The sequence below is a fragment of the Dokdonia sp. MED134 genome (assembly GCF_000152925.2).
Lineage (GTDB): Bacteria > Bacteroidota > Bacteroidia > Flavobacteriales > Flavobacteriaceae > Dokdonia.
In genome coordinates this window covers 2,948,357-3,006,027 of record NZ_CP009301.1, presented here as the reverse complement: position 1 = coordinate 3,006,027, position 57,671 = coordinate 2,948,357, and the positions used below count along the sequence as shown (strand labels likewise).

Here is a 57,671-nt window from a genome sequence, read left to right as displayed (position 1 = left end):
CGCCTGCTAGTACCTTGTTTAGTTTTGTATTAGGACCTATAGGTCCCTTCCCAACATCTTTTGCTCTATCTATAAATAAAATATCAGATACATTTGAAGCTTTTATAATCTCTGCCTCGCTACGTTTTTCTGTATACAGGTTATAGGCTTCTTGACTTATTGTAAAGCGTCTTTGTATTTCGGCTAGTTCTTGTTCTTCTTTTGGAAACTGTTTTAATTTTCCTTGAGCCTGCCCTATCTGTCTATTAAGGCTAGATATTTGTGCTTTGATTAACCGGTTACTTGACTTTATATTTTCAAAAAGAACCTCTTTTTCGGCATCTATACGTCTGTCTAAATCTCTAAAAGCAGGGTTACCCTCCTTTGCTGTATAGGCTAGCTTACTACGTTGTAATGCTAGTTGTACAATATTTGCCACCCCAGCGGTAATGCTACCTTCATCTATAAGAGATACAGAGGGAGCAGGCACATTTGTATAATCTGTACGTGTGCGTAGGTAATCTTCTAGTTGCTTGTAATAAACTAGCTGTCGTGACAGACCGTCTTTCTCATTATCAAGGTCTTGTAAAGCAATGCTTATTTGCTCAGCACCACCAGAAAGTGTCACAGCACTATTTTTATTTTGAAACTTATTAAGATCTTCTAAGGCCTTATCAAGATCTACATTGCTAGTTTTAAGACTGCTATCTATGTACTTTATGGTCTTTGTTGCAAATAGATTTTTCTGCCTTAGTTGTTCTTCTGTACGCACTTGTACACTAGCATTTAAGTAATCTATGAGGCGTTTTTTATTTGTGCCTACCAGGCTTAATTCTAATGTAGAGCTCCCTCGCGGAGTTTGAGTTACTCCTATACCTCTATATCTTCCTGCAGTACCATTAAAATTGCCTAGACTTACAAAATACTCTTGCCCTTCTTGAGGGTAAACATCTGTAGGTAATAAAGTTGCTTTTAAAAATGGGGTATTGATAGTATCTCCTAGTTGAAATACTTTATCATAGTCCGTATTAGGAGCTGTGATAGATGAGGGTTTAAGCGTAGAATAATTAAACAAAGGGGCTGTACCACCCGTAAAAGGAATTTTCACCCTTATGTTTCCATTACCTTCATCTATAAAGGTCATACGCTTACCGTATAACTGCGGGAATGAGTCATTGAGTTTTAAAGTAAATGGTGTGTAACCATATACATCTTCTATATTGTACTTGCCTTGCCTTTGGTAATTAGTGTAAAATTGTAAATACTGTACTACTCGCTCTGCGTGTGTACGCGATTTAAGCATTATAATACTGGTCTGGACCTTATCTGTAGTTCCTCCCCAATTAAATACGAGACTGGTATTACCCCCAAACATTTGGTTTTGATCATCTTTAATGGAGATCAAGCTGGTCTCTCTATAAATTGGGACTTTGCGCACATTGATATAGCGAGCTATAGAAAATGTGATGGCTAGACATATTAAAAACAGCCACCAGTAACTAAGTAATCTATATAAGAAGCCCTTAAAATCAAAAAAACTTCCAGAACTCTGTGGGTCAAACTCTTCTTCCATCTTCTATCGTGTTGCTAGTAAAATAACAGAAGCTAGTGTTGTGACTAGTCCCAGTATGGTGGTAAAGGCCTGTAAGCCGGTAGTACCTATCCCTATCGCTTTTTGTGGCAATGGGTTTACGGTAATAATATCGTTAGGTTGTATGTAGTAATAAGGTGACTGCATTACATCTATTTGAGTCAGGTCTATGTGATGCACGCGTTGTCCCCCTGGGTACTGTCTTATAATGAGCACATCTGTAAGATCTCCCGTTATAGGTACTCCACCAGCGTTTGCTATGGCTTCTAGTATAGTCACTTTTTCGGCGAGTACATTTTGCGTTCCTGAGCTCCCTATTTCTCCTACTAGCGTGTATCGTATTCCTGGTAGCTTTACCGTAACAAAAAGATCTGCTTCGTCTTTTATATAATCTGCTAGTAATCGTTGCTCTATAATCTCACGTATTTCTTCAGTTGTTCTGCCTAGTACGTTTATCTCTCCTAGTTCTGGCACACGTATATTACCGTGAGTATCTATAGCAAAACCATCGTAATAAAAACCCTCGTTAAGCGACACTCCCTCTTCTCCAGATGGGTTAAAAAACTCAACGAGTTGCTGGTCTAGCGCCTTAAGACGTATACTTAATATATCACCTACTTGAACTCTGTACGGAGGTTGCTGTTGTTGTAGCGAGACTATACTATCAGTAGTGGTCTCATTTTCTTGAAGATATGTGATATCCTTGAGAGGTACACAAGATGCTGTACTCGCCACAATCACGAGTATCAATAATAATAATGGGTATCTCATTTAAGTTGTGTTAGGCTCACAAATATAGACTTTCATCGATAAAAATAAAACTTTCACAGAGAGGTGTGCATTTCATCGCTTAAAATTTTCAAAAAAAAGTATCAATAATCGGTGAGAGAGCATCACGTAAAACGCTATAGTTCTTTTGGGAAGCCTTATTTTTGCTTTCGCGAAAGCTTAAAAAAAACCTTTATCATATTTATAGTTTACAGATTTACACTGTGCTATATCATAAAAGATGCAGCATACCGCATCCACACAACACACAATGAACTACCTCTCTGTAGAAAACGTATCAAAATCATTTGGTGAACGCCACCTTTTTAAAGACATCGCTTTTGGAATTAATAAGGACCAAAAAATAGGTTTTGTTGCCAAAAACGGTACAGGTAAAACCTCGCTCCTTAATATCATTGCTGGTCTTGAATCGCCAGATGATGGGCAAGTCGTGAGCAGAAAGGGTATTACCATCTCTTTCTTACCACAAGAACCAGACTTAGACCCAAGCCTTACGATAGAAGAAACCATATTTGCAGGAGATAACCCTATACTTAAAACCATTGCAAACTATGAGAAGGCACTTCTTCATATGGAAGAGGCAGATGCTTATCAAAAAGCCTTTGATGCTATGGAGGCAGCACAAGCTTGGGATTTTGAGACGCAGTATAAACAGATTCTCTTTAAGCTTAAGCTAGACGACCTAGGTCGTAAGGTTGAGTTACTAAGTGGTGGACAAAAGAAACGCCTCGCACTTGCCCAGATGATGCTTACTAAACCTGATCTGGCTATTCTAGATGAACCTACTAACCACCTTGACCTAGAGATGATAGAGTGGCTAGAGGATTATTTTAGAACAGAAAACATCACGCTTTTTATGGTTACACACGACCGTTACTTTTTAGAAAACGTGTGTAATGAGATTGTAGAGCTAGAAAATGGAAAACTCTATAACTATAAAGGTAACTATGCTTACTATCTAGAAAACAAAGATGCTCGTGTTGCTGCCTGGGAGGCAGAAACGGGTAAAGCAAAACAGCTATATAAAAAAGAACTGGAGTGGATGCGCCGCCAGCCTAAAGCTCGTACCACAAAGTCAAAATCTCGTATAGACGACTTTGCAGAGATAAAATCACGTGCTCACGAGCGCCGCAATGATCACACCGTACAACTAGAGATTAATATGGAGCGTATGGGGAGTAAAATCCTTGAGTTTCATAATGTAGGTAAATCGTACGGAGATCTCACCTTACTCAACAAGTTTGAGTATGTTTTTAAAACGGGTGAGCGTGTAGGTATCATAGGTAAAAATGGTACGGGTAAAACTACATTTCTTAATATAATGACCGGTGCACTTCCTCCAGATTCTGGAAAGGTGATTGTGGGCGACACGGTAAAATTTGGTTATTACACTCAGAAAGGAATCGCCATAAAAGAGGGTCAGAAGGTGATAGATGTTATAAAAGAGTTTGGAGATCACATCCCTCTTAAAAAAGGACGTACCATCTCTGCTGGCCAACTACTAGAACGTTTCTTGTTTGACCGCAAGAAGCAGTATGACTTTGTAGAGCGACTAAGTGGTGGGGAGCGCAAGCGACTCTATCTATGTACCGTTTTTATTCAGAATCCTAACTTTTTAATTTTAGATGAGCCTACAAATGATCTAGACGTAGTAACGCTCAACGTGCTTGAACAATTTTTATTAGACTTCCCAGGGTGTCTAGTGGTGGTTTCTCACGACCGTTACTTTATGGATAAAATAGTAGACCACCTCTTTGTTTTTAAAGGAGATGCCGTGGTAGAAAACTTCCCGGGTAACTACTCAGACTTTAGAGCATACGAGGGTGGGATAAGTAACGCTTTCGCGAAAGCAGAAAAAGAACAAGCACAGCTAGAAAACAAGCAAAAATTTGAAGCATCTGTAACTCAAACAGCAAGTGATACCAAAAGCTGGAAAGAAAAACAGCACAAAGGAGCACTCTCTTTTAATGAGCAAAAGGAGCACGCAAAACTAGAACGTGAGATTGCAAAGCTAGAGAGGCAAAAGGAAGAAAAACAAAAAGTGTTTTTAAATCCTGATCTCTCTCAGGATGAGATCACAGAAGAGAGCATAAAACTTCAAAAAATAATAGACGATATAGAGGCAAAAGAAGAACGCTGGTTTGAACTGAGCTCAAAAATGGAAGAGTAACCCCTACCCAAACACCTGTAAACCCTCTGTTTTAAAAACACTAGTTATCGCAAATAATAATAGTTTACATACTTCGCTTGCCTACATAAAATGGCTCCCTAAAACCTTTCACCTGCACGGGATACACTCCCCTTTTATATTCAAACTAGAAAAGGAAGTATTACGAGGAAAGAGTGACCCTAGCATCTCACAACAGTTATACGCCTACAAAAAGTCATTGCTAGATAACCAGCAAACCATCACAGTGACAGATTATGGTGCTGGCTCACGCGTATTTAAGTCTGCCGAAAGAAAAATAAAGGATATTGCCACCTATGCTGGAGCAACTCATAAACGTATTTTACTACTCCAGCGACTCATTGCATACTTCCAGCCTCAAGAAGTACTAGAACTAGGTACTTCACTTGGTATTGCAACTGCAGCACTAGCTATAAAGAGTAATGCCCAAGTCACAAGTATAGAAGGCTGCCCTCAGACGGCTCAAATAGCACAACAAGAGCTAGATAATGCCGGTATAAAAAACGTAAAAATTTGCGTAGGCGACTTTACTACAGAGCTAGACAACCACATAAAGAAGAATTTTGACTTCATATACTTTGACGGTAATCACGCCAGAGATGCCACTATAAACTATGTAAATAAACTTCTAGTTACTGTAAACGATGAGAGTGTATGGGTTTTTGACGACATACACTGGTCGCAAGAAATGACAGAAGCCTGGGAGTATATAAAAGCACTACCACAAGTAACAGCTACGGTAGATGCATTTTATTTTGGAATGGTATTTTTTAGACCCAAACAAGCCAAAGAAGATTTTTACATCAAGTTATAATTGAGGATAATCTATACCATTATAATTGTGGTTAAATCAAGCATCTTTACATCTTACTTACATTTTTAAGTAAATTGTGTAACAAATTGTGTGTAACATCTTCTAATAGCAAACTAAACACATCTATGGGTAACCTCATTAAAATAAGAAACATCATACGTGACTTCCCTCTAGGAAACGAAATTGTACACGTACTTAAAGGTATAGATCTAGATATAGACAAGGGCGAGTATGTGGCATTTATGGGACCTTCTGGGTCTGGTAAATCTACATTAATGAACCTCTTAGGGTGTCTTGATACACCTACAGCAGGATCTTATGTTCTTAATGGCAGAGATGTAAGCCAGATGAGTGATGATGAGCTTGCAGATGTACGTAATACAGAGATAGGTTTTGTTTTTCAAACATTTAACCTATTACCTAGAACAACAGCTTTAGATAACGTCGCACTGCCTATGGTATATGCTGGGTTATCAAAATCTGCTCGTAATAAAAGAGCCGAAGAGGTTCTTACAGATGTGGGCCTTGCAGACCGTATGGACCATAAACCTAACCAGCTCTCTGGAGGACAGCGCCAGCGTGTAGCCGTAGGTCGTGCACTTGTAAATAAACCGTCTATCATACTTGCAGATGAGCCTACGGGTAACCTAGACTCAAAAACGGGGGTTGAGATTATGGCACTCTTTGACGCTATACACGCAGCAGGTAATACAGTGATCCTGGTTACACACGAAGAAGATATTGCAGAGCACGCGCATAGAGTAATACGCCTTAGAGATGGAGTTATAGAGAGCGATGTAAAAAATAAAAAGTAACTAGATCCTACTCAAAAAAACTATTTAAAACGCCACTTGCTGGCGTTTTTTTGTTTTACATACTTACCACTTTTCAAAGAAGAATCATATCCTTTTTTTATCTTCACGACACAATAATAAATTATGGACTTTTTTAATAACCTCTCTCCTATCACACAGATACTTGTAAGTATCATAGGGGTTGCCGTTTTATTCTTACTAGTTTTTGCAAATACAAAACGTAATACCACAAAGCAACGTGGTAGAAGAACGCGCAACTTTAATGAAGGTTTTCAAAAAAAACGCAAGGAAAGAGAAAGAGAACAACAATAACAGCATACAACTTCATCACAAATGAAAGTATACACAAAAACTGGTGACGCCGGTACTACAGCCTTATTTGGCGGTACGCGAGTCCCAAAACATCATATAAGAATAGACAGCTACGGTACTGTGGATGAGCTCAACTCATTTATAGGGCTCATACGTGATCAAGAGATTGATGTGCGTAGCAAGGAGATTCTTATACATATTCAAAACAAACTCTTTACCGTAGGAGCTGTACTCGCTACAGACCCAGAGAAGATGATTCTCAAAAATGGCAAAGAGCGCCTCAATATCCCAAAAATTAACGAAGAAGATATTGAACTACTAGAAAATGAAATAGATAAGATGGAAACAGAACTTCCACCTATGACGCATTTTGTACTCCCTGGAGGTCACACCACCGTGTCACATTGTCACGTAGCACGTACTGTATGTAGGCGGGCAGAGCGTTTGGCAACAGCGCTTTACGAGCTAGAGCCGTTTGACAAGCATACACTTAAATACCTTAACCGCCTTTCTGACTACCTATTTGTGCTGGCACGAAAGTTGTCTAAAGACTTACAAGCAGATGAGGTAAAATGGATACCTACCAAGCTAGATTAAGAGTACCGAATACAGAAAACAATTATTGAGAGGTATCTCGCTTTCGCTAAAGCGTAATGATACTCTCTACAAGGTCTGAAAGCCACGTTCTTACATTTATTTTGAAATAATCTTCAATTCACTTGCATTTCTGCTTAGAAAAATTATTTTTGCACAAATTAAAAAACACAAATGCTATGTACTGGACACTTGAACTAGCTTCTTACCTAAGTGACGCGCCTTGGCCTGCTACTAAAGATGAGTTGATCGATTATGCGATTAGAACTGGAGCACCACTTGAAGTTGTAGAAAATCTACAAGCTATCGAAGACGAAGGTGATTCTTATGATTCTATCGAAGAGATCTGGCCAGACTATCCCTCAGACGAGGATTATCTCTGGAACGAAGACGAATATTAAATATATACCCGTTAAAACACTAAAAAGTCTCTCTATGAGGCTTTTTTTTTGATTAAATTTACGGGTTCAAAATTGACACAAAACAACACCATATTATGGGATTTTTAGATAGTGTATTAAAAATTTTTGTAGGCGATAAGTCTAAACAAGACGTGGGAGCGATTACCCCTATCGTTGAAAAAATTAAAGCACACGAAGCAGCCTTAGCAAAGTTATCACTAGATGACTTGAGAAATAAAACAGCAGAGTTTAAGCAAATTCTTGCAGCTGCTCTCAAAGAAAACACAGAAGCTACAGAAGCACTCAAAACAAAAGCAGAAGCTACCGAAGATATAGATGAGCGTGAAGACGTTTACCTAGCGATAGACAAGCTTAAAGATGAAGCTTACGAGATTTCTGAAAAAACGCTCTCTGAAATACTCCCAGAAGCATTTGCCGTTGTAAAAGAAACTGCAAAGCGATTTACTAATAATACAACACTTGAGGTAACTGCCTCAGAGTATGATCGTTTACTTAGTGGCACAAAAGACTATGTAACACTAGAAGGCGATAAAGCCATCTGGTCAAATAGCTGGGATGCTGCTGGTAAAGAAGTAACCTGGGATATGATACACTATGACGTACAACTCATAGGTGGTGTGGCAATGCACCAAGGTAAAATTGCAGAGATGCAAACAGGTGAAGGTAAAACTCTCGTGGCGACGCTACCTGTTTACCTTAACGCACTTACTGGTAATGGTGTGCACCTTGTGACAGTAAATGATTACCTAGCTAAGCGTGATAGCGCTTGGATGGCTCCTTTATTTCAGTTTCACGGGATGACTATAGATTGTATAGATTATCACAGACCTAACAGTCCTGAGCGTCGTGCAGCATATGCGGCAGATATTACATATGGTACAAATAACGAATTTGGTTTTGACTACCTACGTGATAATATGTCTCATAAACCAGAAGATTTAGTACAACGCCCACATAACTATGCGATTGTAGATGAGGTAGATTCTGTACTTGTAGATGATGCTCGTACACCACTTATTATATCTGGACCTGTACCTAAAGGTGATGTGCACGAGTTTAATGATCTTAAACCACAAATAGAGAAGATTGTAAACCTACAGCGCCAGGAGCTTGTAAAAGTTTTACCAGAAGCAAAAAAACTCATTGCTGCAGGTGACACAAAAGAAGGTGGTAAACAACTCTTGCGTGTATACCGTGGGTTACCTAAAAATAAAGCCCTCATAAAATACTTGAGTGAAGAAGGAATACGTCAGTTATTACAAAAGACTGAGAACTTCTATATGCAAGACAATAATCGTGAAATGCATCAAATAGATGAGGCACTATACTTCACAATAGATGAAAAGAACAATCAGATTGAACTTACAGACAGAGGTATAGAAACACTTTCTGGTAAAGACAATCCAGATTTCTTCACAATGCCAGAGATAGGTCTTGAGATAGGAAAAATAGAAGCAAAAAGATTATCACCAGAAGAAGAAGCTACAGAGAAGGAAGAACTCTTTAAAGATTTTGGAATCAAGTCTGAGCGTATTCACACAATGAACCAGCTGCTTAAAGCATACACGTTATTTGAAAAAGACACCGAGTATGTTGTGATGGAAAACAAGGTGATGATTGTAGATGAGCAAACCGGTCGTATTATGGATGGTCGTCGTTATAGTGACGGTCTACACCAAGCGATTGAGGCAAAAGAAAATGTAAAAATTGAAGATGCTACACAAACTTTTGCAACAGTAACGCTTCAAAACTACTTCCGTATGTATCGCAAGCTATCTGGTATGACAGGTACAGCGGTTACAGAGGCTGGAGAATTCTGGGAGATTTACAAACTAGACGTAGTAGAAATACCTACTAACCGCCCTATTGCAAGAAAAGATAAAGATGACTTAGTTTACAAAACGAAGCGCGAGAAGTATAACGCCGTTATAGATGAAGTTACAGAACTTTCAAAATCTGGACGTCCAGTCTTGATAGGTACAACTTCTGTAGAGATATCAGAATTACTAGGTAAAATGCTTACCCTTCGTAAAATACCTCATAACGTACTTAACGCAAAGCTACATAAACGCGAGGCAGACATCGTTGCAGAGGCTGGTAACCCTGGAGTGGTAACCATTGCAACAAATATGGCAGGTCGTGGTACAGATATTAAGTTATCTGACGAGGTAAAGGCAGCCGGTGGTCTTGCCATAATAGGTACAGAGCGTCACGACTCACGTCGTGTAGACAGACAGCTACGTGGTCGATCTGGACGTCAAGGAGATCCAGGAAGTTCACAATTTTATGTGTCTCTAGAAGATAACCTAATGCGTTTATTTGGGTCTGAGCGTATTGCAAAGATGATGGATAGAATGGGGCTCAAAGAAGGAGAAGTGATACAACACGGTATGATTTCAAAATCTATAGAGCGCGCACAGAAAAAAGTAGAAGAAAACAACTTTGGAGTACGTAAGAACTTACTTGAGTATGATGATGTGATGAATATGCAACGTGAGGTTGTATACAAGCGTCGTCGTCACGCACTATATGGAGAACGTTTACGTGTAGACCTTGCAAATATGATCTATGACACCTCTGAGGTAATTGTAGAATCAAACAAGCAAGCACAAGACTTTAAGAACTTTGAGTTTGAGCTCATTCGTTATTTCTCTATGACGAGCCCAGTAAGTGAGAGCGACTTTAACAGTAAGTCTGCAAAAGATCTTACAGACCTCATTTACAAAGCAGCTTTTGATCACTATAAAGAAAAGATGACTAAGAATGCAGACCTTGCCTTCCCTATCATCAAGAGAGTGTATGAAGATCCTAATGCAAAGTTTGAGCGTATCGTGGTACCATTTACAGATGGTACAAAAGAGCTACGTGTAGTTACAAATCTTAAAGAAGCTTACGACTCAGACGGTAAGCAACTCGTGACAGATTTTGAAAAGAACATCACACTTGCCATTATAGATGACGCTTGGAAAACACACCTTCGTAAGATGGATGAGCTTAAGCAAAGTGTACGCCTTGCTGTACACGAGCAAAAAGATCCATTATTAATCTATAAGTTTGAAGCATTTGAGCTTTTCAAAAAGATGATTGATAAGGTTAATAAAGAGGTGATTTCATTCCTATTTAAAGGAGAGATTCCTCAGGGTAACCAAGAGCAGGTGAGCGATGCTTCACAAATACGTGAGCGCCGTGAAGAAACGCAAACTCAAAAGGAAGAAATTCCTAATATGGATGAGCGTTCTGCACAGGCTAGAGCTGCTGGTAACACACAACCACAGCAACAACAGGTTACAGAAACTATTGTAAGATCTCAACCTAAAATAGGTCGTAACGACCGTGTTACTATTAAAAATGTAATAAATGGTGAGACAAAAGAAGTAAAGTACAAACAGGCTGAACCACTTATTGCAAAAGGACAATGGGTGATTGTAAAAAGCTAGATTGTTTTAATAATTTTCTACATAAGGCGGCTCTCTTTTGAGGCCGCCTTATTATTTTTATAGCTATGAGAGACTCCATACAGCTTTTATGTTCAGATATAGACGGTACGTTACTTAATGCAGACCGATGGTTGAGTGATGTTACTATTTCCGCTTTCGCGAAAGCGGGATTACCCCTCATACTAGCTTCCTCACGCCCACCACAAGCTATGCGCTACTTGCAAGAAGGGCTAGGCAATCTAGGTGAAGCACTTATTGCCTTTAACGGAGGGCTTATTATAGGAAAAGATGGAACTATAATAGAAAATAATAGCTACGACACGCAAGTACTGTCTACACTTATCCCACATCATACAAAACATTCTTACAACTTAAGTATTTATAGCAACCAGCACTGGTTTACAGATCAAGAAGATGAGTGGAGCTTACGCGAAATAAACAATACAAGAGCTACTCCTATCTATCAAGCGGCTAGTGAAAGTCTTGACTTTCTTAATAACAAAAAGCTAGGCATACACAAACTAATGTGTATGGGAGCTCCAGAAGAACTTGATAATCTAGTTGCATTACTAGAACCACTCTATAGAGATAAAGTTCATCTTTACAGATCTAAGGATACCTACCTTGAGATTACCCCAAAATATATAGATAAAGCAAAGGCGCTAGCGGTCTTATTAAAAAAGGAATATAACTTTGGGCTAGAGGCGGTAATGGCTTTTGGCGATAATCATAATGATGATGAGCTTATACGTCGCGTAGGTAAAGGTGTTGCTGTAAGAAATGCTACTCCTACTCTAAAATCACTAGCAGATTATACAAGCCCATTTACAAATAAAGAAGATGCTGTCGCAAAGGCTATTTATAAATTTTTAATAGCAGATTAGGGTCTGGGCAGTTCTTTTTATAAAACTCAAGATCATTTTGGCTTCCTACACCAGGATAGTCACCCTCTTTACCTTGCATATCTATAACTATCTGGAAGTGTAGATGAGGCGCATAATCACCATTTACATCTGGAGTACCTAGAGCGGCAATTACTTCACCAGCCTTTACCTTTTGACCGACCTTTTTATTATGCAAAGATGCTACGCTTAAGTGACCATATAGCGTGTGAAACTCTTGACCGTCTATGGTATGCTTTACAATAAGCGTAGGTCCATAATCGCCAAAGTTCTTATTGTTTTTAAAGCTATGTATCTCTCCATCTAGCGGGCTCACAATACTTTCTCCTGCGTTGCACCACAAGTCTATACCAAGATGAATATTGCGCTTGTCTCCCGGATCTTGTGCCTGAAAATAATCTGATCTATCATAGAGAGGTCGTTTCTCTAGATAACCGCCATAGGCTACCTTAGAACCACTTATCTTAAGATACAGCTGTAAGAATTTATGATGATCATAAGGTCTTGTAAGAAGCTCAACATCTAGCTCATTATTTGACGTAGATAAATCTAGCGGATAGAAGTCTTCTTTTTGAAAAGGAGTGTGGAGAGGAGATGTAAATTCTTTTGTAAGCGCACTAAAAAAACTAGTATCCATTGGTTGTTATTTGTTGCCTAAAAATACAACTTCAATACAAAACACAAAAAGCAGCCATAGCTGCACAATAATTTAGTATGTAATCGCTGTTTATTGCAATACTACGTCGCTATACTTAGCATTAATCGTAATAGTATTACCAGTACTTCTAGATTTATGAAACCCATTTACCATCTCTGTAGATCCGTTTTTCATAGACTGTGTCTCGAGTTGCTTAGGGATAAAGAAGTCATTATGATCACCACTGTAACTAAAGTTAAATGCCGCCTGCGGTAATTTTAAAGCGAGGTCGCTATTCTCTAAAAATAAAGTAAGCGTCCCAAAGTTATCACTCACTTGAGGGATTGATAACTTACCAAATGACCCAGATATCATACCAGAACCATCTAGACGATTAATATGCACGTTACTAGAGTTAGACGTTACTTTAATGTCTGTAGCTGTGTTTATATCACAATCTTTAACGTGATTAGTCACGAGAGTTCCTTTGTTCCAGTTTGTGATGGTTACCGGGCTGTAAGAAACATCGATGGAGGTGTTTCCCCCATCGATGGTTGTGGCAGCAAGGCTACCGTGTGAGATAACAGCTTTTGCATTATAAGCATCTACCATTTTTACTTTACCGTAACGTACATTAAGATCTAGCTCTGCACGCTTAGGCATTTTTATGATAATAACACGTTTTACGTTTCGGTTAGACTTTTTTGATGAAGCCTTATCAGAATCATAATTAAGGCTATAGTGACTACTTCTATTTCCGTTTTCATCTCTTGTATGCGTTTCTTCCCACTCACCTTCGTGCTCTTCTGCCCATTTTTCCATTTTCTTGCCGAAGTTTTCTCCCCACTTCTCCATATCTTTTCCAAAAGACTCTCCCCACTTCTCCATAGACTTCCCGAAGTTCTCACCAAAGTTTTCGCCCCACTTCTCCATAGATTTACCAAAGTTCTCACCCCAGTCTTCCATTCTCTCTCCAAAATCTTCTCCCCAGGCCTCAACATCTTCAAGCCAGCTATCTACCTCACGTACACTTACTCTCGTACCGTACTTTCGGTTTAACTTATTTACGTAAGCTTGCTTGTCTTTTTCATACTCATCACTGTCAAAAGTGATATTTCCTTTGCTATTAAAAGGCCATTTTGGGATGCCAGATTGCTCTATAAGGCGCTCGCTCCAGTCTTCAGATTTTTGCTCTGCTTCTTTCTCCCACTTCTCCATTTTACGCTCAAACTCAGGGCCAAAACTCTTATCCATCTCACGCTCCCATCGCTTTATGTAAGCTCTACCTTCTCTTTTATATGCCTCGTGGTCAAATTTCATTTTTCCCATTTCTTCATAATACTCATCTGGAAGTCTTGCTCCAGAGATACCTTCTAGTAACGGCCCTACAAGGCCATTCATCACAGGCTCAACAATACTAAGTGACTGCCCTATAATTTCTCCTAGATCAAGATCTAGGTGTACATTATCAAGATCACTTAGATTATACACTTTTACATCTCCATAACCTCCTTTACTTGTAACTCGTACCTGGTTACTATTACCACTCACGTCAAGATCCCAAGACCTTGCTGCTTCACTTGCATTTTCTCCCTCTACATATGCCTCTATTGCGACTTCATTTTTGTTCCAGGTTTCAAAAATCACATCTGCATAACGTGTGTCTACATCTATCTGCACGTCTTTGTTTACAGAAAAGCGCTCGTTTAACTTTGTTTTTTTAGCCTGCGCAAATACGCTCCCAGATGCTACAAATAGTAACATCATCACTGGCCATAATATCTTATACTGTTTCATCTTATACGGTTTGAATGGCTGCTTCTTGTTGAGCAGCGTTTTTCATTTCTTTAAGTTTTGCTTTGAGCTTTATCATAAGCTCCACACGCAATTTTAAATTTTCTATCATTGCGTTTACCATCTCTTCACTAACCCCACTTTCGGTAATCTCACGATTGAGACTTTTATACTCTGCATCAAGATCTGACAGCTGTTTCATAAAAGCATCTATAAGCTCTTTATTATCATCTGTTATCTCAAGGCGGGCAATCTCTAGGTTTACACTAGCGAGGTAGTAATCTTCTACTTTTTTAAATTCTGGTGATATAGCACTTAATAAGATTTCTGGTTCTACCGTTTCTGTATTTTCTGGGGTAGCTTGTACTATGGGTGCGTCTTCCGCTTTCGCGAAAGCGTTATTATACACCATCATTACAATACCACCAGCTACAATAAGTACGGCTGCTATCTTCATCCATAAAAATATACCGCCTTTAGGCTTTGAAGGTTTTTGCTCTTCTGGCATACGCTCTTCAAGTAATTGCTCAAAACGTGATAAGTGGCCTTCTCGCAGCTGCTCTTGCTCACCGCTCTCGCTTTTGATAAGCTCTCTAATATCCTGTGCCATAATTAAGGGTCTTTAAGTGTTGTTGAAGCTTCTTCTTACCGCGGTGCACCAGCGTTCTAGAAGCGACTTCTGTAATCTGTAATATCTCTGAGATCTCCTGGTGATCGTATCCCTCTATTAAGAATAGCATAAGAGGATACTCATATCTCTCAGGAAGCTCACTGATGGTTTTCTTAATGTGGTCTACGGTTACCCCGTCTGCCACATTCCAATCATTATCATCATCTACCTTGCCCATTACTTCCTCATTAAGTGGGATAAGTGTTGCTTTTTTTGCCTTGATCATATCGAGACTTTTATTAATCACGATACGCTTAAGCCAGGCTCCAAAGGTGACTTCTCCCGTAAACTGATGAAGCTTTGCAAAGGCATTTATAAAGCCCTCGTGCATTGCCTCTTCTGCCTCAAATGCATTTTTCAAAAATCTAAAGGCTACGCAATACATAGCATCACAGTATTTATTGTACAGCTGCAGCTGTGCCTTTCTGTCATTTGCCTTGCATTTTTGTATGAGATCACTAACTAGCAAAATGGATGGTTGGTTTTGATTGGTTTATTATTGCTATTCTTCTTAAAGACGAGGTCTTTTTTACAATGTTGCAAAAAGTTTTATTTTTTTTTGAGTTAACAGCCCATTAAGATACTACTAGATTATAAATAAACTATTCATAATTTTTAAGTAATAATGAAGTAAGACTATTTTAAATACTGCGACTAGTCTATATTTGAAGCTCAGTATATGAATCACCTCGATATTGCATATGAAAATCTTAATGACCTGCTAGACGAATGCTTCTGGGCAGAGCGTCGCTATTTTAATGCTGCAGAAGAAATTGAGATTACAGAGTACAAAAGATTTCTAGCAAAGGAAAGCGTAAGCCGTAATAAGTTTTGTCACAAGATAGTATCCCGAATGGCAGAAGAAGGTATCACGCCAAACAGGCTAGATATTGTAAAGGGTAGTGCAGATCGTGACTGGCTAGATGTAACAGCAGCCATGGAGCATAAAACACCTACAAACATTGTAGGCGCTTGTATGATTCAAGACGAGATAGTGCTCATACTTCTCAAACGTCTTATAGATGACAGCTGGTTACCCGTACACATACTAGAAGTGCTTGTACCTATGGAGTTCCAGGTAAAGCAATCACACGCAGATCTTGCAAAACTTAAAGCCAAGGTTAAAAAGAAGTACAAAGACTCATAACTCTAGTTTTACTTCTTTACACTTGGCAGTTCTTTTAGGGATAAAACGCAGCTCTAAAACTCACATAATTATGAAGAAAGTAGTAATTTGGTACTTCTGTGAGTAAAGATGCTACACATATTAACAAGAGTATTAATCCTGCGTTTTACAAGACTCGTAAAAGGCAAAAAACTATAAATACTCAAGAGCTAGCAACCGCTATTGCTCAAGGAGATATCACGGCACTCTCTCAAGGCATCACTCTCATTGAGAGCACTGTACAATCACATCAAGATAAAGGACAACAACTTATAGAAGCTTGCCTTAGTAAGGCTAATAAATCTGTAAGGATAGGTATTACCGGCGTTCCTGGCGTGGGCAAGAGCACTTTTATAGAAACCTTTGGTAACTATCTTACCTCACAAGGACATAAAGTTGCCGTACTAGCGGTAGACCCTACAAGCTCAGTCTCCCACGGTAGTATTCTAGGCGATAAAACTAGAATGTATGAACTTGCTCAAAACCCAAAAGCTTATATAAGACCCAGCGCATCTGGAAAATCTCTGGGAGGTGTAGCTCGTAAAACACGAGAAGCCATCATCCTTTGTGAGGCTGCAGGTTATGACGTGATTATAATCGAAACGGTGGGTGTAGGTCAGAGCGAGACCATCGTACACTCTATGGTAGACTTCTTTTTGCTACTCAAACTAGCTGGGGCTGGTGATGAGTTACAAGGCATTAAAAGAGGTATCATTGAGATGGCAGATGCCATTGTAATCAATAAAGCAGACGGTGGTAACACAAAAGCTGCAAAGCTGGCTAAGACCGCTTTCGCGAAAGCGTTACATCTCTTCCCTCCTAAACCCAGCAACTGGACACCAAAGGTTACAACCTGTAGCGCGCTAGAAAACACGGGGATTGAAGAAGTATGGAAACTCATATCTGATTATACCGCAACAACAAAAAACTCAACTTACTTTGAAACTAAAAGAGCTGAGCAAAATAAATTCTGGCTACTACAAACTATAGAAAATAAGCTCAAAGACGCCTTTTATGCAAATGACAAGGTGGTAGGCAAACTAGATGGTGTCTTATCTAAAGTGGCTCAAGGAGAGGTTTCTCCATTTATAGCCGCACAGCAACTATTAAAACTCGCTAGTGAATAAGATAATACTTATAGTTCTCTGTCTGATAGTAATCACAGCTTGTAAATCTTCATTTGAACCTATTTCTATTAAAGAAAGTCAACTGTCACAAGAAAGTAAAGACATTGCTCATAATGCTGCACTTTTTTACTTTAACCACTGTAAATCACCACAAGATCAAAAACTACTAAAGGAATGGTTAGATGGTCCTAAAGTAAGTAATGGATTAAGTAGAGGGCTCTCTGTAAAAAAAATAGAATGTACTTGTGAATTAATAAATAAGGACTTTGGCAAGCTAGAGAATCTAGAATTAGGGAAGATATATGGCAATGGTCATTCTGTTGTAATGTACAATTATAAAGCCACCTATAGCAAGCTTACAGAGCCAGCAAAAATATCTATATACCTAGATTTCCGCAACATTCTTAATGGTGTGAGTATACGTAAGGAGTATAAAGATACTTATACACCATTTACCCCTGGTAATGAGTGTCAAGATCTCTGACCATATTTCACAATCAAAAACTGCTGCAATTTATAAAGACCATAGCCTATCGCTGCTCCTATAATCCACCCAGTAAGGACATCACCAGGATAATGTACTCCCACATAAATGCGGCTATAACCCACTACCGCAGACCAAAAAAGCAAAAAGAAAATCAAATTCTTATAACTACGCCTTAGCGCTAGACCTGCAAAAACGGCAACAGCCATACTATTACCAGCGTGTGCAGAATAATATCCATAACGACCACAGCGCTCTGCAATGTATCTTATGGTAGTTTCAAAAGCGGCAACTCTACACGGTCTTGGTCTCATAAAACCGTGCTTAAAAGCATTTGCGAGCTGGTCTACCCCAGTAATGAGTAATGCTACACATACCACAGTAATGAGTGTACCCTTTATCCCGTACTGCTTGTAAATAAAGAAAAGCAAGAGCGCATATAAGGGTATAGAGCTAAGCTTATTTGTTACAATAAGCCAGAACTGATCCCAGGTGGCACTACCTAGACCGTTTAAGAATAAAAAAAGCTCTTGATCATACTGTACGAGTTGCTCCATTACCTACTCGTTCTCAAATTTTTCCATTTCGGCGTCGTACCACTCTGTAGCTTCTTTTATAGCATTTTCGGTCTCTGAGGCAAGCTCATCTTCGTCTTGACGGTCAAACTCTTCAAACCACTCTATCTCATCAATAGTGAGGTCTATTATAAAACGAGGGAACTCTGTATGAATCACAAAAATATGATCAGAAAAATCTGAATTATCACCTAGTAAGAACTTTGGTACTGTCATAATTATCTATTTATATATCTCTTGTTATGGTGCGGTTACACCCCACTTATCAACTTTTTACTAAGGTAGTTAAATCTAAAATATAGCATCGTGGCAGATGCTGTGAGCCCTACCAGTAGCCCTACCCAGATGCCTTGAACACCCATTTGCGCCTCTTTTCCAAAATACCACATCACCGGGAAGCCTATTACCCAGTAAGCTATAAAACATATCACCGTAGGGATATTTACATCTTGTAAACCTCTTAACGCACCTAGAATGGTAACTTGTACTCCATCACTGAGCTGAAACAATGCTGCGACAACGAGTAATTGTGCTGCCATAAAAATCACCTCCGGATTATCTATATAAAAAGGAGGTAACCAGTCTTTGAGCACTATAAAACCTACAGCAAAGACCGCCTCGATAAGGAAACAAAGTATAAAGATAGAAAAAGCGATACGCCTCAAGTTTGGATAATCCCTTTTACCCTTTTGGTTTCCTACACGTATGGTACCAGTGACTCCCAGCCCTACAGCTATCATAAATGTCATAGACGCAAGATTAAGCGCAATTTGATTTGCCGCCTGTGCATTAGTCCCCAGAATCCCAGATAAGAAAATAGCCGCCGTAAACACACCTACTTCAAAAAGCATTTGTAAAGCCGTGGGAAAACCTAATTTTATAAGTGTTTTAAACTCGCTAAGCTGTATGTGACTTGCACCATCCCAGAAAAAGTAAGATTTAAATTTACGCTTTCGCGAAAGCATAAAAATGAGCAGCCCCAGCATAAAAAATCGTGATATGAGTGTTCCCCAGGCAGCCCCCTCAACCTCAAGCCTTGGGAAAATCCAAATCCCGTAAATGAGCACATAGTTAAATAAGACATTTATAATATTTGCAAGTATAGTAGCATACATCGCATATTTAGTTTGTGACAATCCATCTGCAAACTGCTTAAAAGCTTGAAAAATCATAAGCGGAACCATAGACAACGCTACAATCTCAAGGTACGGTATCGCAAGCGCCACCACCTCTGGCGGTTGATCTAGCATATACAAAACCGGTTTTGCAATAAGCAAGGTTACAAAAAGCAACACACCGTTTACAGCACACATAATCACCCCGTGGTGAAAGTGCAGTCGCCCCTTCTCTATATTACCCTGACCATCTGCCTCTGCCACAAGTGGCGTGATGGCAAATGAGAAACCTATGCCTATCGAGAGTGCTATAAAAACGAGACTATTACCCAGACTTACTGCTGCCAGTTGTGCGGCACCTAGCTGCCCTACCATCAAGTTATCTGCTAGTGCTACAAGGATATGACCCAGCTGTCCCAGCATTATAGGGAATGCTATTTTAAGGTTTGTGCCAAATTCTTTTGTGTAGTCTGAAAACTGCATTGGGTTGGATTTTTTTACGCTTTCGCGAAAGCGCAAAAATACTTCATCCATAAACAAAGACCGAGTAGTTTAATAGCAAATTCTTATCTTAAAGCATTAATCATATAGTACATCATACCTATGCTCACTAACCCTATAGAAATAGACCTAGCTTTAAGAACACTTATTAAAGCACACGAAGACAAGCTACAACTTAGAAAAGACGACAGCGCAGGTCTTGAGGCGGCGGGAACTATACCCACAATGCAAGGCAAGCAAAAAGTGGATGGTCATTACTTTGCAAGTGTGATACCTAAACCCAAAGACTGCAGACTTTACTTCTTCCCTATTTATACAGATGTTGCAGCTTTTACAGACTTAGACCCTGCGCTTAAGAAATGTCTTAAGGGCAAGAGTTGTTTTCATATAAAAAAAATGGACGCCTCGCTAGAAGCATCCATTAGTGATATGATAGATAAAGGGATTGCCATTTATCAAGAAAAAGGCATTATCTAAAACCCTTATTGTTTTATGGGTGCCTGTATTAATTTGGCAGGTTTTTGAATATAGTTATCCATTAAGTACACAAGACTTGTCATAGTTGCTGCACCTAGTTCTAGTTCTCGTTTATTTACCGCATCAAAAGTATCATTTGCCGCGTGGTGATGGTCAAAATAACGTTGCGAGTCTGGTCGTAAGCCAGCTAGTACAATGCCATCATTTGTAGTTTTAAGCGGACCAATATCTGCACCACTACCTCCTCTTGTAAAATCGTGTATGAGGTAAGGCTCAAAAAGTGATTTCCAGCCTAGTACTTCATTATAATTACGATCATCTGTATCAAAGGAGAAGCCTCTAGGTGTAAACCCACCTGAGTCACTCTCTAGTGCAAAGATGTGTTGCTCACCTTTTGCCTTGGCTTCTTCTGCATATTTTCTACCGCCACGTAAACCGTTTTCTTCATTCATAAATAACACCACACGTATGCTATGCTTAGGTTTATAACCTACAGCCTTCATAAGTCGTAAGACTTCCATACTCTGTACAACTCCTGCACCATCATCGTGAGAGCCATCTCCTAGATCCCAAGAGTCTAGATGACCGCCTACAACCATATATTTATTAGGAAACTCACTCCCGGTTATCTCACCTATCACATTGTACGACTCAACTTCTCCCATATTTTTACAAGACATCTTGTAAAAGAATTTTAACTCTGGATTGAGCTTTAAAGATGTACTTAACAGGTTTGCCCCTTTTGTACTTATGGCAGCTGCAGGTATACGTTTTGACGCAGGTAAATCTCCATAAGACATAGACCCCGTATGTGGGTAATCATCTATACTGTGCGTAACAGATCTTACGATCACTCCCACTGCTCCTAGCTTTGCAGCCTCCATAGCTCCTGCATATCGCTGGTCTACACAACCACCATACGCTTGAAAGGTGCGTATAAGCTCATCATTCATAGGGCGATTATAAAAGACTATTTTGCCCTTTACATTTTCTTCCCCAAGCGCTTTGAGTTCTTCTATACCCATTACCTCTACTACGTTTGCTCTAAGTCCTACAGACTTAGTTGCCACAGATCCTCCTAGTGCACAAATAGGCACAGATGTTATGCGTGCATTTTCTCCTTCTATATGTGCTCTTTCTGCCTCGCCGCGTATCCACTTAGGTACCATTACGGGTTGTAACCATACTTTATCAAGGCCTGCTTTTTCAAGTTCGGCTTTTGTCCAGGTTACGGCTCTTTCGGCACCTAGACTTCCGCTTAGGCGAGATCCTATTTCATTAGAGAGGTGATCTAGCCACTGGTAGCTCTGCCCTTTTGTTAATGCTTCTGTATAGATGTTACGTACGGTGATTGAGTCGTTTTGCGCTTTCGCGAAAGCGGAAACCCCCACCACCAAAGCAACCGTAAAGATGTTTTTGAGTACTTTATTCATTTTCTAACTGTTCTTTGTATGCTGAAAGATTTGCTTTTGTTTTATCATCTAGTTCTGGCTCTTGTATATCTTCATATTGTGAGAGTGTCTCTAGTAGAATGCTTGCAACTGCTAGACGAGCAGCGGGTTTATTATCTGCAGGGATAACGTACCACGGTGCCTTGTCTGTGGAGGTGCGGTTTATAGCATCTTCATAATAAGTTTGATAGGTATCCCATAGCTTGCGCTCTTTGAGGTCGCCGGCTGAAAATTTCCAATTTTTTTCTTTTTTCTCCAGACGACGTAGCAGTCTATTTTTTTGTTCACCTTTTGACAAATGCATAAAGAACTTATAGATAAGTGTCCCGTTTTCTACAAGATGCTTTTCAAAGTTTTTGATCTGCTCAAAACGCTTATCCCAGAAAGCGTCGTTTACATCTTCTACCGTATGGACATCTGGTAGGTTTTCACCCAGAATATACTCGGGATGTACACGCGTGACTAGTACATTTTCATAATGTGTGCGATTGTGCACGCCAAATTTTCCTCTCTGAGGTAGTGCGATATAATGACGCCACAGGTAATCGTGACCCAGCTCAAGATCTGTAGGCACTTTAAAGCTCTGTACCTCAACACCACGAGCATTAAAGTCTTTAAAGACTTCTCTTATAAGGCTGTCCTTACCAGAGGTATCCATACCCTGCAAACATACGAGTACCGCATACTTATCGTGTGCGTACATTGTGTCTTGAAGTTTACCGAGCTTCTTGCGTACTTTTTTGAGTTTTTTCTCTAGTTCTTTTTCTTCTTGATCTTGAAAAAGCGTCGTGCTTTTATCTGAAAGCTTTACGGGCGCTGTTATCTTAAATGTGTTGTAATCCATATCACTCATACCATCTGTTATTTACTTGCAAATAGTTTTACATCTCCCTCTGTAACTTCTGGACCACTTAAGATAATAAGACGCTCAACCACGTTGCGTAATTCTCGTATATTACCCGTCCAGTCATAAGCTTTTAAAAGGTCTATGGCTTTGCTTGAAAACGTTTTAAGCGCGGTGCCCTGCTCTTGTGAGATCTTCTTTGCAAAATGTGCTATAAGGATAGGAATATCGTTACGACGGTCATTAAGTGCAGGTACTTTGATTAGAATAACCGCAAGCCTGTGATATAAATCTTCTCTAAAGTTTCCATCTGCAATTTCTTGCTTGAGGTTTTTATTAGTCGCTGCTACTACGCGCACGTCTACTTTAATGTCCTTATCACTACCTACTCGCTGCACTCTACTTTCTTGTAGTGCTCTTAGTACTTTGGCTTGTGCAGATAGGCTCATATCGCCTATCTCATCAAGAAAGATGGTACCTCCATTTGCTGCTTCAAATTTGCCTGCGCGATCTTTATTTGCACTTGTAAAAGCTCCTTTTACGTGGCCAAAAAGCTCACTTTCTATAAGCTCAGATGGTATCGCTGCACAATTTACCTCTACAAGTGGTCCTTTAGAACGCTCACTTTTTTCGTGTAGCCAGTGTGCCACAAGTTCTTTACCTGTTCCATTAGGTCCCGTAATGAGCACGCGTGCATCTGTAGGAGCCACCTTCTCAATCATCGCTTTGATCTGCCCTATTTCTTCACTCTCACCTACCATCTCGTACTTTTTGCTCACTTTCTTTTTGAGCTTTATATTTTCTACCACGAGCGTTTTGCGGTCTAGTGCGTTGCGCACGGTGTTAAGTAATCTATTGAGGTCTGGTGGTTTTGATATATAATCAAAAGCGCCCAGGCGCATTGTATTTACAGCGGTATCAAGATCACCGTGACCAGAGATCATTACCATAGGCACTTCTGGCTTGAGTTTACGGGCAGCCTCTAGTACCTCAACACCATCCATTTTTGGCATTTTAATATCACAAAGTACAAGGTCATAATCTTCTTCTCGAATTTTGTTTATACCCTCTAGGCCATCTCCAGCTTCTTCTACCTGATAGTCCTTACTCTCTTCAGATAATATCTTGGTAAGAACGCGTCTTATCGCAGCCTCATCTTCTATAATTAAAATCTTTGCCATTATTATAATTTAAATTTTATTCCAGAACGACCATAAAAGGTGTTCTTATCATTTATTGTAAAAACGTCATTACGATCTCCATCACGTAGTCGTATGTCATTTATAACGGTGTGTCCAGCATAAAAATAAAACACTAGGTGTTTTGTAAAGCAATATTCATACCCTAATCCAAAAAGGGCTACCGTCATAGAAATACTCTCTGCTGTTTCAAACTCCCCTTCTGGTATATTTACTTCTACATTATCTTGAATATTTGCAAAAAAACCGTCCAGACTTAAAAAACTCTGAATGATGTGCTCTCTGTTTTTACCAAAATAGCGTTTTATATTAGACTTAGGCACTCCTAAGGTAAACGACCAGTCTGGGTGAAACTCACGATAGTAATTTACAAAAGGTAATGGAAACGGTCTACCAGATTCTGTATCATATCTCCCACCTACAATAAGTCTCCACGGTTTATCAAGACCATCTTTAGTCTTATCATTAATAAAATATACTGCCCCAGTGTGTACAACATCACTGCTAGAAAAAGTTTCTGTACTAAAGTTTGAAGTAATTCTTGAACCTATCTTTGCACCTAAACGCCACTTGTCGTTCAGCTTTTGTGTATAGCCTAGCGAAAAGCTAAAAGATTGAAATCTGTCTAAGTCCTTACGACTAAAAGGAGTAACATCTTCAAATTTTAAATTTACATTTCGGTACTCAAAACCTGGCACTAAGTAAACATCTTCTTTAAGTTTTACAGGTACGTTTATAAATGATCTAAACCTCCTAAAAGAATTATCTGAATCACTCTGTGGGAAATAGGTATACTCTACTCGTGCCAAATCTGTCAACTGTGCGCTCACTGTCCCGGTAAACAATAGTAAAGCAATAATAAATCTGGCAGTTTTACTCATTTATAGTATCATTTTTTGGAAGTGAATTAGTCTCCTCAGATTTCTCCTTTGGTACAAACACTGGTCTATCAGTATTAAAAAGATGTAAATCGCGTTGCGGGAATGGGATGGTAATTCCGCTTTCGCGAAAGCGGTCATCTATCGCATATCGTAAAGCACTTTTTATTCTAGGATCTACAAAGCTGTCCCTCACACAGAAATAGAGTCCAAAATCTAGCGAACTATCTCCAAAATTTTCAAAAAGCACAAAAGGTTTAGGATGCTTTAAAATATCTGGGTGCTCTGTTGCACACTCCAGTAATATCTTTTCTACCGCTCTGGTATCGCTACCGTATGCAACACCTACTTTTACGTTTTCTCTAGTAGTTTTATGATTTTGGGTATAGTTATATACGGTGTCTGTAATAAACTTGTGATTAGGTATTATAATCACTTTATCATCTCTAGTAAGAGCTCTAGTGGTACGTAGTTTTATTTCAAAAACTCTACCTACACGACCATCCATCTCAATAATATCACCTGCCGAAATTGATTTATCTACCATTATCAAAATCCCCCCTATTACATCTTGAAAGACTTCTTGTAAAGCAAGACCCAGACCTACAAATAAAGCTGCAGAGGCTGTAAGCAACACCGTTATATCAATACCAGAAGCACTCATCGTTGCAAGTACCACCACTATATAGGCAATGTATTTTATAAATTTAAAAACACTTACAAACTTGAGCTTGTCATCACCTTCCATCCTACGTGTCATTAAAACACGAACCCACTTAAGCACAATACTTGTGAGTATAAATGCAATGATAAGTACAATGAGATGCCCTACGGTAAAGCCTATATGATTAGGCTCTTTACCTAGACTAATGAGTTCAAAGCTAAGCCACTCTTTTATTGTGCCCCAGATGTCTTCTTCTATAATATCTTTTACCTTATCTACCGTTTCTTCTTGTAGATAGAGAAGTATCGCTAGTATTTTAACCATTTTATTAAATCTTTATAAGTAGGCTTTTTTCCATACATAAGGATCCCTACTCGATATATTTTTGATCCAAACCACACTGTAAAAATAAAGGTGGCTATGAGTAATGTAATAGATACAATGATTTGCCATAGTGGCACTTCAAAGGGTATACGCATTAACATTACAATAGGAGAAGTAAGCGGTATAATAGAAAATATTGTTGCCACCGTACCGTGAGGATTATCTATTACTGCAAAAAAGCCTACATATATAGCCAGCATAAGTGGCATAATAATAGGCAGCATAAACTGCTGTGTATCTGTCTCATTATCTACCGCTGCGCCTATAGCCGCATAAATAGAACTGTATAAAAAGTACCCGCCTATAAAATAAATAAAGAAGCCACCCACTAGCTGTAGCAAAGGTAATTTTTGAATCTCTTGCAGTAACTCTATCATCATATTAGGATCTTGAGCTATCTCTTGAGCTTGTGATGCTGCAGGATTTACAGAGGTTGCCGCAGATGGATCTACCCCAAAAACTGCTGTAAGAACCACCAGTAATACCCCACCTACTAGAACCCATATAGCAAACTGCGTGATGCCCGCCAGTGTTGTACCTAGTATTTTACCTAGCATAAGCTGGAAGGGCTTTACAGAAGAGATAATTACCTCTATAATTCTATTGGTCTTTTCCTCAATCACAGAGCGCATTACCATATTACCATATATAATAATAAACATCATAAGAAGATACCCCGCAGCACCCCCAAAACCTGCTTTCACCCAGTTACTCATCTTTGAGCTAGACTCACCAGAGAAGTTTTCTATATTAATATCTATCGTGCTTTTTGCAGTCTCTAGTGCCGTGAGGTTTATACCTTGTGCAACTAAGTTTTGATCTGTAATTCTTTTTTCGATGCGCTTTTCTATATCTCCTATAAAGTCATATGAGGGCGTTTCATTACCATAAAACGTAACCGGATTTGTAGCAGTTTCTGGGTTTTTTGAGATATGAATGAGTCCATAATAAACATCATCTTTTGCAACTTCTTTACCGGCATCAAGCCCTTGATCACTTAGGTTTACATAGCTTGTCTTATCTGTATTAAAAAATACAGTTTCAAATTGTCCAGACTCATCTACCACTACAATTGTGCGTTTATCTTCACTATTGAGCTGCGTTAAATAAGAGATAAGCAGTATCATACCTACCAAAATAAGCGGACTCAAAAAAGTCATTATCAAGAATGACTTATTTCTTACTCGTGCGATATACTCTCGCTTTATTATTAAAGAAAGGATGCTCATTTGTTCTGACTAACGGTTTGAATAAAAATATCGTTTACACTCGGGATCACTTCTACAAAGTGTGTTACTTGTCCATACGTTTGTAAGGTGCTTAATAGTTCGTTTGGACTACCATTATCACCCATTTCAACTCGCAATTTATGCTCATTACCTAAGCTCTTAAACTGTGCAGGAGTAACTTTAAAAGAAGATGCTAGTTCTTGTTGCGCTTTCGCGAAAGCGGTCTCATCTACCACCTGCACCCCTATATCAAAAGTATTGTTTTGATATGCTCTCTTTATGGTGTTTATCTCACCGTCCAAAATCTTGTTAGACTTATTTATGAGTGCAATATGATCACACAGTTCCTCAACAGACTCCATACGGTGTGTACTAAAGATGACTGTTGCACCCTCATCTCTAAGTTGTAAAATCTCGTCTTTAATAAGGTTTGCATTTATAGGATCAAAACCACTGAAAGGTTCATCAAAAATGAGCAATTTAGGCTGATGCATTACGGTTACCACAAACTGTATTTTTTGAGCTTGTCCCTTAGATAGTTCTTGTATTTTTTTACCCCACCAGTCACCTATCTCAAGTTTTTCAAACCAGTGCTTTGCTCTTGTTTTTGCTTCGGCCTTAGACATCCCCTTAAGCTGTGCGAGATAGAGTACTTGCTCTCCTACCTTCATAGATTTATACAAACCACGCTCTTCTGGCATATAGCCTATATCACGTATATGTTGTTGTTGTAAAGGTTCTCCACCTAAGGTCACACTACCAGTATCTGGCATTGTAATCTGGTTTATGATGCGTATAAGTGTCGTTTTACCAGCTCCGTTGGGACCTAAAAGGCCAAAAATACTCCCCTCTGGTACGGTAATAGACACATCGTTAAGTGCAGTAAAGTCTCCAAACTTTTTTGAAACCGTATCTGCTACAAGTAGTGAATTCATATAAAGACGTTAATCAAGCTAAGATAGGGATATGACCTGAGTGACGTATGCGTGTTGTGTATATTTTAGGAAAAATATAAACCCGTAGATGTGAGAATAATTAAACAACGCTCACCTATGTGTGATTACTTAATTACAAAACGTCTTAAAAGCAAAACCCACCCTAGGCGTAAGCTCAGGATGGGAAAAAAAATTGCTATGAAAAAGAAAAATAACGTCAAACATTGTTTAACGTTATTCAAATATAACTTTTTTTTATGAACCCAATTAATTTGGTTTCATAAAATTTGAAAACAGCTGTTAAGAGAACATATCTTTTACCTTCTCAAAGAATGATTTATCACTTGTTTCTGGATTTGGTGAGAAGTTATCATCGGTAGCCATTTTTTCAAAAAACTGCTTTTGTTCTTTATTAAGAGTTTTAGGTGTCCACACATTTACGTGTACAAGTAAATCTCCTTTACCATATCCATTTATAGAAGGGATACCTTTACCTCGTAAACGTAATATCTTACCACTCTGTACACCCTCTTCTATTTTGATACGCACTTTACCAGTTACAGTATCTATCTCTTTTGATGTACCAAGTACGGCCTCACTTATACTTATATAAAGGTCATAGTGTAAATTATCTCCTTCTCTCTGTAAAAAGTCGTGATCTTTTTCTTCTATTGCTACTAGTAGATCTCCAGCGATTCCATTACCTGGAGCCTCATTACCTTTACCCGTCACTTTGAGCTGCATACCATCTACTACTCCAGCTGGTATTTTGATACTTACTGTTTCCTCATCTACAATGAGTCCTTGAGCATCTGCTCCAGCAGGACGCTTGTCTATCATCTGTCCTGATCCACCACAAGTAGTACAAGGTGCACTAGTTTGCATACGACCTAAGATAGTATTCTGGATCTTGGTGACTTGTCCAGCACCATTACAAGTTGTACAGGTTTTATATGATACGCCAGCCGCTTGCTTCTTACGCTTTACCTTGATTTTTTTCTCTACGCCGTTTGCTATTTCTTCTAGTGTGAGCTTCACTCGTATACGAAGGTTGCTTCCTTTCACACGACGCTGACCGCCGCCAAAGCCTCCACCAAAACCAGAGAAACCACCCCCGCCACCGCCAAAAGCGCCGCCAAAGATATCTCCAAACTGGCTAAAAATATCATCCATATTCATCCCGCCACCGCCGAAGCCGCCGCCGCCTTCAAAGGCTTGATGACCATATTGATCATAGCGAGCACGTTTTTGCTCATCACTTAATACCTCATAAGCCTCTGCCGCTTTCTTAAAGTTTGCCTCTGCAGTTTCATCACCTGGGTTTTTATCAGGGTGATACTGTACCGCCTTCTTACGGTATGCTTTCTTTATCTCTGCTGCAGTAGCTCCTTTTGAGATACCTAATATGTCGTAAAAATCTTCTTTCATAATAAAAACTCAGTAAGACTGAGCACTCTTAAATCATTAAGGACGGTAGATGCTCATCTACACTTTTCCTTGTACTACTTATATTACTGTCCTGTAACTACCTTAGGAAACCGGATGATTTTATCTCCAAGTTTATACCCCTTCTCTATCACATCTACAATTTTACCCTTGAGCTTCTTGCTAGGTGCAGGTATTTGAGTAATAGCCTCGTGCTGATCTGCATCAAAAGCATCTCCAGCCTTTACTTCCATTTCTTCAAGTCCTTTAGACTTAAGTGTCTCCTTAAATTTATTGCTTATAAGGGTCATACCTTTTACGTGTATATCATCCTTATCTCCTTTAAACTCATTAAGCGCTCTATCAAAATCATCTACCACAGGTAATAACGCTTGTATTACCTCTTGACCTGCAGTTTTATACAATTCTATACGTTCTTTTGTAGTGCGTCGTTTATAGTTTTCAAACTCTGCAAATAGGCGTAAAAACTTATCTTTCTCGGCAGCAAGATCATCTTGAGCAACTTCTAGCTCAGTACGCTCATCTTTAGGAGCCGCATCTTCGGCTTCTTTAGTCTCATTTGCCTGCTCTGCCTCGTTTACAAGCTGCTCTTGAGCAGCCTCGTCTACGGTAGTATCTTGTTTTTTATCTTCTGTTGCCATAGTGGTCTTAAATCAATTTTTTACTGAAATGGCAAAAGTACTGCCAATTGCTGTAAAATGTCAAAATGTCATTGCTTTTTTAGTTCTATAAAAACAGCCTGAGTCAATCCACCTTCCCTCTTTAAAAATGCTCATTTCCAACTTTACCAAAAACTTATTTACATTAATATGATGCATTTATGAAATTATTAAGAAGACGACTATAAATAAATGTTAATTTTGCAGTTCACTAAATATATATCAAAATGAAAAAACAAATCTTAAATACTCTTGCAGTAATTGCTCTTATAGCAGGAACTGTGTCTTGTAAAGGAGACAAAACAAACGAAACTGAGGCTACCGAAGCTAAAGAAGTTGCAACTGTAGCAGATGCTATGAAATTTACTGTAGACACTAGTGCGTCTACCATAGACTGGGTAGGTAGCAAGCCAACAGAAAATCACACGGGTACTATAAACATCGAGAGTGGTGTTGTAAAAGTAGCTGGAGACAAAATTACAGGTACCTTCCTAATAGATATGACTAGTATTACAGTTACAGATCTAGAAGGTGATGGTAAAGCATCTTTAGAAGGACACCTTAAAGGACAGGCTGAGGGTAAAGAAGATCACTTCTTTAATGTGGCAAAATATCCTACAGCAGCTTTTGAAGTAACTGGAGTTACAGAAAAAGAAGGAAAGAAAATGATGCAAGGTAACCTTACAATAAGAGATCAAAAGAAGAACATTGAGTTCCCTGTAACTTATAGCGTAGATGGAGCAAATATGACACTTACAAGTGAGCCATTTACAATAGACCGTACAAACTGGGGAGTAAATTATGGGTCAAAATCTATCTTTGATAACTTAGGAGATAAGTTTATCTCTGATGATATCCAGCTTACTGTAAAACTTCAAGCGACTAAAGCATAAGTTCAATAAGCTATATAATTAAAAAGCCACTCTATCGAGTGGCTTTTTTTATGCGAGCAAGTCTGCTACTGCACTATCTATATCACTATATTTAAATTTATAACCGTCTTCTTGTATTTTAAGGGCACTTACCTTCTGGCTTTCTAAAACCACCGCAGCCATATCGCCCAGCATAAGCTTAAGAGCAAACGCAGGTACTTTAGGAAGTATAAGTGGTTTACCTAACTCATCTGCCACCACTTCTGTAAACTTTTTATTGGTTACTGGTGAGGGTGCAACGCCGTTATAAACGCCAGATAATTTGTTTTCATAAATGTGGTAGTATATACCAGCCATATCATCTATATGTATCCACGATTGCCATTGCTTACCAGTACCTAACGGCGCACCTGCTCCATAAGAAATAGGCTTCATAAGCTTAGGTAATGCACCTGCTTCTTTATCAAGTATTACGCCTGTGCGTACTCTAGAGGTCATAACATCTATTTTTTGAAACTCCAGCGCAGCTGTCTCCCATTGTTCCACAACCTGACCCAAAAAGCCAGATGCATATTCAGGATAAGACTCATCATATAGTTCTGTAAAAGAAGATGGATAGCCTCCTATAGCACTTGCACTAATAAAATGCTTTACGGTAACAGTCTCGCCATTTTTACGCTTTCGCGAAAGCGTACTATAAAGTAACCTTGTAGTTACAACCCGGCTTTCAAAAATAGCTTTCCTATTCTCTACAGACCAGCGCTGGGCAATCGTAGCTCCAGCAAGATGAAAAATAGTATCTACACCTTCAAAACAGGCATCATCAATCTCATCTGTTTTTGTATTCCAGTAAAATCCTTTGTAATTATTTTTTGATTGTATTTTATCTTTTGATGTCGTTAGATAGTTAACATCAATTCCATTCTTGTGACATAATTCTGTTAGGGCTGTCCCCACTAATCCCGTGGCACCTGTAATTAAAACCTTCATGTAATTCTTTTGATTGAACGTACAAAGATACAAAGGGAGCCCCTAAAGACATTAATTAATGTAAGAAAATTAGGACGCTATTAACATTATTCCCTACCATCTACATAATCTTGAAGGTAAGCGTAGCGTGGGGTAAGCTTACCATCTTGCGTCATACGGGCACGCTCAAGTATACCATTTTTATCACCATTAAAAAATGCTGGAATGACGTGTTCTAAAAATAATTCTCCAAAACCTTCACTCGCATCCTTAGGCAACTCACAAGGAAGATTATCTACCGCCATCACAGCTATCACACCCTCATTCTTATAGTTATCTTCTTTCTCAGTATGTGGGTTGTATCCATAAAAAGGCTCAGCAATGGTAGATGGTCTTATGGTACTTGCAACTGGCCCATCTATATCACAAGATATATCTGCAACTAGGTTGATTTTGAAATCTGGGTGTTTTGCATCTTCTCGCGTAAACAAGTAAGGAGCGCCATCTCCATAAAAGTGGCCCGCTATAAAATAATCTGTAACCTTTGCATATTTCATAAAATCACTTTCATATCCAGAAGGATCTTTATAAAACTCTGCTCTACTGCCCGGCTGGCCATCTTTTCTTTTATTATATTCTAGTACATCTATAAGGCAATATACTGGCTCTGTAAATTCTTGACTTAAGTACTCTTGGTCTGTTACTTCTCTTATTTTAAGATGGTCCAGTATTTCCTTTGCACCTCTAGCTACTTTACCACTACCAGAAAGACAAATTTTTATTGCCGGTACATTAATTTTATCCAGTTCTTCTTTTACAGCATCAAGATCTGCTAGACTCTCTACTTTAGGAAGCTCAAATAAGTCATCTCGCTGCCCTAGTAGTCTAAAACCATTATATGCGCCTACGAGACCTGCATAACGGCCAAAACCTATAAGACGTGCTCCGTCTTCTCTAGTAATTACCTCGTGATCATACATCTCAATATTTTTATCAAGAATAGCCTTGAGCAACTTGCGGTTATAAGGCTGCTTTTTTATAGTATGACTAAAAAAGAAATACTTTTTACCAGGTATTAAAGCATCAAGGGGCACTTCCTTCACACCTATCATTACATCTGCATCTGTTACATCCTCTTGTACATCAAAACCATTTATAGTGTATGCCATATCAGGAAAAACGCGTATGTCTGACTCCTCAACCACAAAACTTGCATCTTCAAACTGCTCTCGTGCTTCGGCTAGTTTTTCTGGTGAGAAAACAACTCTTCTGTCTGGCGGATTCTTACGTTCTGTGATGATGGCAAATTTCATAATGTGTGTGAAGTTTTGGCAGGCTATATTGTTGGTATAGCTTTTGCATTTTATTAAGAGCAAATATAAGGTTTAGTGCTATATTTGCTATTCCGCTTTCGCGAAAGCGTACAAGAGAACTTATAATGTTTACAGCTTATGAGTTAAGGAGTACCTGTGAGAGTGATACTACTGGGGTCGACTGGTTTTGACAGCGAGATCAATGGTATTGTAAGCGTGTCGAGCGCTGGAAAATAGCTCGTAAATCTCATATTTCAACTTTTTTAAACGGCGAGAATAACTACGCCCTAGCTGCATAATCTGAATTATAGTAAGATTACGCCTCGGTCTACAAGGTAGACAAGCAGGAAGTCACTCGAGAGCCTTGGTTTACGGCAATCGATATAGTGACTTCGTAAAAGTAAACCTATCTCTTGTAGGGCTTTGATGCGAGAGAGAAACTTAATTGAAGATAAGGGGTGCGTTGGTAGTCACTGACCGGCAATCTCACGAAAATTTAAACAGAGACTACACACGTAGAAAGCAGTAACATTGCTTGTTTGGACGAGGGTTCGAATCCCTCCGACTCCACAATTAAACCCCGTGACACTAGTGTTTACGGGGTTTTTTATTTTTGGGTGACAAATATTACGTTGACAATTTATAACGCTATGAGTTTACGTTGCTATTTTTAAGTGCTTGTTTATTGTGCTTATGAGTTGTGAGGTAGAAATAGGTTTTGATACATAGTCAGTAAAGCCAGCATTGAGCATTTTTTCTTTATCACCAGACATAGCGAGACCGGTCTGGGCAATTACTTTTATTTCTTTATTTGTTTTCCTTATTTCTACTAGAGCATCGTTACCATCCATCTCTGGCATATTTATATCCATTAATACGAGATCTAGTGAGGGGTTTTCATTAACAATTTTTACGGCCTCCTTTCCATTAACAGCCCGTATAACAGTACAGTTATAATTAGAAAGACAAGCTTTTATGTAAAGAAAACTCAAATTATCATCTTCGGCTACTAAAATTGTAAAATCACCATTTTCTAAAGTTGTTTCACTAGGGTCATTTACAATAGCAATCTTGTCTGCTACTTGTTTATAAGGAATTGTAAAATAAAATATTGATCCTTCACCTATTTTTGATTCTATCCATACAGATCCATTCAAAATTTTAATTAGACCTTTTACAATAGACAAACCTAATCCTACACCTAGATTATGAGTTTGTTCTCTTTTACCCTGCGTAAATCGGTCAAAGATGTTTTTTTGTTCTTCTTCATCTATTCCTATTCCAGAATCTTTAACATAGAATTGTAGTATTTCTTCTTTTAAAGTGTAGCCAAATTCTATAGAGCCCTCCTTTGTAAATTTTATTGCGTTTTCTAGTAGGTTAGATAATATTTGAACGAGTTTATTTTCATCAGTTTCTATAGCGCTGTCTGTATCTGATAGCGCCTTATTAACTTCAAGTTTAATATTTGTCCCTTCTAGTTTTAATTGATATTTTGAATATAAATCATCAATAAGTGAATTGAGGTTAAGGTGAGAATTTTCGATATTTATGATGTTAGACTCTATCTTAGAGATATCAACAATATTAGAGATAAAACTCAAAAGACGGTGTCCTTCTTTTTCTAAAAGTTCTAGATAGATATCCTTTTTTTCTTCAGATATGTTTTTTCTCCTTAGTAATTCTGAAAAGCCTAAAATACCATTCATTGGGGTGCGCATCTCGTGGCTTAAATTTGCGAGAAAAGCAGACTTTAATCTATCACTCTCTTCGGCTTTCTCTTTGGCGCTTATAAGTTCACCTGATAATTTCTTTTGCTCGGTTATATCTTGATTAGTTCCCGCAAGGTTTATTACTTTTCCATCCTCCCCCATCACGGGCTGACATATTGCTCTTATAGTCTTTTGTGGACGGTTAGGAATACAAATTCTATACTCTATATTATATGGCTCTCCTTTGGTTATTGCTTTATCTATAGCATTTTTAAGAAGTTCCATATCATCTGGATGTACTCTCTCCACTACGCTTTCATAATCTGGTAATTTCTTTCCATAGTCAAAACCCCAAATATTATACATTTCTTTAGACCATTCCATCTTCATACCGGATGGTCTAACTAGCCAACTACCAATTTTTGCGAGGGCTTGGGCATCACTAAGTTCGTTTTCTGTTTTATCTAATAATAGTTTGGCTTTAAGTTTATCCTTTTCATTTTGTCGCTGTTCTGTTATATCAATAAAGACCGTAACTATCTCTGTAATTTCTCCTACATCATTAAGTACGGGAAAACCATTAAGAGTTGTCCATTTTATCTCCTTATCATTATCACCTAGAAGCCCGATAATTTGATTATTTATAGACTCTTTAGTCCTTGCTATTTTATTTACGGGATATTCTGATAATGCTAGTGGTGACTTATCTAAATTTATAAGTTTAGGATTGACATAACGAAGCGCTTTATCTTGTATAGCTTCTTGATCTATACTCAATATTTCTGAAGCCCTATCATTGCATTGCACTATTGAAGTATCTGGGGCGTGTACCACAACACCTGCTTCTAGATTTTGCATTAAAATTCTAAAACGTCGTTCGTTTGCCTCGGCACGCTCCTTTGCCTCTTTTATTATGGTTTCTGTCTTAAAACGCTCTGTAATATCGTGTATAACACCTACTATAAAAACTTCACCTTCATTATCTATAAATCGTGTCTTTCTAGTAGAAATTCTTTGTGTCTCTCCATCTCGTATAGTAATAGACTCTTCATTTATACTCTCTATACCATCGCTTATAAGCTTTCTGTCAATCTCTAAAAAGGCATCCCTTTCCTCCTTTGTTACGTCTTCTGCAAGAGTTTTACCTATAATATCTAATCTATCAAAACCAAAAAGCTTGCAAAATGCATCATTAACTACAAGGAGTCTACTTTGATCATCTTTTACAAAAACAGGGTCACCTATATTATCTATAATATTATTAAAATGGTTTTTACTTTTTTCGGCTTCTTCCTTTGCTCTTATAAGTTCTTGATCTAAGAGTCTCTGCTCTGTAATGTCTTGAGCGGTCCCTTTTAAACTTATTACATTACCGTTTGGACCTACTACAGGCTCACAAATACTTCTCACCACTTTTTGTACTCCGTCAGGAGGGCAGACTCTATGCTCAATGTCATAAGAAATGCCAGAATCTATGGCTGTTTGTACAGAGACATTCCATAACTCCAAATCATCAGGATGTACTCGATCAATTAGTTTTTCATATTCTGGAGTACCTTGTGAAGAATCAAAACCCCAGATAGGATACATAACATTAGACCATTCCATTTTTAATGTAGGGATCTCTACTATCCAGCTACCTACTTTTGCAAGAGTTTGTGCTGCATTTAAGTCATTTTCTATATTCTTAATATCAGTAACATCTTGTGTTACTCCAAAAACTTTTCCGTTTTCAACTTCTATCGCTAGATGATTTAAATGTCTTATCTCACTATTAGATCTTAAAATACTAAATTTAAAAGGCTTCATACCTTTACCTTTGTAAAGCCCTCTAATGATATCATTTACTTTTTCTCTATCTTCCTTTACAACAAATTGCCCCACATTCAGGCTTGTAAGCTCCATCTCTCCTCTCTTCAGCCCAAAAATATTAAGCATTTCATCAGACCAGTAAACAGCACCGGTTTTCCAATCCCACTCCCAGCTGCCTATTTTTCCAATTTTTTGAGCCTGTTGTAAATTTAATATCGATTTTTTCTTGGCATTCTCTGCCTCCTTAAGCGCACTTATGTCTTGTATAGTAACTGGAACCGTTTTTTGCTCAAATAAATTTTGCGGTAGGTTAAGAGATATCATAGCCGCAAACTCATCTCCTTTGAGCGTTTTGTAATTTACTTCTGATGAAAATGATTTCTCATTGTTCCAAATAGCAACTATAAGATTTACAAACACTTTAGTCGCTCCTTCACCAAATGTGCGTTGTATATTATCTAAAAAATCTTGTTTACTACTTGCTTTAAAAAGCTTTAAAGTAGCCTCATTAACACTATTAATCTTCAAGCTTTGCAATAGTAGGAACAACGTATCGGGATTTTCCTTTAAGTACTCCCTTATATCAGAAATTTTATCTGTTCTTATTCTTTCTATTTCTTTATACACTAAGGTAAAATCTTCATTCCATATAGATATGGTAGAATTATCAAAGAGCGTCTTATAACTCTGTTCTCTCTCAGATTTTAAAACCGCTATCTCCCTTTCTAATTCTTGGTACGTAGGTTTCTTATCTAACGTCATACTTTTTATAGCTTTAGCCATATCATTCTCCTCATTTACACAGTTAACAGTCTTATTTACTGAACTTTAAAATAAAACTATCAAAAATTTATTATATCGTGGTCACAAATTTTAAAAAGATTGATACCGCTTTCGCGAAAGCGTACATAAACTTATTAAAATCACCTTAACGCTGCTTTTTAATAAAGTATAAGACAAAACACTACGATAAAAAGTTCCTTAAAGACTAGATCAAAAGAATTCTTGATAATTTCTTAAGGTAAACGGGAGGCTTTTAGAAACTAATGGAAAGGTTTTATATTATTTTTACAATTCAGAAAAATATATTGGTATAAGCAATTATCTAGCTTAACCACTTAACTGCACATTGTGTTATGAATGAGCCCCTATCGCATCTTACACCTTATACCGAGGCAGAAAAATTTGTTTACTGCCTTGAGGCAGTGCCAGATGTAGAGCTAGAAGCCACGACAGTTGTTTTAAAAACCCTAGAAGATATTGCCTTAACGCAAGGAATTACTAGTATTTACAAAAGTTGCGACACTATAGAAGGACTAGAAGATAGCCTAAATACGCTCATTTATGATGACCATAATTTTAAGGATTACGAAATTATATATCTCATAATGTCTGGCCAGCCTAATAATATTATGCTCAATGATTACTATTATAGCATTGAGGAGATAGCCGAAATTTTTGAGGGGAAGATGACCGGTAAAATCATTCAATTTTCAAACAGAAAAGCTCTAGATCTTACTGATGAAGAGTCACAATACTTTTTAGATGTAACTGGAGCAAGAGCCATATCTGGCTATGGATCAAGGAATAAAGACATCTTAAGTTATAATACTATAGACAGGGTGTTTATTACTATGTTTCAAGAAAATGATGACTTTAAAGAAGTTGTAGAACAGATGTTTCAAAAACATTACAAACTCTGTAAGCTACTAGACTTTAGACTATACTATTAATGCAAATACTTAAAATCTAGTAGTTTAAGAGACCGCTTTCGCGAAAATTCTCTTGAAATTAATAAATCTCGTTTAAAAAATCGCTATTCATATTTTTTGTTAATCACTGACAATAATTACTTTCAAAACCAGCTCAAGCGCTGGTTTTTTTACCCTCTTATAGAATCAACCTTAAATTAAATCCTCTCTGGAGTACATCGTACTCATTCCGAAAGGATTACAAAAAGACGCAACAAATTATTTAGATTAGTTCTAAATAATTTTGATTATGCAAAAATCTTCTATTAGTTTTGCTCTCTATTTATATTTAATCTAAATAAAAACAATCAATGAAATATTTATTACTCTTTACACAATTACTGTTTTTATCTGTAGTAGTTGCTCAAGACAAACCCACCATAAGTGGAACAGTAAAAGGAATGCATAATGAAGTTATTCCTTTTGCAAACATCTATATACCAAGTCTAAAGAAAGGTACCGCAGCAGATGAACAAGGTGTTTATACCTTATCAATAAAAAATGATGGTAATTACAAAATTCAAGTAAGCGCTGTGGGTTTTGTAACAAAAACGGAAGACATAACTTTTACGTCAAATAAAACAGTAAACTACAGCTTCATACTAGACCTCGACAACTCTCTCGAGCAGGTTGAAGTTTTTGGGAGGCGCAATAGTCATCCAGATAAAATTGAGGCACTTACAAGACTACCGCTAGCAACACACGAACAAATACAAAGTATCTCTGTTATTTCTGAAAAGCTTATAGAAAATCAGGGAGCATTAACCATTGCAGACGCTACAAAAAATGTAGCTGGTGTTTACACTTTTGCAACATACGGTAACAAAAGAGAAAGCATTTCATCTAGAGGCTTTAGAGGAATCCCAATTTTAAAGAATGGTGTACGTGTACACTCAGATTTTAGAGGTGTTGGTATACTTACAGATATGCAAGGGGTAGATAACATTCAAGTTTTAAAAGGGGCTGCAGCCATTACTCAAGGTGTTGCTACAGATTTAGGTAGTCCTGGAGGGGTTGTTAACATAGTTACTAAAACACCAAAATATAGTTTTGGAGGTCAAGTTTCGCAACGTGTAGGGAGTTTTGGACTCACTCGTACAACAGCAGATGTATATGGACCGCTTAATCAAAAAGAAACCATAGCTTATAGAATAAATGGAGCTATTCAAAGGTCTGATAGTTATCGTTCGGGAATTTCATCTCAGCGTTTTTATATAAATCCCTCACTTGAATTTAAAATAGATAATAAGTCTAAGCTCACCTTAGAACTAGATCATTTTTATGATAGCCGAACTCCTGATATAGGGACCGTAAATCTAGATGAGAATGATACAAATGCAATTTACGACTTACCTTATGATCAATTTTTGGGTTTTGAAAATGATAAAGCAGTAACAAAAAACACGACATACGCCGTGAGGTTTGATAGAATTCTTTCAGATAGACTCACCCTTAAGACAGCTTACTATGCTTCACAATTAGATCTTAATGATAAGGGAGCAAGTCTAGGAGGAGCTGTTTCCTTAAATAATGAAACACAATATAATCTTAGAGAGAGAGGCTACTCAAGTGCTTATAGAACAGATAACAATAGCACCTTACAACTAGACTTAATAGGTAAAGATGTACAAACCGGCTCAATAAAACATACTTTTCAAATAGGATTAGATTACAGAACCTCTTATGCATCTTATGGTAATGAAACTGTAAATGTCGTTGATACATTAAATGTGTTTATGGCAAACAGTAATGTACTTCCTAATCTAGATTTTGAAGTTGAAAACTCAACAGTATCAGAGACAAACGCTCTAGGCTTTGTAGCACAAGATGTTATATCTTGGAATAAATGGCTTAACACATTTATAGGGTTACGTTATAGCACTACAGAAACTATTACAGGAGATGAAATAACGAGCAGTAATGCCTTTAGCCCTCTTGTAGGTGTTGTAGTTTCTCCTTCATCACATCTCAATGTATTTGCTTCATATACAAATAGCGCATACCCTCGCACCGGAAATAGAATAGATATTAACGGTAACGCCCTTGGTAATGAGCGTTTTGATCAACTAGAAACTGGAATTAAAACAAGCTGGTACAATGACAGACTACGTTTTAATGTAACTTATTTTAAGATTAATAATCGCAATATTAATTTACCGGTCTATGATGATAACTTTATTGCCACAGGTTTTTATGAAAAAGGAGGTAATGATCAAAGACAAGGGGTAGAACTAGAACTAACTGGTAGAATACTAGAAAATCTCACAGCTGTAGCAGGATATTCATACATAGATGCACAGTACAAAGACCATACATCATTTGTTTATGGTTCTTCCCCACTCAACACACCTAGTCATACAGCAAATCTCTTTTTAAATTATTCTTTTAAAAATAGACTTAAAGGTTTATCACTAGGTGGTGGAGTTTATTATACTGGAGAAAGACCTGTAAATGATTGGTCTGCAGGAGCTGTAAGTCACGAGGGTATTGTTCCTAACCAAGAACCCTTTGATATAGAGGCTTTTACTCAAGTTAACCTCCAAGCATCATATGTTTTTAATCAAAACTGGAGTGCAAGATTGTTGATAAATAACCTTTTTGATGAAATAGGTTACAATGCATATAGAACAAGGTTCATAAATCAAACTGACCCTAGAACGCTATCTGGTGTTGTAAGTTATAATTTCTAACGAGTGTTTAAAATTACTTCATTGAATGTAAATACCAATAGTCATCTTTTTAAGGTGACTATTGGTATTTAATAATATAGTAAACCCTATTTCAGGTTTATTTTAAGAAGACTACATTTGCGACTTATTTTTTTACACAGTAAACTTTGTTCTAATGAAGAGCGCAAAGATTTCATAACACGACCATTATGGCAAAACGCAAAACTCCATTTTCATTAAAAGTACGTTCAATACATAGATACCTAGGTTTCTTTCTAGCCGGTATTATGGCTGTCTATGCCATAAGTGGTATTGTAATGGTGTATAGAAATACAGATTTTTTAAAACACGAAGTGATTACAGAAAAGCAAATGGAGCCTAAGCTTACCTCAAGCGAGTTGAGTTCAAAATTGCGCAAAAACCCAAAAGTGACTAAGACTGAGGGAGCTGTTTTCTATTTTAAAGGAGGGTCATATAATCAAGAAACCGGTATTGTAACCACTCGCAAGATGGAACTTCCTTATATACTTGATAAGATGGAGCACCTCCATAAAGCGACGACTAACAGCCCTGTATACTTCTTAAATATTTTCTTTGGAGCTTCTTTACTCTTTTTTGTAATCTCTGCATTCTGGATGTACACGCCTAAAATGCCCATTTTTAAAAAAGGGATGCTCTTTGCCATAGGTGGATTTATACTCACTATTATATTACTGTTTATATAGTGTCCCAAAAAAATAATCTAAAAAAAATTGACTTTTTTACTCCAAAAAAAGGAAATCCGTAAAATACCTAACAGAAAATCTAGTATTCTTGCCACGGTTTAGATTATTAGGGGTATTTAAACCAATTTATTTGCAAAAGGTATCCGTCGCTGGGTACCTTTTTTTGTTTAATACTTAAGCAATGTAGCGTCTACGCTAAATAACCTACGGTTGCTTCTAGTACATTCATCATATTGTAATTAATCTACTTTTACCACCTAAGGTCTTCAATATGCATAGCTACTTATAAATTGCAATATCTTGTGTAGTTTATCTATTACAAACAACGTTTTATCTAATCCCTAGGTGTGCAGCTGGGTTTACCCTTAAAAATCAAGTAGATACCTACATTTGTCATTACAAAGAACAGGCACCTACTGTCAGCATAAAGTTTTTTGTAAGGAAAAAAGAACATAGACGCTCTAAGTAATAAACTTTTCAGTTTTTATTTGAATTAGACCAGAAGAGACTCTATAAAGCATTAATCCCCCTTTTTTCAATGTGATTGAGTATTGATTTGTTAGACGTACTAAGCGTAATCATATTGACCCAAAAGGCTACTTACCCTCAAGTAGCCTTTTTTTATTTTCACTCTTGATATTGTAATAAGAACTTGCAACAAAGCACATTGAGTACTTTAATTATGAGATGGTTATAAGAGAAGACCATTTTCGCGAAAGCGTAGTTATCATAAACAGGGTATGCAACTTGCCATAAATTATACTACCTTTAAGTACAGACCACAACAACCCTATATATGCTGCATACTATTACAAACGAGCACCTCACCTGCTCCATCCTTGCAAAAGGTGCTGAGATAAGATCACTCACAAATAATAAAACTGGACAAGAATACATCTGGCAAATCAATCCAGAAGTTTGGAGAAGCAGTTCGCCACCTTTATTTCCCGCTATAGGCACCATAAAAGAAGGTACCATCATTTATAAAGAAACCGCCTACCCTATGACAAAACACGGCATAGCTCGTGATAATGACCATTTTTTTTACAAACAGTTAAGCCCCTCATCGTGCTCTTTTACCTTAAGTCATAATGAAGATACACTGGTTTTGTACCCTTTTAAATTTTCATTTACAATAACATACACACTAGAAGATAACCGCTTACTTATGGCTTACGAGGTGGTAAATCTAGACACCGTCCCTATGTACTTTACCTTTGGCGGTCACACGGCATATGCGTGTCCCGTAAGGGATAAAAAAGAACTTTCAGATTATGTAATAGAGTTTCCAGAGGCACAAAACCTATCGTCACTTACACTAGATAATACTGGGCTACTCACCTCAGTGACACGCGATATAAATACAGATGGGGCTCTACTCTCACTGTCTAAATCATTGTTTAATAAGGATGCACTCATTTTTTCTGATATAGATTATAATTGGGTACGCTTACGCGAAAAGTCAAAAACCAAGGGTATAATTGTACGATTTACTGGTTACCCAAATCTTGCACTTTGGGCACAACCTGGAGCAGACTATGTGTGTATTGAACCTTGGCTAGGTCTTCCTGATGCAGAAAGTGAATCTCTAGATATCACAAAAAAGAGCACATACACAAAATTAGAGCCTCAAAAACAACTAAGCCGCACCATTGAAACAATAGTCGAATAGTGATGGCAGTTATAGAAATATCGTCATACTTTCCAGCTCTTGCCTATACCGGTTTTGCCATCTCCCTAATGGCCTTTATACCTGTATATTCAAAAAAACTCAAAATAACATACATCATTCCTTTACTATTACTCGGGGTGTGTTTATACTATCTGGGTGCCCCACTGCCCTGGCCAGATCCTCTTTGGGAACTAGAATTTGGAAAAATAGTAAGTGAGGTTATTGTCATCATAAGTTTAATGACCGCCGGGCTCAAAATAGGCACAAGTTACAAATGGAGTGACTGGAAAAAACCACTATCACTCATCGCCATAACAATGCCTCTCTTTATGATTGCTGTGTTTCTTATTGCGTACTACCTACTAGACCTCAACGGCCCCGTATCACTACTACTAGCAGCGGTTCTAGCACCAACAGACCCTGTACTTGCAAGTGAGTTACAACTAGAAGAGCGACAAAGTTTTAAAGAGCGCAATACAGGCTTAAGATATACACTCACGGCAGAGGCTGGTATTAATGATGGGTTTGCATTTCCATTTGTTTTTTTAGCGATTTTGTGGAGTAATGCGGCTAGTTTTTCAGAAATAGACTGGCTACATTTTATTGGGTACTATTTCTTTTTTAAAATTATAGGTGGTGTGCTCATTGGGGCTCTTATAGGCTATATATACAGCTGGGTTGTACAATATCATAGTAAAGAAAACCGTCGTTATATTTTAGATGGCTTTATTGCGGTCGCCCTCACCTTTTTCTCGTACGGTATTGCAGAAGTACTACACACCTATGGATTTTTAAGTGTATTTGCCGCCGGGGTATTTATGCAGTTTCATTGTGGTAAAAACTCAGATGATAATATAAACACCACAATGCTTCACTTTGCCGAGGAGACAGAAAAGCTACTAGTTGCCTTATGGACAATATTTTTTGGTGGGGCTGTTGTGTCTGGTATTCTTTCTTATACAGATATTTGGGGAGTCATAGCGAGTTTAGCATTTGTACTTATTTTGAGACCTATTTTTGGGTATCTGGCAATGCTCACAACAGATTTTTCTGGGCCAAAAAAATGGGCAATAAGCTTTTTTGGAATACGAGGTATAGGTAGTTTCTTTTACTTAAGCTATGCTCTTATGAAAGGAAAATTTACCGATTATGATGAGCTTTTTGGCATTGTGAGCTACGTTATTCTATTTAGTATACTCATACACGGTTTTACAAGTTTACACGTCATAGATTATTTTAAAAGAACTCAAAAATAATATTAGCACATTATGTTAACTACAATCATTGTAATCTGCGTTGTTTCTTTTGCTCTTATCGCAGGCGCACTATGGGGAGTATATGGTAGGCTTTCTAATAAAACTGAAGGCTTTCTAGTTGCACTCGCAGGAGGAGCGCTTATGGTATCTGCAGTACTTGAACTTATACAGCCTGCGTTAGAAAAAGAGCCTATAATCACACCACTCATAGCTGTTTTTACTGGTGCTATTGTATTTACCATTCTTGATTTTTATGTGAAAGAAAAATGGAGTACCAGTAGCGGTGGCTCAGGCTTACTTGCTGCGATTACCCTAGACGGGTTACCAGAAAACTTAGCACTGGGGGTTGCACTTATAAGTGCAGACCCACTCACAGTAGCAGCGCTATCTGGCTCTATTGTACTATCTAATCTACCCGAGGCTGCAGGTGGAGCAAAAGAAATGAAAGCCGATGGTAGATCTTCAAAATCTATTATCTGGTTATGGACAGCCACAGCAATTGTGTTATCTATAGCAGCACTTGTGGGCTATTTTTTCTTTGACAAAGTGTCTAATGACACATTAGACCTTATACGCTGTTTTGCTGGAGGAGCGGTCGTGGCTTCACTAGCAATTGAAGTTTTTCCAAAGGCTTTTAAAGAAGATAAATACTGGACAGGCCTGGCAACAGCCATAGGACTCGTGCTGGCATTTTATCTCAACACACTAGGAGGTTAAGTTGCTAGCATAAATTACTTTATATAACAACATCAAATTATGATTGCAGCAGTATCCCTTTTTCTTATTGTCACACTCTCGGTACTCATTACCAGAATAGCGACTATCGCACTTGTACATACAGGTCTATCTAGCGAGAGTGCCAAATTTCAAGCAAGATCTGCTTACACAGGTGCTGGTCTAAGCACTCAAGAAACAGAAAATATTATGAATCACCCTGTGAGACGTAAGATTATCTATAACCTTATGCTCATAGGTAACGCGGGTATTGTAACAGCAATGTCTTCACTTATCCTCACATTTGTATTACCAGAGTCTAATGCTTCTAGACTTTATGGTTTTCTAATTATAGTGGGAGGAATGATTGTACTATGGTTAGGTATAAGGAGCGCTTGGGTAGACAGAGGGCTATCACGTATCATAAATAAAATGCTCAAAAAATATACAGATCTTGAGATTAATGATTATGCTGCCGTATTACACCTCAAAGACAACTATAAAATTATAGAAGCACAGGTAGATGATGATGGCTGGATGTGTCATCGCACATTACAAGAGTTAGACCTACGTGAGGAGGGAATCACTATACTAGGTGTAGAGCGTGAGGGCGTAGGGTATTTTGGATCACCATCTGGTAACTTTAAAATGTTACCTCACGACAAGGTAACTATTTACGGAAAAGCAGAAGGTATCAAAAGCATCTATAGCCGAAAAAAAGATCACTACGCACAGTCTGAACATCAAAAATTTGTAGAAAAAGAAGAAAAAAGACTTGCAACAGATGAGCAAAAGATAAAGAAATCTTAGGCATCTAGCTCTTATAAATTCTAGGGGCTAGCCATAGGTAACCCATTGCTAGAATAAAAACTGTAAATGCCCACCATTTTGTAAACGGTACAGGTATAGAACTTTCTAAAGAAAGACTGCTCTCATTCTTATAAAAGGAAGCATTTTCTGTTATTTGTTTGTACACCTTTTTTGCCCTCCACGCGGTATCATTTATAACATACATAGCCTTTAGAGAAGCGGGAGCCTGCGCCACCTTGAGGTTTACCCATCCATCACCATTAGGGTAGATTGTACCAGACCATTCATCTTGCAGCGTCACATTTTGTACAAGGGGTACTACTACATCATTATTCATTACAACCTTTGGCAATGGTATACTTGTGCGCAAATTAAATTGAAACGGCTCATCACTATATGCCATATAATCACTGAGTGACCACTGTACAAGCGACTGTGGTTGCTGGCTTATTTCACCTAGTGCCGCACTCCATAAATAGTGATATACATCCTCATTACCACTTAGTAATAATTGAAAAGAATCTTCAGCCAGTAGAGTACCTATGCGTCCTGTTCCCTTTTGTGCATAGGCACTTAAGATGCCATTTTTTGTTGCTAGTATAGGTTCAACAAGAGCACCATTTGTAAGTGTGGCAGGGTATACTGGTATTTTTACTCTAGGCCAAGAAGGAAGCTGTAATGCTGTTATATTTTTTCGCTTAAAGCGAAAACCAAATTTTGACCCCTGCTCTATAAGTCTGGCATCTGCTTGAAGAAGTAGTCCCATACCCTGCTCTTCTACTCGGTAATTAATGGCATTTTTTGAGCGCTGGCTCAGTCCATTATACGTGCTCACATCTGTAATTATAACATCAAATTCAGAAAGGTTTTGACGTGTAAAATTGTAAATGCTTTTCTGGCTACGGTTGTAATTTTCAAACTTATAACGATCTTTTGTAATCTGACTGCGCACAAGTACCTCGTGACCACTCTCTGCTAGGTAATTTTTGAGATATTTAGTCTCAAACGTAGGAAATGTATTCACCATTAAAACACGCAAGTGACCACGATCTTTTATTGTTAATGGAAGCGGGTCTGAACTTATAATCTTACCCAGACTGTCTTTAACTATGATATGATAGAGGTAATTTCCTTTTGCTTTGGGTAGTGTGTGTAATTTAAAAACAGTCTCATCTTGATTTAAGATTTTTACAGAGTCTATAGCGCGTGCTCCAGACTCTTGTAACAATACGGTATTACTAGAAAAAGAGTTTTTATATAGACCAGTTACAGTAAGTGAATCTCCAAGCAATACTTCTGTATCATAAGCGAGTTTTATAATCCCAGAGGTGGGTTTGTGAGGATGGTAATAGACTTTCTTATTTTTAAACTGCCACAAATCATAAATAGCAACCCCGTCACCTGAGATATGGAGCTCACTTATGGAGTCTAATTGTGGCTGTAGATTTTGATTTTCTTTATAGGTAATTGTTTTTAGCGCTGGAGTTGTACTCTTAAGGCTATCTATTAGATTTGAATCAAAATTTGCTGTCTTTAAAACGGCTACTTCCTTTACCTGTTTTTGAAAAGTTACAGGTTCTAAAAATAAGGAAGCCACCGCACTCAGTGCTAGTAGAGCAACAATACCACGTATGATAAACCTTGTGGTTGTAACTGCCTTGTATTCCTTCCAGAGAAATAAAATCCAGAGCAACACTAGGCCTATCACTGTAGGCCAAATAAGATCCTCACGTAAAAAATGTATTGTATCAATCACGTTTTTGTAACTCTTTTGTAAATAATGATTCTAGCTTACTCGTGTACCCTTCTGGGTTTTTAGGAGTTTCTGATACTCTAGGCAATGCCTCAAGAAGTCCTTTTTGTACAGATTGTATCACGGTTTTAGGTTGTTTCTTATCTTCTGTGAGCCATTTGAGTTTTTGTAAAGTAAGTAGATGCCTAGAGGGCTCTAAGATGGCTAGTTGTGCAAGTTCTTCTCCCGCTTTCGCGAAAGCGGTCTTATCCTCCTCCGTAAGTTCTCGCTCATTTTGTAATCTTTTTTCTAATATCTCTATGCTTTCTCTCATAGACACATAAGGGTCTTTATTATCAAAATCTTCTTTTTTAAAGACGTTTGTTATCTCTTTAATCTCTCCAGAGAGTCTCTTATCTTCTTTTATAGGTGGAGGGTCAAAACCTATGCGGTGCACATAAATACGTGCACTGTTTTTTATCTCTTGTATGAGTTTTAAAGCTTTATACTGGTAAGGCAAAGATGTATCTGGATCTGCTAGTCTGAGATGTAACTCTGCATCCCACATTTGTGCCATTGCATTTTTTAACTTGCCACGCAGCGATTCTGTAAAAAGTGTTGACTCCTCTGGGTCATCGTGATTATGCAGGTAATCTTCAAAGAGGGAGGTTTCTTTTTCTTCTTCTCCCTCAGATTCTTCTTCGTGCTCGTGGTCGTGGTCTTCTTCTACAAGGTTGTGTTCATTTTCTGTATCGTGATCGTGACGAAAGCCTGCCGTAGGATCATCTTCATCATAATCGCTCATATCTATATCTTGGGCAACTCCTATACCTGAGTCGTCCTCATCACCCATAAATTTACCATACTTAAGACGCAAGGCTTTCTGGTCAAATCCTAGCTCATTGCTCCTATTTGTAAACTCTTGCTTTGTAAGTGTGTTTCTATCTTTTATAAGTTTTTCTGTATCAATTATAAGTTGCCGCTGACTTCTAAAATAATCTGGCATTAGGTCTGCTCCCATCGTGCCTTCTACCCCAAAACCATCACTCACCGTATCCTTAATCACTGCAAAGTAGGTCTCGCTGCGCGTGATATTCGGCTTTGGTGTCTTTTGATCTCTTGTCTCTACATAAAAGTATAACTCATCACCCAGTTCCATTTTTAAGGCATCTAGACTAATACTTTTTGTCGCGGTCATTGTTTTTATACCCTTAGTTATGGGTGCATCAAAAGCTATTTTTTCTTCTCTAAACTTTACAGACTCTCCTTCTCCTTTACTTACAGTTGCTATAATTTGAGCACTCTCGATACCAAAATCATCTGTAATCAAGGCACTAAAATCTATCACTTTACGGTCTGTATGCTCAAAAGTTGTAAACTGAGCGATATCTTTTATGGTAATGGCAGGAGGTTGATCTTTCACCACTTCTATCGCATAAATATCTGATGTATATGCACCATCTAGACTATCAATAAAATTAAAATTATAATAACCAGATGTAGTAGGAATTAAACTGGCAGAAGCTCTGAGTGAGTTCTCGTTAGTTCTTTTTAAATTAAACTTTTTGCCCGTCCCCAGACCTTCTAGTGTGACCTCTTTTATAAAACCCTCAAAATCTAGACTCCAAAAAAGTTTAGAACCCTCTACAGCCTTTACATTCATAATACTCGTGGTACGACTTGCTAGTTTAGTATATGATGGATACTGTATAGTAACCTGTTGTTGTTTTAACACCGGCGGTGCGTGCAAGGGCGTTATGGAATCTGTAGACTGTAATTGTATCACCTCCTTTTGAGAATCACCATTATCTAAAACTGGAGGAACAATAAATTGAGAACCCACGTACCCCGCACCTATGAGCATAAATGCAACAATAGCTGCTGTCTTTACACTTGTTTTTGGGCGTATGGTGTTTATTTGTTCTTGTAAAACAGTACTTACTTTATGCTGCTGTAATTGTCCTAAGCCTGAGAGACTTGTTGTTTCTGTAAATAATAGACTAGTACTATACTCTGCACTGCTAAGATGATGATCTAGATACTCACTTACTGTGGTAGCCGTAATGCGCCACGGTTTTAATACTAACATCGCTAGTCCAGTTACTAGAGTAAATACTAACATAGATATCCCTAACTGCCTGCTCAACAACCAGCAGAAAACACCTGCTCCTATACCATAAAGCAAGCCCTGTATTACTAGCAATAATTGCCAGCGGCTGGTGTACTTTGCTATATGTCTTTTTCCCTCTAGCATTATTGTTTTCTAAGTTTTGCAACAACACGTTCTATTATAATCATAACTATAAGCAGTAACCATAATGGGTCCACAAGAGAGGCTTTTACTTCTTTGCTGGGCATAGAGCTACTTGCATCCATATTTGGTTTAAACTGACTCATTGCAAGCGATCTGTTATCAAGTCTATCAAAATCACTTTGTACAGCCGCATCTAGTGAAAGCCAGTGCAACACACCTTCTACTAACCTCTTATTAATCACTATCTCTGGTGATAATCTCTGGGTGAGATTTGTATAGTTTGTTCCAGAAATAGTCTTTACTATTTTATTTGAAAATAGGTCTTCCTCAAATTTCAAAACTGGAATATCAACTTCTGGCGCTTCATCATTAGACAACCATATTAGAAAATCTGGTGCCGGGTCTGCCGCACTTTTTAAACCTTTATAAATATTAATGGTTATAGGTTTTCTGGTATAGCCTTTTACTGCTCTTAATGCAGATTCTAGGTACATCGCCTCTGTAGCAAAAGAGCTGTTATAAATTACATCTACCGTTATAGTATCTTCTTTTACAACGGGTATTAGTCGCTCTGTATCGTTTTGGATAATAGAGATGGTACCATCTTTAACCGCAAATTGTGATGCTGCTTTTTTTGCTTTCGCGAAAGCGTGATAATCACTCCCCCCTACTGCCGAAAGTACAGTGATACTATCTTGATCTTGTATTGCATAAAACGGGACTTCCTTCTCTTCTTGAGATGTGATGGACACCCAGTTTATATGTTTACCTAAGCTAGGTCGCTTACCTTGTATACCTTGAACGAGATTTTGCGAGAATACAACCACACTATCTGCTCTTAGGGTGGCTATCTCTTGTGCAAGTTGCCAGTAACTAGGTATTGTTTTACTAGGTGGTATTTCTGTCTCCAGATCCCATTTAGGCAATCCCTCTTTTAATAAAAACCTATCTTCTAAGGGTAGTGTTTTAAAACGACTTTGCTCCTCTTGCGTGTCTATAAGTGAGGGTTCAAAAATATAAGCTACCGCTACTTGATCTGGTGTATGTGTTGTATAAGGCTGTGCTAGTATGATTGTGAGTATAGCGATAAGTAAACAGCGCAGCAGCAGCAACCACCACTCATTAACCTGTATGCTATTACTCTGTTTTGACTTTGTTTCTGTTATAAACTGCGTGCTTCCTACCTGTATTGTTTTTACTTTGCGTTTACTCCACAAGTGTATGGCTATGGGGATTAACAATCCTAGTAGACCCCAGAGATATGTAGGTTGTAGGAGCGTCATACTAGATTAAGTTTGCACGTTTTTTTAAGAAGAGCTGTAATGCCTCTCCTAGATGTTTGTCTAATGTAAAAAGATCATAACCTACACCACTAGACAGGAGCTTTTCTTTAATTATTGTCATTGATGATTGCATAGCCTGTACGTACTGAGCACGGGCATCTCTGGCATTTACTTTTACTTTTTCTCCAGATTCAAGATCTTCAAAAATTACTTGCCCTTTATAATTAAACTCGAGCTCTTGCTTTCCTAAAAGATGAATTACTGCAACCTCATTGCGAGAGGTCTTCAAGGCAGTAATCATATTTGTAATTTCTTCGCTTTGCTCATAGAGATCTGTAATAAAAAATATAAGCTCTCTATGGCTACGATTATGAAGTTGATCACTAGTTATACGCTCTGGCCAGCTTCCTTGATTTTTGAGCTCGAGTAATTGGTATAAAAACCTATTAAAATGTGATTTTCCCGTAGCTGGCTGTAATGTTTCTAACTGCTTGTTATTTACAGTAAGTAAACCCACTGCATCTCCCTGAGAATGGGCTAGATGAGCGAGACTAGCAATGAGCACGTTTGCATACTCCATTTTAGATAACCCTTCTTCTTTATGAAGCATTGAGGCGCTAGTGTCTACAATAAACTTTACAGTTATATGGGTGTCAATCTCAGATTGCTTGATATAATAGCGTCCAGAACGTGCGAGCATTTTCCAATCTAAAAGTCGCAGATCATCACCAGGCTCATACCCTCTATACTGGCTAAACTCAAGACCAGCTCCTACTCGTCTGCTTCTATTTAAGCCAGAGAGATACCCATCTACAATTACTCGCGAGATGAGTGATAAACCAGAAACTGTATTAATTACATCTGGTTTAAGAAGTGCTCTATAATCGTCTTTTGCCATAAATATTATGCGCTAAAGTCTGTATGATCTAATAATTGACGCGTCACCGTATCTGAAGTGATACCCTCTGCCTCTGCTTTAAAGTTTACAATCACTCTATGACGAAGTACTGGTAGAGCCACGTTTTTAATATCATCTAGGGTTACGGCTATACGACCTTGTGATAGTGCTCTTGCTTTTGCTGTGAGTATCATAGCTTGCCCGGCTCTGGGGCCTGCTCCCCAGCCTACCCATTGCTTTACAAAATCATTTGCGGTAGTCTCTGGTCGTGTTGCGCGTACAATGGTGCTTACAAAGTCTATAAGATTATCACTTATAGGCACTTGCCTTACAAGCTCTTGTAATCTTAAAATTTCGGCACCACTTAGTACGGGTTGTACCTTTTGCTTTACTCCGCCTGTTGTACTTTTTAAAATATGCTTTTCTTCGCTTGCTGTGGGATATCCTATTTTTATATAAAATAAGAAACGATCTTGTTGCGCCTCTGGTAAAGGAAATGTTCCAGATTGCTCTATAGGGTTTTGCGTTGCAAGTATAAAAAACGGGCGCTCTAGTTCATAGGTTTTACCAGAATAGGTAACCTCAAACTCTTGCATTGCCTCTAGCAGCGCTGCCTGTGTTTTTGGCGGGGTTCTGTTAATCTCATCTGCCAGTATAATATTTGCAAATATGGGTCCTTTCTTAAACTCAAAAGATTTTTTACCGGTGCTATGATCTTCTTCTAGAATCTCTGTACCTACAATATCTGACGGCATTAGGTCTGGTGTAAACTGTATGCGCTTAAAATCGAGATCTATAGCCTCTGACAAGGTCCTTATCATAAGCGTTTTTGCCAGCCCTGGGACTCCTTCTAGTAAAGCGTGACCACCAGCTAGAAATGTGATAAGTAACTGCTCTACTGTATCTTCTTGACCTATGATAACCTTTGCTATCTCTTTTTTAAGATCACCTAGTTTTGAAGTAAGACTATTTACCTCCTGCTGTAGTGTGACTAACTCTTGTTTCATTCAATTTTCAATTTAAAATTGGTTATTTCTTGGCTCGCAAGACTGCATCATTAAAACGATACTATGAGGTAAGGGCATACATCACAATATTTACCCCAAAACGGGTATTGTCTATTTTATACCAGCGCTTGTTTCTAAAATCATAATCCCACTCACAGCCGTAATCTTTATTGCTATACAGCACGCCTATTCTCCCATTTATCTCTATGGCCTTAAGGTAATCGTGCACGAGGTCATCTCCCCAGCCGTTAAGCTCTTGTGAGGTGGTGGGTGGACCATCTTCAAATTCAAAAAAGACATTGTAAATCTCGTGATCATTAGGAATTTTTTTAAGGCTATCTTGACCAAATATCTCCTCCATCTGTCGCTCAAAAGACTTTGCAAATAGGCCGTCTATATCGTGGTTACAATCATCTGCAAAGACAAAGCCTCCATTCTCCACATAACGTTTAAAATTTTCTTTTTCCTTCTTAGAAAACTGCACCAGTTTATGCCCAGAGATATAGCAAAAGGGCGATTTAAAAATATCATCACTAGCCAGTGTTATGATATTTTCCTTTGTGTCTACATCTAGCGTGGTGTACTCTACCAGAGAGTTAAGCAAGTTAGACGGCATACGCTGGTCTACATCCCAATCTCCAGATTCGTATTGTAAGCGTGTGAAGAAAAATTTATTAGGCATTACCTTATGTAACTTATGTAAAGTGTGATTGTTTGTATTACGCTTTCGCGAAAGCGTACTTAAAATAAAAACTGGCTACCGCATAAAGCCGTAACCAGTTTCCTATCAACTATATTATATTATACCGCATCTGAAAGACTGGTAAACGTAAAGTCTCTCACCTTCATATAAGGGATTAAACTACCGTCTACACGTACCTGTTTCCCGAGGGTCTCAAGATTATTAAGCATAATAATAGGACTCTCATTAAAGCGGAAATTCTTTACTGGATATTTGATTTTTCCGTTTTCTATATAAAAAGTACCGTCACGGGTAAGACCTGTGTATAACAGTGTTTGTGGATCTACAGAGCGTATGTACCACAGTCTTGTGACTAAGATTCCCTTTCTTGTACTCTTTATTAAATCATCTAGAGATGCATCACCACCTCCCATTATAAAATTACTTGGGAAAGGAACTGGCTCAACACCATTTTCTTTTGCCCAGTATCTTCCATAAGCAAGATTCTTAACCGTACCATTTTCTATCCAAGTAGTTTTCTTCAGTGGTTGACCTGCTCCATTCCAAGTGGCTGCTGGCACCTCATCATTAAGCGGGTCTGACCATAGGTTTACACGCTCATCTACTATTTTTTCTCCCAGTTTTGTACCTCCGCCTTCTTTAGACATAAAGCTACGTCCCTCATCTGCAGAGCGGGCATTAAGTGATCTTCCTAAGCCTTGTAATAATCCAAGTCCTGCAGATGGTTCTAATATCACAGTATATTTACCAGGCTCTATTGCTTTTGCTTGTCGTGACATTACAGCTTTATCTATAGCGACTTGTGACGCCTCAGAAGAGTCAAACTTATTTATGTCATTATAATCTCTAGTCACCCATCCCGATCCTGTACCATCGTTAGTACGCATCGTTACTGTAAAACTCACATCTGTAGACTTATTATATGCAAATAGCCCGTTTGAGTTCATCATTGCGCTAAAGCCTTGACCGTCATCTAGAAATCCTGCAGCTGTTACATCCTTTGTTTTGGCAGGGGTAATACTACTATTTGCAACCTCTGCTCTATACTCTGGAGTAATGTTTGCCGTGGCTTCTACAAAGGTTTTTGACTCATCATATTGTTGTGGGCCTAGTGGCTCCATATACTCTGGATTTTCTGGAGATAATTTTGCTAGCTCCTCTGCTCGTTGTACCACCTTTTTGAGCGATGCATCATCTAGCTCATCTATAGTTGCGGTACCAGATCTTTTACCAAAGCTTGCAGTAACCGCAAGACTCTGGTTAGATTGATATCCCGCTGTAGATACCGAGTTACGAGCATAACGTATATTACCTCCCTGGCTCCCACCTAGATTTACTACACAGGCATCTGCAGTAGAAAAGCTTAGTGCTTTTTCTAATATCTTTCTAGCCTCTTCTTTTGAAAATATTGCCATTATTTATTCTTTTAAAAGTTAGACTTATACCGTACGCCCGGTATTAATTACATTAATATCATTAAATCTTGAAGTCGAGCTCCCGTGAGATACTGCACTTACTTGTGATGGTTGCCCCTTCCCGTCAAAGAAAGAACCAAAGAGACGATAGTCATCCTTATCACAAATCTTAGCACAAGAGTTCCAGAACTCTTGCGTGTTAGACTGGTAAGCAACATCATTAAGCATACCTGCTATCTTACCATCTTTAATCTCGTAGTACATCGTCCCTCCAAACTGGAAGTTATAACGCTGCTGGTCTATAGAGTAAGATCCTCTACCGGCTATGTAGATTCCTTTTTCTACATCTTTAATCATATCGTTTATAGAATATGGTTCTTTACCAGGCTCTAGAGAGATATTAGGCATACGCTGGAACTGAACATCATTCCAACTCTGCGCATAACAGCAACCGTGAGACTCGTTTTGATCTATCATTTTTACTTGATCACGTATTGCCTGATAGTTTACTAGTACACCGTTACGTATAATGTCCCACTTTTTAGTTTTAACACCTTCGTCATCCCATCCTACGGCTCCTAGTGATCCTACTTGTGTTTTATCTGCCACAATATTTACAAGGTCGCTACCGTACTTGAAGTTTTTAGACTTCCATTTATCTATGGTAGCAAAGCTCGTACCTGCATAGTTTGCTTCATAGCCTAGTACTCGATCTAATTCTGTAGGGTGACCTACAGACTCGTGTATGGTTAGTCCTAAGTGGTTAGGCTCTAGTACAAGATCGTACTTACCAGCATCTACAGACTTTGCTGTAAGCATTTCTCTTGCTTGCTTTGCTGCAGTGGTAGCATCTTCTACCATATCATAGCTGCCTCTATATAATTTAAGTCCTTCTGGACCTTCTAGTTTTTCTGAAGCAAGACCATCTAGATACTCATACCCCATTCCCATAGGTGCACTCATAGCTTGTCTAGTCTTAAACTTACCTCCACCTACAGCAGTTACACCAAATGTAGGCCAGATGCGGTGTACATCTTGGTCTATGTACGAACCTTCTGTAGAGGCAAAATATTTTTGTTCATTTACCATAAACAAGGCAGAGTTTACAAAGTTTGCTCCGCTAGATTGTGCAGCAGCATTTGCAGTGAGTAGTAAATCTACTTTCTCTGAAACTGGTACTTCTTTAAAATCTTTTTTGATAGGGGTTTTCCAAGAGACTTCACCATATGATGCCTCTGGTGCAAGTACTACTGGCTCTGTTTGAAACTTTGAGTTTGCTTTTGCTATTGCGACTGCTTGCTCTGTTGCTTTTTTAATACCATCTGGTGAGACATCATTTGTAGATGCAAATCCCCAAGTACCATTTGCAATCACACGTACTCCTATTCCAAAAGACTCTGTGTTTACAACCCCTTGTACTTTATCTTCTCTAGTACGTACAAACTGGTTAAGATATCTACCTATACGAGCATCTGCATAAGAAGCTCCTAGGCTTTTTGCTGTGTTAAGAGCAACATCTGCCATTTGTTTTTTCATTAGTATATCCATTCCTGGTTCTAGGAGTGCCTCTGTAGGGATGTTATTTCCCATTAATAGGGAAGGCATCATCACAGCACCAGCACCCATTCCGGCTAGTTGGACAAAGTTTCTTCTTTTCATAAGATTGTCTGTATTAGATTGCGTTTGTTAGATATTCTTAACAAATAATGTTAAAAGCACCATAATATCAGAATTAATACGAAATCTAGCTAAAATCGTTATGCTAATAAAAACTTAAAATTTTCTTAAACCTATAAAATACTCACCCAGAGACACCTCTTTTAAATCTCAAAGAGATGTCACTTATATATCGTAAATCACAAACAGTAAGAGGCTTGCATTTTTAGGTTTTAAATCGTGATGCGCGTTACAGAGCTTAGGTTTGTGCGTAGTAACTTCTGTTCAATCTCCATAACATCTTCTACACCATCTAACTCACATAAAAAAGCAACAACGGCACGCATACCATTATATAAGGTTTCTTGCGA

At 38.2% G+C, this 57,671-nt stretch carries 50 protein-coding genes and 1 other RNA gene (2 of these 51 running past the window's edge); 21 read left to right on the top strand and 30 right to left on the bottom strand.

The genetic code is table 11. The features are described 5' to 3' along the window. Together MED134_RS13345 and MED134_RS13340 are read right to left on the bottom strand one after the other, a co-directional pair. On the bottom strand, positions 1-1,552 hold the 5' portion of the coding sequence (locus tag MED134_RS13345; protein WP_038600063.1) for a GumC family protein. It extends 887 nt beyond the left edge of the window; only the first 1,552 of its 2,439 coding nucleotides appear in the window; it begins with the start codon at positions 1,550-1,552; the stop codon falls past the left edge of the window. A 3-nt stretch (positions 1,553-1,555) separates the two neighbouring features. Then, entirely contained in the window at positions 1,556-2,341 is a 786-nt protein-coding gene (locus tag MED134_RS13340) for a polysaccharide biosynthesis/export family protein (RefSeq protein ID WP_038600060.1), read from the bottom strand. 268 nt (positions 2,342-2,609) lie between these two features. Between MED134_RS13340 and MED134_RS13335 the strand changes: the two genes are divergently transcribed. The 8 genes from MED134_RS13335 (at position 2,610) to MED134_RS13300 (ending at position 11,825) form a co-directional block, all read left to right on the top strand. Further along, entirely contained in the window at positions 2,610-4,529 is a 1,920-nt protein-coding gene (locus MED134_RS13335) for an ABC-F family ATP-binding cassette domain-containing protein (protein ID WP_038600056.1), read from the top strand. A 217-nt stretch (positions 4,530-4,746) separates the two neighbouring features. Beyond that, entirely contained in the window at positions 4,747-5,361 is a 615-nt protein-coding gene (locus tag MED134_RS13330) for an O-methyltransferase (protein WP_237747122.1), read from the top strand. A 125-nt stretch (positions 5,362-5,486) separates the two neighbouring features. Beyond that, a complete protein-coding gene (locus tag MED134_RS13325; protein ID WP_038600050.1) occupies positions 5,487-6,176 on the top strand; it encodes an ABC transporter ATP-binding protein in 690 nt (229 codons plus the stop codon). 123 nt (positions 6,177-6,299) lie between these two features. Further along, positions 6,300-6,488 (top strand): hypothetical protein, encoded by a 189-nt coding sequence (locus MED134_RS13320; protein ID WP_038600047.1) that lies wholly within the window; start codon positions 6,300-6,302, stop codon positions 6,486-6,488. A gap of 21 nt (positions 6,489-6,509) precedes the next feature. Continuing rightward, on the top strand, positions 6,510-7,085 hold the full coding sequence (locus tag MED134_RS13315; protein WP_035328013.1) for a cob(I)yrinic acid a,c-diamide adenosyltransferase: 576 nt from the start codon (positions 6,510-6,512) through the stop codon (positions 7,083-7,085). 176 nt (positions 7,086-7,261) lie between these two features. Further along, entirely contained in the window at positions 7,262-7,483 is a 222-nt protein-coding gene (locus MED134_RS13310) for a DUF2795 domain-containing protein (protein ID WP_013751528.1), read from the top strand. 95 nt (positions 7,484-7,578) lie between these two features. Beyond that, positions 7,579-10,941 carry a preprotein translocase subunit SecA gene (gene secA / locus MED134_RS13305; protein ID WP_038600044.1) on the top strand — a complete coding sequence of 1,121 codons (3,363 nt, stop codon included), beginning with the start codon at positions 7,579-7,581 and terminating at the stop codon, positions 10,939-10,941. 65 nt (positions 10,942-11,006) lie between these two features. Further along, complete coding sequence (locus tag MED134_RS13300) at positions 11,007-11,825, top strand: Cof-type HAD-IIB family hydrolase (protein WP_038600042.1); 819 nt, start codon at positions 11,007-11,009, stop codon at positions 11,823-11,825. On the opposite strand, the gene MED134_RS13295 is transcribed toward MED134_RS13300, so the two are convergent. The 4 genes from MED134_RS13295 to MED134_RS13280 form a co-directional block, all read right to left on the bottom strand. Next, positions 11,797-12,480: a peptidoglycan DD-metalloendopeptidase family protein gene (locus tag MED134_RS13295; RefSeq protein WP_038600039.1), complete on the bottom strand. Its 684-nt coding sequence runs from the start codon at positions 12,478-12,480 to the stop codon at positions 11,797-11,799. The two genes, MED134_RS13300 and MED134_RS13295, sit on opposite strands and share 29 nt — an antisense overlap. Positions 12,481-12,570: 90 nt before the next feature. After that, positions 12,571-14,277 (bottom strand): hypothetical protein, encoded by a 1,707-nt coding sequence (locus tag MED134_RS14805; protein WP_052084244.1) that lies wholly within the window; start codon positions 14,275-14,277, stop codon positions 12,571-12,573. Between the two features lies 1 nt (position 14,278). Further along, positions 14,279-14,884: a hypothetical protein gene (locus MED134_RS13285; protein WP_038600036.1), complete on the bottom strand. Its 606-nt coding sequence runs from the start codon at positions 14,882-14,884 to the stop codon at positions 14,279-14,281. Beyond that, positions 14,868-15,413, bottom strand: a complete 546-nt coding sequence (locus MED134_RS13280; protein ID WP_038600033.1) for an RNA polymerase sigma factor — start codon at positions 15,411-15,413, stop codon at positions 14,868-14,870. The genes MED134_RS13285 and MED134_RS13280 overlap by 17 nt, the downstream gene beginning before the upstream one ends. 210 nt (positions 15,414-15,623) lie before the next feature. On the opposite strand from MED134_RS13280, the gene MED134_RS13275 reads away from it, so the two are divergent. From MED134_RS13275 to MED134_RS13265, 3 genes are all read left to right on the top strand, one after another. Beyond that, a complete protein-coding gene (locus tag MED134_RS13275; RefSeq protein ID WP_038600030.1) occupies positions 15,624-16,091 on the top strand; it encodes a DUF2383 domain-containing protein in 468 nt (155 codons plus the stop codon). A gap of 98 nt (positions 16,092-16,189) precedes the next feature. Further along, the gene (gene meaB, locus MED134_RS13270) at positions 16,190-17,236 is read left to right on the top strand and encodes a methylmalonyl Co-A mutase-associated GTPase MeaB (RefSeq protein WP_038600028.1); all 1,047 of its coding nucleotides are present in this window, start codon (positions 16,190-16,192) and stop codon (positions 17,234-17,236) included. Then, complete coding sequence (locus MED134_RS13265) at positions 17,229-17,720, top strand: hypothetical protein (RefSeq protein WP_038600026.1); 492 nt, start codon at positions 17,229-17,231, stop codon at positions 17,718-17,720. Before meaB ends, MED134_RS13265 begins: the two co-directional genes overlap by 8 nt. Here the strand turns inward: MED134_RS13265 and MED134_RS13260 are convergent. The 3 genes from MED134_RS13260 to MED134_RS13250 are packed head-to-tail and all read right to left on the bottom strand — an operon-like array spanning position 17,708 to position 19,893. Then, positions 17,708-18,277: a phosphatase PAP2 family protein gene (locus tag MED134_RS13260; RefSeq protein WP_038600023.1), complete on the bottom strand. Its 570-nt coding sequence runs from the start codon at positions 18,275-18,277 to the stop codon at positions 17,708-17,710. The genes MED134_RS13265 and MED134_RS13260 overlap by 13 nt on opposite strands. Positions 18,278-18,280: 3 nt before the next feature. Then, positions 18,281-18,511, bottom strand: a complete 231-nt coding sequence (locus MED134_RS13255) for a hypothetical protein (RefSeq protein ID WP_038600020.1) — start codon at positions 18,509-18,511, stop codon at positions 18,281-18,283. A 35-nt stretch (positions 18,512-18,546) separates the two neighbouring features. Beyond that, on the bottom strand, positions 18,547-19,893 hold the full coding sequence (locus MED134_RS13250) for an MATE family efflux transporter (RefSeq protein ID WP_038601289.1): 1,347 nt from the start codon (positions 19,891-19,893) through the stop codon (positions 18,547-18,549). A 120-nt stretch (positions 19,894-20,013) separates the two neighbouring features. Between MED134_RS13250 and MED134_RS13245 the strand changes: the two genes are divergently transcribed. Then, positions 20,014-20,388 carry a hypothetical protein gene (locus MED134_RS13245; protein ID WP_035327979.1) on the top strand — a complete coding sequence of 125 codons (375 nt, stop codon included), beginning with the start codon at positions 20,014-20,016 and terminating at the stop codon, positions 20,386-20,388. Positions 20,389-20,393: 5 nt separating this feature from the next. Here the strand turns inward: MED134_RS13245 and MED134_RS13240 are convergent, their stop codons facing one another. The 9 genes from MED134_RS13240 to MED134_RS13200 form a co-directional block, all read right to left on the bottom strand. Further along, the gene (locus tag MED134_RS13240; protein ID WP_038600017.1) at positions 20,394-21,821 is read right to left on the bottom strand and encodes a M20/M25/M40 family metallo-hydrolase; all 1,428 of its coding nucleotides are present in this window, start codon (positions 21,819-21,821) and stop codon (positions 20,394-20,396) included. Continuing rightward, the gene (locus tag MED134_RS13235) at positions 21,814-22,692 is read right to left on the bottom strand and encodes a PPK2 family polyphosphate kinase (RefSeq protein WP_038600014.1); all 879 of its coding nucleotides are present in this window, start codon (positions 22,690-22,692) and stop codon (positions 21,814-21,816) included. The genes MED134_RS13240 and MED134_RS13235 overlap by 8 nt, the downstream gene beginning before the upstream one ends. A gap of 8 nt (positions 22,693-22,700) precedes the next feature. Continuing rightward, positions 22,701-23,864, bottom strand: a complete 1,164-nt coding sequence (locus MED134_RS13230; protein ID WP_038600011.1) for a sigma-54-dependent transcriptional regulator — start codon at positions 23,862-23,864, stop codon at positions 22,701-22,703. Between the two features lie 2 nt (positions 23,865-23,866). After that, the gene (locus MED134_RS13225; protein WP_038600008.1) at positions 23,867-24,763 is read right to left on the bottom strand and encodes a DUF6268 family outer membrane beta-barrel protein; all 897 of its coding nucleotides are present in this window, start codon (positions 24,761-24,763) and stop codon (positions 23,867-23,869) included. After that, positions 24,756-25,748 (bottom strand): mechanosensitive ion channel family protein, encoded by a 993-nt coding sequence (locus tag MED134_RS13220; protein WP_038600005.1) that lies wholly within the window; start codon positions 25,746-25,748, stop codon positions 24,756-24,758. The genes MED134_RS13225 and MED134_RS13220 overlap by 8 nt, the downstream gene beginning before the upstream one ends. Next, complete coding sequence (locus MED134_RS13215) at positions 25,733-27,037, bottom strand: ABC transporter permease (RefSeq protein ID WP_038600002.1); 1,305 nt, start codon at positions 27,035-27,037, stop codon at positions 25,733-25,735. Before MED134_RS13215 ends, MED134_RS13220 begins: the two co-directional genes overlap by 16 nt. After that, entirely contained in the window at positions 27,034-27,972 is a 939-nt protein-coding gene (locus MED134_RS13210) for an ABC transporter ATP-binding protein (protein ID WP_038599999.1), read from the bottom strand. Before MED134_RS13210 ends, MED134_RS13215 begins: the two co-directional genes overlap by 4 nt. Before the next feature lie 300 nt (positions 27,973-28,272). After that, entirely contained in the window at positions 28,273-29,400 is a 1,128-nt protein-coding gene (gene dnaJ / locus MED134_RS13205; protein ID WP_038599996.1) for a molecular chaperone DnaJ, read from the bottom strand. Between the two features lie 83 nt (positions 29,401-29,483). After that, positions 29,484-30,059, bottom strand: a complete 576-nt coding sequence (locus MED134_RS13200; protein WP_038599993.1) for a nucleotide exchange factor GrpE — start codon at positions 30,057-30,059, stop codon at positions 29,484-29,486. Positions 30,060-30,304: 245 nt separating this feature from the next. On the opposite strand from MED134_RS13200, the gene MED134_RS13195 reads away from it, so the two are divergent. Then, positions 30,305-30,970 carry a YceI family protein gene (locus MED134_RS13195; RefSeq protein ID WP_035327961.1) on the top strand — a complete coding sequence of 222 codons (666 nt, stop codon included), beginning with the start codon at positions 30,305-30,307 and terminating at the stop codon, positions 30,968-30,970. A gap of 48 nt (positions 30,971-31,018) precedes the next feature. Here MED134_RS13195 and MED134_RS13190 read toward each other — a convergent pair whose 3' ends face one another. After that, positions 31,019-31,939, bottom strand: coding sequence for a TIGR01777 family oxidoreductase (locus MED134_RS13190; RefSeq protein WP_038599991.1), 921 nt, complete (start codon positions 31,937-31,939; stop codon positions 31,019-31,021). Between the two features lie 86 nt (positions 31,940-32,025). Then, a complete protein-coding gene (locus MED134_RS13185) occupies positions 32,026-33,231 on the bottom strand; it encodes an NAD(P)-dependent oxidoreductase (protein WP_038599988.1) in 1,206 nt (401 codons plus the stop codon). Positions 33,232-33,404: 173 nt separating this feature from the next. Here MED134_RS13185 and ssrA point away from each other — a divergent pair. After that, positions 33,405-33,804, top strand: a transfer-messenger RNA (tmRNA) gene (ssrA, locus tag MED134_RS15000). A gap of 83 nt (positions 33,805-33,887) precedes the next feature. Here the strand turns inward: ssrA and MED134_RS14800 are convergent. Beyond that, entirely contained in the window at positions 33,888-37,517 is a 3,630-nt protein-coding gene (locus tag MED134_RS14800) for a PAS domain-containing protein (protein ID WP_158407712.1), read from the bottom strand. Between the two features lie 374 nt (positions 37,518-37,891). Between MED134_RS14800 and MED134_RS13175 the strand changes: the two genes are divergently transcribed. The 7 genes from MED134_RS13175 to MED134_RS13145 all read left to right on the top strand — a co-directional run bounded on the left by MED134_RS13175 (position 37,892) and on the right by MED134_RS13145 (position 46,352). Further along, positions 37,892-38,488, top strand: coding sequence for a DUF6642 family protein (locus MED134_RS13175; protein WP_038599984.1), 597 nt, complete (start codon positions 37,892-37,894; stop codon positions 38,486-38,488). A gap of 329 nt (positions 38,489-38,817) precedes the next feature. After that, positions 38,818-41,196, top strand: a complete 2,379-nt coding sequence (locus MED134_RS13170) for a TonB-dependent receptor (protein ID WP_038599981.1) — start codon at positions 38,818-38,820, stop codon at positions 41,194-41,196. A 188-nt stretch (positions 41,197-41,384) separates the two neighbouring features. Continuing rightward, entirely contained in the window at positions 41,385-41,900 is a 516-nt protein-coding gene (locus MED134_RS13165) for a PepSY domain-containing protein (protein ID WP_038599979.1), read from the top strand. A 796-nt stretch (positions 41,901-42,696) separates the two neighbouring features. After that, complete coding sequence (locus MED134_RS13160; protein ID WP_052084242.1) at positions 42,697-43,572, top strand: aldose 1-epimerase family protein; 876 nt, start codon at positions 42,697-42,699, stop codon at positions 43,570-43,572. A 2-nt stretch (positions 43,573-43,574) separates the two neighbouring features. Next, positions 43,575-44,828, top strand: coding sequence for a cation:proton antiporter (locus MED134_RS13155; protein ID WP_052084241.1), 1,254 nt, complete (start codon positions 43,575-43,577; stop codon positions 44,826-44,828). Between the two features lie 12 nt (positions 44,829-44,840). Then, on the top strand, positions 44,841-45,545 hold the full coding sequence (locus MED134_RS13150; protein ID WP_038599977.1) for a ZIP family metal transporter: 705 nt from the start codon (positions 44,841-44,843) through the stop codon (positions 45,543-45,545). Between the two features lie 39 nt (positions 45,546-45,584). Continuing rightward, complete coding sequence (locus MED134_RS13145) at positions 45,585-46,352, top strand: TrkA C-terminal domain-containing protein (RefSeq protein ID WP_038599974.1); 768 nt, start codon at positions 45,585-45,587, stop codon at positions 46,350-46,352. 4 nt (positions 46,353-46,356) lie between these two features. Here the strand turns inward: MED134_RS13145 and MED134_RS13140 are convergent, their stop codons facing one another. The 9 genes from MED134_RS13140 to MED134_RS13100 form a co-directional block, all read right to left on the bottom strand. Further along, a complete protein-coding gene (locus tag MED134_RS13140; RefSeq protein ID WP_038599972.1) occupies positions 46,357-48,108 on the bottom strand; it encodes a hypothetical protein in 1,752 nt (583 codons plus the stop codon). After that, on the bottom strand, positions 48,101-50,338 hold the full coding sequence (locus MED134_RS13135) for a hypothetical protein (protein WP_038599969.1): 2,238 nt from the start codon (positions 50,336-50,338) through the stop codon (positions 48,101-48,103). Before MED134_RS13135 ends, MED134_RS13140 begins: the two co-directional genes overlap by 8 nt. Next, complete coding sequence (locus tag MED134_RS13130) at positions 50,338-51,621, bottom strand: BatA domain-containing protein (protein ID WP_038599966.1); 1,284 nt, start codon at positions 51,619-51,621, stop codon at positions 50,338-50,340. Before MED134_RS13130 ends, MED134_RS13135 begins: the two co-directional genes overlap by 1 nt. Before the next feature lies 1 nt (position 51,622). Next, positions 51,623-52,519: a DUF58 domain-containing protein gene (locus MED134_RS13125; RefSeq protein ID WP_038599963.1), complete on the bottom strand. Its 897-nt coding sequence runs from the start codon at positions 52,517-52,519 to the stop codon at positions 51,623-51,625. Positions 52,520-52,524: 5 nt separating this feature from the next. After that, entirely contained in the window at positions 52,525-53,526 is a 1,002-nt protein-coding gene (locus tag MED134_RS13120; RefSeq protein WP_038599960.1) for an AAA family ATPase, read from the bottom strand. A 61-nt stretch (positions 53,527-53,587) separates the two neighbouring features. Continuing rightward, complete coding sequence (locus MED134_RS13115) at positions 53,588-54,208, bottom strand: DUF4159 domain-containing protein (RefSeq protein WP_038599958.1); 621 nt, start codon at positions 54,206-54,208, stop codon at positions 53,588-53,590. Between the two features lie 119 nt (positions 54,209-54,327). Further along, positions 54,328-55,644 (bottom strand): TldD/PmbA family protein, encoded by a 1,317-nt coding sequence (locus tag MED134_RS13110; protein ID WP_038599955.1) that lies wholly within the window; start codon positions 55,642-55,644, stop codon positions 54,328-54,330. Between the two features lie 24 nt (positions 55,645-55,668). Continuing rightward, a complete protein-coding gene (locus MED134_RS13105) occupies positions 55,669-57,303 on the bottom strand; it encodes a TldD/PmbA family protein (protein ID WP_035327914.1) in 1,635 nt (544 codons plus the stop codon). Between the two features lie 230 nt (positions 57,304-57,533). Next, positions 57,534-57,671, bottom strand: partial view of a hypothetical protein gene (locus MED134_RS13100; RefSeq protein ID WP_038599952.1) — the 3' end only. The gene runs 309 nt beyond the window's last position; only the last 138 of its 447 coding nucleotides appear in the window; the start codon falls outside the window, past its right edge — the gene reads right to left on this strand; it ends in the stop codon at positions 57,534-57,536.

What these genes read in the sequence shown, in the direction of transcription:
- MED134_RS13295 (WP_038600039.1), bottom strand. Translation starts at nt 12,480, where the DNA reads ATGGATACTAGTTTTTTTAGTGCGCTTACAAAAGAATTTACATCTCCT.
- MED134_RS13165 (WP_038599979.1), top strand. Translation starts at nt 41,385, where the DNA reads ATGGCAAAACGCAAAACTCCATTTTCATTAAAAGTACGTTCAATACAT.
- MED134_RS13230 (WP_038600011.1), bottom strand. Translation starts at nt 23,864, where the DNA reads ATGGCAAAGATTTTAATTATAGAAGATGAGGCTGCGATAAGACGCGTT.
- MED134_RS13185 (WP_038599988.1), bottom strand. Translation starts at nt 33,231, where the DNA reads ATGAAATTTGCCATCATCACAGAACGTAAGAATCCGCCAGACAGAAGA.
- MED134_RS13215 (WP_038600002.1), bottom strand. Translation starts at nt 27,037, where the DNA reads ATGAGCATCCTTTCTTTAATAATAAAGCGAGAGTATATCGCACGAGTA.
- MED134_RS13310 (WP_013751528.1), top strand. Translation starts at nt 7,262, where the DNA reads ATGTACTGGACACTTGAACTAGCTTCTTACCTAAGTGACGCGCCTTGG.
- MED134_RS13155 (WP_052084241.1), top strand. Translation starts at nt 43,575, where the DNA reads ATGGCAGTTATAGAAATATCGTCATACTTTCCAGCTCTTGCCTATACC.
- MED134_RS13220 (WP_038600005.1), bottom strand. Translation starts at nt 25,748, where the DNA reads ATGGTTAAAATACTAGCGATACTTCTCTATCTACAAGAAGAAACGGTA.
- MED134_RS13225 (WP_038600008.1), bottom strand. Translation starts at nt 24,763, where the DNA reads ATGAGTAAAACTGCCAGATTTATTATTGCTTTACTATTGTTTACCGGG.
- MED134_RS13260 (WP_038600023.1), bottom strand. Translation starts at nt 18,277, where the DNA reads ATGGAGCAACTCGTACAGTATGATCAAGAGCTTTTTTTATTCTTAAAC.
- MED134_RS13255 (WP_038600020.1), bottom strand. Translation starts at nt 18,511, where the DNA reads ATGACAGTACCAAAGTTCTTACTAGGTGATAATTCAGATTTTTCTGAT.
- MED134_RS13300 (WP_038600042.1), top strand. Translation starts at nt 11,007, where the DNA reads ATGAGAGACTCCATACAGCTTTTATGTTCAGATATAGACGGTACGTTA.
- MED134_RS13195 (WP_035327961.1), top strand. Translation starts at nt 30,305, where the DNA reads ATGAAAAAACAAATCTTAAATACTCTTGCAGTAATTGCTCTTATAGCA.
- MED134_RS13190 (WP_038599991.1), bottom strand. Translation starts at nt 31,939, where the DNA reads ATGAAGGTTTTAATTACAGGTGCCACGGGATTAGTGGGGACAGCCCTA.
- MED134_RS13115 (WP_038599958.1), bottom strand. Translation starts at nt 54,208, where the DNA reads ATGCCTAATAAATTTTTCTTCACACGCTTACAATACGAATCTGGAGAT.
- MED134_RS13335 (WP_038600056.1), top strand. Translation starts at nt 2,610, where the DNA reads ATGAACTACCTCTCTGTAGAAAACGTATCAAAATCATTTGGTGAACGC.
- MED134_RS13250 (WP_038601289.1), bottom strand. Translation starts at nt 19,893, where the DNA reads ATGCAGTTTTCAGACTACACAAAAGAATTTGGCACAAACCTTAAAATA.
- MED134_RS13170 (WP_038599981.1), top strand. Translation starts at nt 38,818, where the DNA reads ATGAAATATTTATTACTCTTTACACAATTACTGTTTTTATCTGTAGTA.
- MED134_RS13110 (WP_038599955.1), bottom strand. Translation starts at nt 55,644, where the DNA reads ATGGCAATATTTTCAAAAGAAGAGGCTAGAAAGATATTAGAAAAAGCA.
- MED134_RS13325 (WP_038600050.1), top strand. Translation starts at nt 5,487, where the DNA reads ATGGGTAACCTCATTAAAATAAGAAACATCATACGTGACTTCCCTCTA.
- MED134_RS14805 (WP_052084244.1), bottom strand. Translation starts at nt 14,277, where the DNA reads ATGAAACAGTATAAGATATTATGGCCAGTGATGATGTTACTATTTGTA.
- secA (WP_038600044.1), top strand. Translation starts at nt 7,579, where the DNA reads ATGGGATTTTTAGATAGTGTATTAAAAATTTTTGTAGGCGATAAGTCT.
- MED134_RS13240 (WP_038600017.1), bottom strand. Translation starts at nt 21,821, where the DNA reads ATGAATAAAGTACTCAAAAACATCTTTACGGTTGCTTTGGTGGTGGGG.
- MED134_RS13285 (WP_038600036.1), bottom strand. Translation starts at nt 14,884, where the DNA reads ATGGCACAGGATATTAGAGAGCTTATCAAAAGCGAGAGCGGTGAGCAA.
- MED134_RS13200 (WP_038599993.1), bottom strand. Translation starts at nt 30,059, where the DNA reads ATGGCAACAGAAGATAAAAAACAAGATACTACCGTAGACGAGGCTGCT.
- dnaJ (WP_038599996.1), bottom strand. Translation starts at nt 29,400, where the DNA reads ATGAAAGAAGATTTTTACGACATATTAGGTATCTCAAAAGGAGCTACT.
- MED134_RS13245 (WP_035327979.1), top strand. Translation starts at nt 20,014, where the DNA reads ATGCTCACTAACCCTATAGAAATAGACCTAGCTTTAAGAACACTTATT.
- MED134_RS13120 (WP_038599960.1), bottom strand. Translation starts at nt 53,526, where the DNA reads ATGAAACAAGAGTTAGTCACACTACAGCAGGAGGTAAATAGTCTTACT.
- MED134_RS13175 (WP_038599984.1), top strand. Translation starts at nt 37,892, where the DNA reads ATGAATGAGCCCCTATCGCATCTTACACCTTATACCGAGGCAGAAAAA.
- MED134_RS13125 (WP_038599963.1), bottom strand. Translation starts at nt 52,519, where the DNA reads ATGGCAAAAGACGATTATAGAGCACTTCTTAAACCAGATGTAATTAAT.
- MED134_RS13130 (WP_038599966.1), bottom strand. Translation starts at nt 51,621, where the DNA reads ATGACGCTCCTACAACCTACATATCTCTGGGGTCTACTAGGATTGTTA.
- MED134_RS13135 (WP_038599969.1), bottom strand. Translation starts at nt 50,338, where the DNA reads ATGCTAGAGGGAAAAAGACATATAGCAAAGTACACCAGCCGCTGGCAA.
- MED134_RS13145 (WP_038599974.1), top strand. Translation starts at nt 45,585, where the DNA reads ATGATTGCAGCAGTATCCCTTTTTCTTATTGTCACACTCTCGGTACTC.
- MED134_RS13235 (WP_038600014.1), bottom strand. Translation starts at nt 22,692, where the DNA reads ATGAGTGATATGGATTACAACACATTTAAGATAACAGCGCCCGTAAAG.
- MED134_RS13340 (WP_038600060.1), bottom strand. Translation starts at nt 2,341, where the DNA reads ATGAGATACCCATTATTATTATTGATACTCGTGATTGTGGCGAGTACA.
- MED134_RS13150 (WP_038599977.1), top strand. Translation starts at nt 44,841, where the DNA reads ATGTTAACTACAATCATTGTAATCTGCGTTGTTTCTTTTGCTCTTATC.
- MED134_RS13320 (WP_038600047.1), top strand. Translation starts at nt 6,300, where the DNA reads ATGGACTTTTTTAATAACCTCTCTCCTATCACACAGATACTTGTAAGT.
- MED134_RS13315 (WP_035328013.1), top strand. Translation starts at nt 6,510, where the DNA reads ATGAAAGTATACACAAAAACTGGTGACGCCGGTACTACAGCCTTATTT.
- MED134_RS13275 (WP_038600030.1), top strand. Translation starts at nt 15,624, where the DNA reads ATGAATCACCTCGATATTGCATATGAAAATCTTAATGACCTGCTAGAC.
- MED134_RS13210 (WP_038599999.1), bottom strand. Translation starts at nt 27,972, where the DNA reads ATGAATTCACTACTTGTAGCAGATACGGTTTCAAAAAAGTTTGGAGAC.
- MED134_RS13160 (WP_052084242.1), top strand. Translation starts at nt 42,697, where the DNA reads ATGCTGCATACTATTACAAACGAGCACCTCACCTGCTCCATCCTTGCA.
- MED134_RS14800 (WP_158407712.1), bottom strand. Translation starts at nt 37,517, where the DNA reads ATGACGTTAGATAAGAAACCTACGTACCAAGAATTAGAAAGGGAGATA.
- MED134_RS13105 (WP_035327914.1), bottom strand. Translation starts at nt 57,303, where the DNA reads ATGAAAAGAAGAAACTTTGTCCAACTAGCCGGAATGGGTGCTGGTGCT.